We start from the raw sequence: 57,671 nt of genomic DNA, 5'->3' as shown, positions 1-57,671 counted from the left end.
CGTTGATCAGACAGACAGTAAAACCACCAGCACTGACGGCAATAATGATGTGATCATAGATGCCGCCATTTCCGGTAACGGAACGCTGAAAAAAATGGCGCCCGGTGCGTTATATATCAACAGCGATAATACCTTCACCGGCTCAACCCATATTTACAGCGGCGCATTGATCCTCAACGGTTCCCTTACCTCGACCGTGACTATGGAACAAAACACCGTGCTGGCGGGAAACAGCACCGTCACAGATCTTATTCTGAAAGATGATGTTCAGCTTCTTCCTCAATGGCCAGCAGAGAGCGAAAGCGATGCCTTTATGCCGGCAACACAAACCGTTAACGGCACACTCGCTGCAGGTAACAATAATCTGCTCAGCTTGCGCGCACATTTCGACCCGAGTTTTGCGCAAACCGACAAGTTACTGATCAATGGCGACATGGTTTCTTCAGCACCTGTTACCGTTCAGGTCACGCCTTCGGGTGCTGGCTTCTTCACCGACACGGATAATGACGGTGCAGCGGATAATCAGGAAGGGATCTCTCTGATTCAGGTAGCGGGTAACGCCACAAAAAACAGCTTCAAACTGGCGGGGGAATACGTCGCGCGTGGCGCTTATGCCTACAACCTTTACGCTTTCGCGCCGGGACGCAGCTCCGAGGAGCAGCGTGATGTTGAAGGAAGCGGCGATCAGTTCTGGGACTATCGTCTGCAAAACAATATGCTGACTGAAGGCGATAACACGGTGCCTGTCGATAACACGCCGGTTCCGGATCCCACGCCGGATGACGGCGGCGACGATACGCCGGTTCCCGATCCGACACCGGATGACGGCGGCGATGAGACACCGATTCCCGATCCAACTCCGGATGACGGCGACATACCTGTTCCTCCTGCTCCGACACCCGATGAGGATGACAACGGGAAAAATACACGCCCGGCTGTCACACCGCAGGTGCCTTCCTATCTTTCATTACCTTCCGCCCTGCTGAGCTATAACAGCCGGGTGAATGAGACATTCCGTAACCAGACACTGGCGCAGGATGATAAAAAACTGCACATGTTCTTCCAGTACCTCAATGGGGAAGATAAATATCATTCTTCGTTGGGCTTTATGAATTATGGCTATGACTACACCCAGAAAGAAGAAGGCTGGTTGTTTGGCGGTAAAGTTCTGCAACTGGGTAATGATACTCACGCACTGGGACTGAGCCTTGGCCTTTCCAGCGCTAATCTGGATGTCACGCCGGATGCCGCTGATGGCAACAGCAAAACGCAATACACCACCTGGGGACTCTCTTCACTGCTGTCGTATCAGTATGTCAGCGGATTAACGGTGGATGTGGCTTCGGATGTCGCCATCTATGATGGCAATGTGTCGACTGACCTGCGCGGCAGTGACGTGGCGGATATCAGTGCGAAATCCTTCGGCGGCTCTGTCGATGTGGGATATAAAATCCAGGCGGGCAATCATGTGCTGACGCCATTAGTTGGATTTGGCATTCAGCGACTGCAAGTCGATGATTTTACGGATGTTGATAACACTAAGGTGCATTATGACGATATCACCCGTCCGACTGCCCGTTTAGGGATGCGTTACCGCTACGACTGGGATACCGCGAATGCAGGTAAATGGGCGGTGACCGCCAATACCCTGTTCATTAAAGATCTCAGTGACGATGCGTCAATGGACATCGGGGACACCTACAGCGACGTCAGCAACAGCTTCCGCAGTGGGGCAACAGGTAGCTCTGGTATGATCGATCTGGGGATTATCAGTAACCCGACACCGAATGTGTCACTGAACACCGGTGTGCAGTATCAGCACAGAATTGAAGATGAAGGGGTTGATTACTGGCAGGCGATTGCAGGCGTGAAGGTGAGTTTCTGATCCCTGACCGCATATGAAACGAAAAGCAAAAGGCGTCCTGGAATGGACGCCTTTTTTATGATGACGTTATTTAAAGCCTTTTTCGCGTTTGATCAGGTCATACGCCGCCTGAATCGCCTGCGCTTTTTCCTTGGCCATTTCCATCATTTCAGGTGGCAAACCTTTCGCCACCAGTTTGTCAGGATGATGCTCGCCCATCAGTTTGCGGTAGGCACGCTTGATTGTTGTCGCGTCATCGGTGGCATTCACGCCCAGCACTTTACAGGCATCCGCCAGCGTCGGGCCTTGCTGCGTCTGGTGATAACCGCCGCCATAGGAACGTCCGCCCTGCTGATGGCCGCCAAACTGCTGGCCGCCTTCCATCATGCGCAGGAACTGATCGAACTGCATCCGTGAAATACCCAGTTCTTCAGCAATCACATACAGCACTTCGCGTTCGTTAGGATGCAATGAACCGTCGGCGTAGGCCGCCTGGATCTGAATTTCCAGAAAAGTCCGTATCAGGTCAAAACGACCAAAACACGCACTGCGCAGTTCACGCATTTTTTCCCGCAAAGGATAATTGGCTTCTTTGCCATCGCGGAAGGCGCGTTGCGCGGCTTCACGTTGCTCGCCATGCAGTTGCATACGTTCCATGTAAAGACTGGCGATCTGAATATCTGCTTCGGTAACTCTGCCTTTTGATTTAGTCAGATTCCCCATCACCTCAAAGGTGGTGCGGAAAAAGATGGTTTGACGTGTCTGCTGATCGGCAAAATATCCCCGGCGTTTCGCGGAACGCGCGGTATCAAACATATGCCCTATCACCAGCCCTGCAACAATTCCCCAGAAGCCTAAACCTGACCATAAGCCAAGGATAAGTCCGAGCAGTTTTCCCCAATACTGCATATACTCCTCAATTCGCCATGCCGTCGCTTAAAAATTGCTTTATCATAACCGGCATTTATCGTTGTGCCTAACGGCGGCAACGTAACAGGTGGGATTTAACACTAGCGCAACCATGATGAGTGAGATAGTCTCTGACCGTTTGCCGGCATGATGCCTCTGATGACGGAACACCATTTTACGTATGAAAAACAGACGTCTGAAAACACGCTTACCGACAATGCTGGCCGCCACAATCTGGTCAGTATTGTACAGTCACGGCGCAATGGCCGATCTCGCAGAACAATGTATGCTCGGCGTTCCGACCTATGACAAACCTTTGGTGCAGGGTGATCCTAACTCACTGCCTGTCACTATTAATGCCGATAAGGCGACAGGCAATTATCCCGACAGCGCGTTGTTTAGCGGCAACGTTAACGTTGTTCAGGGAAACAGCACACTGGACGCTGATCAGGTTCAGCTCAATCAAATCGCGAATCCTAATCAGCCAACGCCGACCCGAACCGCTACAGCGACCGGCAACGTGCGTTATAACGATAATCAAATCAAGCTGAAAGGCCCGAAAGGCTTTGCAAACCTGACCACGAAAGACACTGATGTTCAGGATGGTGATTATCAGATGGTTGGCCGTCAGGGTCGTGGCCAGGCTGATAAGATGAAGCAGCGTGACAATAACCGCTACACCATCATGGATAACGGCACGTTCACCACTTGTCTGCCCGGTGATAACAGCTGGAGCGTCGTCGGTTCAGAAGTGATTCAGGACCGTCAGGAAGAAGTCGCTGAGATCTGGAACGCACGTTTCCATATCGGCCCGGTTCCGGTGTTCTACAGCCCTTATATGCAGTTACCGATTGGCGATAAGCGCCGTTCCGGTTTCCTTATTCCTAACGCCAAATACAGCACCAACAATGGTTTCGGCCTGACGGTTCCTTATTACTGGAACATTGCGCCAAACTACGACGCCACGATCACGCCAAATTACATGAGCGATCGTGGTCTGCAGCTGCAGAACGAATTCCGTTACCTTACCGTCGCCGGTGCGGGTCTGATGGAGTTCGATTATCTTGGCAATGATAAGAAGATCGACGATCAGTTCCTGAAGGACGAAGGCCGTACCAGTGATAACACCACCAAACGCTGGATGTATTACTGGCGTCATTCAGGTGTTTACGATCAGGTGTGGCGCTTCAACGTCGATTACACCAAAGTCAGTGACCCTTATTACTTCACCGATTTCGATTCGAAATACGGTTCCAGTACCGATGGCTATTCCACGCAAAAATTCAGTGTAGGGTATGCGAATCAGAACTGGGACGTCACGCTGGCGAGTAAACAGTTCCAGGTCTTCAGTGATTACGGTAACCAGAATGCTTACCGTGCCCAGCCACAGCTGGACATTAACTATTATAAAAACGATGTAGGTCCTTTCGACCTGCACCTGTACGGTCAGGCGGTGAAATTCACCAGCGTGAACCCGGATAACCCGGAAGCGATACGTACGCACTTCGAACCTACGTTAAGCCTGCCGCTCAGTAATGGCTGGGGCAGTCTGGATAACGAAATCAAGCTGATGGCTACCCACTATCAGCAGGATATTCCAGATGCCTATTATGATGCGAACCCGGACACCAAACTGCGTTCATCCGTGAACCGCGTTATGCCTGAATTTAAAACCGACGGCAAAATGGTGTTTGACCGCACGATGGACTGGGACAGTGATTACACCCAGACCCTCGAGCCGCGAGTGCAGTACCTGTACATTCCGTATCGTAACCAGAGTTCGATCAATACCTATGACTCCACGTTGTTGCAGTCCGACTACACCGGTCTGTTCCGCGATAAAAGTTACAGTGGCCTTGACCGCATCGCTTCTGCCAATCAGGTGGCGAGTGGTTTAACTACCCGTATTTACGATGAAAATCTGGAAGAGCGTTTTAACGCCTCTGCCGGACAGATTTATTACTTCCAGCCACCGCGTACTGGCGATCAGAACAGCGTGCTGGATAAAAATGATGATACCGGCAGCCTGGTGTGGGCAGGTGACACTTATTACAAAATCAATAACTTCTGGGGCGTTCGCGGCGGTGTGCAATATGACACCCGTCTTGATGCACTGGCGCTGGGCGATGCAGTGCTTGAGTATCGTGCTGACTCAGAGAAAATGATTCAGTTGAGCTACCGTTATGCCAGCCCGGAATATATTCAGGCGACATTACCTCAGGTCACCAACCCGGGGTATCAGGACGGTATTTCTCAGGTCGGCGGTATCGCCAGCTGGCCGATTGCCGACCGCTGGTCCATCGTCGGTGCGTATTATTACGATACCAAAGCACAGCAAAGCGCCGATCAGTTAATCGGCCTGCAATACAATACCTGTTGCTGGGCAATCAATGTCGGTTACGAACGTAAGATCACCAACTACGACACGACCAAGTCCGAAAGTAAGTATGACAATAAGATTGGTTTCAATATTGAACTTAGAGGCCTGGGTAACAATCAAACCCTCGGAACAAAAGAAATGTTGGCCACCGGCATACTGCCATATCAGCGAGCTTTCTAAGCCCGACGACGCTCTTGATTTCCTGTCTGCATGTCATTTCGTGCAGACAGGGCTGATTTAGTGAAGACACTACGAACTCAGTGAACTTGAAACCCGCGCTTGCGGATTAGACAAATGGAAAAAGTATGAAGAACTGGAGAACACTTCTCCTCGGCGTGACGCTTTGTGCCAGCACTGCGTTTGCTGCCCCTCAGGAAGTTGATAAAGTTGCTGCCGTCGTGAACAACGGCGTCGTATTGCAAAGTGACGTAGATGGTTTGTTTAATTCCGTTAAACAGCAGGCACAGCAGGCTAAACAACAGCTGCCGGATGACGCAACGTTACGTCACCAGATCCTCGATCGTCTGATCATGGATCAGATCCAGTTGCAGATGGCGACCCGCATGGGGATCACGCCTACCGATCAGGATGTCGATAAAGCCATCGCCGGTATTGCCCAGCAGAACAACATTTCCGTTGATCAGCTTCGCAGCCGTCTGGCGTATGACGGCCTGAACTACAGCACCTACCGTGCCCAGATCCGCAAAGAAATGATCATCACCGAAGTGCGTAACAGCGAAGTACGTCGTCGCGTTACGATCCTGCCTCAGGAAGTGGATCAGCTGGCTAAACAGGTCGCTGCGCAAAATGGCAGCGGTGCTGAATTCAACCTCAGCCACATCCTGTTGCCATTACCGGAAAACCCGACGCAGGATCAGGTTGATTCTGCAGAACAGCTGGCGAAGAAAATCGTCTCTGATCTGAACAATGGTGCGGATTTCGGCAAACTGGCGATCACCTACTCTGCTGACTCCCAGGCGCTGAAAGGCGGCAACATGGGCTGGGGCAAATTGCAGGAACTGCCTTCCCTGTTTGCACAGGCGTTGAGCACCGCGCAGAAAGGTCAGGTTATCGGTCCGATTCGTTCAGGTGTTGGCTTCCATATCCTGAAAGTGAACGATATCCGTGGCGATAACAAAACCGTTTCCGTCACCGAAGTACACGCCCGCCACATCCTGCTGAAACCTTCAGTGGTGATGACCGATGCGCAGGCGCGTGCAAAACTGGAACAAGTGGCTGCGGATATTAAGAGTGGCAAAGCGACCTTCGCTGATGAAGCTAAACAGCTTTCTCAGGATCCGGGCTCTGCCAATCAGGGCGGCGATTTAGGTTGGGCTTCACCTGACATGTACGATCCGGCGTTCCGTGATGCCCTGATGAACCTGAAAAAAGGTGAAATGAGCGCACCGGTTCACTCCTCGTTCGGCTGGCATTTGATCCAACTGATCGACACCCGTCAGGTCGATAAAACAGATGCAGCACAGAAAGAACGTGCTTACCGCATGCTGTTCAACCGCAAATTTGCGGAAGAAGCTCAGACGTGGATGCAGGAACAACGTGCTGAAGCGTATGTGAAAATTATGGATGGTAATGGAAAATAATACTTCCGTGACAAAATCTGTGGTCATCACCCCCGGCGAGCCAGCCGGGGTTGGGCCGGATCTGGTACTCGCTCTGGCTCAGCAGGCATGGCCTGTTGAGTTAGTGGCATGTGTCGATCCGGCCTTACTGCTTGAACGTGCTGAGAAACTGGGTCTGAGTATTCAGTTGCGTGATTATCAGCAAGGCCGTCCGCCTGAGCCTCAGGCGGCAGGCACACTGACCGTTTTACCCGTTAACCTCGCCACGCCTGTGGCAGCCGGAAAACTGGATGTTGCTAATGCGCCTTACGTGGTAGAAACGCTGGCGCGTGCCTGCGACGGTGCCATCAGCGGCGAATTTTCCGCACTGATCACCGGTCCGGTTCAGAAAAGCATTATCAATGATGCCGGTATTCCCTTCATCGGCCACACCGAATTCTTCGCCGACCGCAGCCATTGCAACCGTGTTGTGATGATGCTGGCGACTGAAGAATTGCGCGTTGCGCTGGCGACTACGCACTTGCCTTTGCTGGCGGTGCCGGGTGCCATTACCCGTGAATGCCTGCATGAAGTCATTACCATTTTGCATCATGATCTGAAAACCAAATTTGGTATTACCGCGCCGAAAATTTATGTGTGTGGTCTGAATCCACATGCCGGCGAAGGTGGCCACATGGGGCACGAAGAGATCGACATTATCATTCCTGCACTGGACGAACTGCGCCAGCAAGGGATAGATCTCATCGGCCCGCTGCCCGCTGATACGTTATTCCAGCCTAAATATCTGCAACATGCCGATGCTGTTTTATCGATGTATCACGATCAGGGCCTTCCGGTGCTAAAATATCAGGGATTCGGTCGCGCAGTGAATATCACGCTTGGCCTGCCTTTTATCCGGACTTCCGTTGATCACGGTACCGCCCTTGAACTCGCCGCCACCGGCACCGCCGATGCGGGCAGTTTCAAGACAGCAATAAATCTCGCCATTCACATGGCAAATAACAGCAACGATAAATAACAACAATGAATAGTAGAGTCCACCAAGGTCACTTTGCCCGTAAACGTTTTGGGCAAAACTTCTTAACCGATCAGTTTGTTATCGATAGCATCGTGTCGGCCATTCACCCTATGCCGGGTGAAGCTGTCGTTGAAATCGGTCCGGGTCTGGCAGCATTAACTGAGCCTGTCGCTTCACGTCTGGACAGCATGACGGTGATCGAACTCGACCGTGATCTGGCGACGCGTCTGGAAAATAACCCTAAGTTTCAGGGCAAATTGCGGGTCATCCAGTCTGACGCAATGAAAATCAATTTCGGCGAGCTGTCTGAAGAACTCGGTCAGCCACTGCGCGTCTTTGGTAACCTGCCGTACAACATTTCTACGCCGCTGATGTTTCATTTGTTCACCTATACCAACGCCATCAAAGACATGCATTTTATGTTGCAGAAGGAAGTGGTAAACCGTCTGGTTGCAGGTCCGAACAGCAAAGCGTATGGTCGTTTAACGGTGATGGCGCAATATTATTGCAACGTGATCCCGGTTCTGGAAGTTCCACCAGAATCCTTCACACCGGCGCCGAAAGTGGAATCCGCTGTGGTGCGTTTAGTGCCGCATGAAGTGATCCCGTATCCGGTCCCGGATATTCGCATTCTGAGCCGTCTGACTACCGATGCGTTCAACCAGCGTCGTAAAACAATACGCAACAGCCTCGGCCATCTGTTCACACCAGAACAAATGACCGAGCTGGGCTTAGATCTCAGCATGCGTGCTGAAAATATTTCTGTAGAGCAATTCTGTAAACTGGCTAACTGGTTGTCCACACGACCTAAAACCCCGGAACCTCAGGAGTAGCGTTATGCTTAATTCGCCCCGCGTTTGTGTTCAGGTGCAAAGTATCTACGTTGAGTCACAGTCGATACCGGAAGAAGAACGTTTTGTCTTCGCTTACACCATCACCATCCGCAATCTGGGGCGTTTTAATGTCCAACTGCTTCGCCGTTACTGGCTGATTACCAACAGTAATGGCCGCCAGACAGAAGTTCAGGGCGAAGGGGTCATCGGTGAACAACCGCTGATCCTGCCTGGCAATGAATTTCACTATACCAGCGGCGCGATTTTAGAAACGCCGCTGGGCACGATGGAAGGCCATTATGAAATGGTCGCACAAGACGGTGAAGCCTTCCGTGTGCCTGTTCCGGTCTTCCGCCTCGCCATCCCTACGCTGATAAATTAATCCTCATGTCGACATATCTTATTGGTGATGTTCACGGCTGCATCGATGAACTCAAGGCGCTATTGGCGCAGGTGGATTTTGATCCGCAAAATGATGTCCTGTGGCTGACCGGTGATCTGGTTGCCCGCGGTCCGTCCTCTCTCGACGTGCTGCGTTTTGTCAGCGGTTTGGGCGATTCGGTTCGCATGGTACTCGGTAACCATGATCTGCATCTGCTGGCGGTTTACGCCGGTATCAGCTTTAACAAACCGAAAGATCGCATCACGCCTCTGCTTGAAGCCGAAGATGCTGATGAGCTGATCAACTGGCTGCGACGTCAGCCGGTATTGCAGGTAGACGATGAGCTGAAGCTGGTCATGGCACATGCCGGGATCACGCCGCAGTGGGATCTCGAAACGGCGCAGATGTGCGCCCGTGAAGTGGAATCCGTGCTGAGCAGCGACACCTATCCGCTATTTCTGGATGCGATGTATGGCGATATGCCAAACAACTGGCACCCGGAGCTTTCGGGCCTGGCACGCCTGCGTTTCAGTACCAACGCATTTACCCGTATGCGCTATTGTTTCCCAAACGGTCAGCTGGACATGATTTGCAAAGATGTGCCGGAAAGCGCGCCAAAACCGCTCAAACCCTGGTTTGATATTCCGGGTCCTGTCCGGGAAGCGGGTTACAGCATTGCGTTTGGTCACTGGGCGTCTCTGGAAGGAAAAGGCGCGCCGGAAGGTATTTACGCACTCGATACCGGGTGTTGCTGGGGCGGAGATCTGACGATGCTACGTTGGGAAGATAAAACCTACTTCACGCAGCCGTCCAACCGCCACAGCGAAAAAGAGCAGTCTGAGATCCCAAAAGTGATTTAATAAACCGCAGACATTCAGACAGCAAAAAGGCACCTTCAAAGGGTGCCTTTTTTATTTCAGACTGATCAGGTATCAGGCGCGGCGGTCGAGAATTTCGAAGCAATAACCGTGGGAGTTCTGCTCATCCGCATCATGGAATTCGCTGAAGGTGCTTTCCCAATCATCCGGCTCGTAATCAGGGAAATGCGTGTCGCCTTCCACTTCTGCATCGATGTGAGTCAGGTATAAACGGTTAGCTTTTGGCAGCAACTGTTCGTAAACGCGGCCTCCGCCCATCACCATGACTTCTTCCACATCACCGGCCGCCGCCAGTGCAGCGTCAACGGACGTTACCCAGGTCACGCCTTCATGTTCGCCCGGTTTAGAGCTGATGACGATATTCAGCCGGCCAGGCAATGGGCGTCCGATTGACTCAAACGTCTTGCGTCCCATGATGACAGGTTTGTTCAGCGTATTACGCTTGAACCAGGCCAGATCACCGGGTAAATGCCAAGGCATAGCGTTTTCCATGCCAATAACGCGATCGGTCGCCAGTGCGGCGATCAGGCTAATAATCATTGTGAAGCCCTGTGTAGAGAAGGAATTGGAGCGTGACCCGAAAAAAGAGCTGACACTATACGGAAAGCCCTATCAGCCGTCGATAGGAAGACCTGCGCTTTACAAAGATATAAGAGAGCTTTACCCCTGCCGGGATATTCCCCGTCAAACGTGCCATCTCAGCCCCTGAAGTGTGGTCAAAAGCCGGAAGCTTTCGCCGTAATTCAGTCGAAAATGCTGAACCGTTGATCTGCATTTCGTCCTGTATATTCGTGCTGTACAACAACCCTTACACACCGGGGCGTTTACGGTACAGCCACAATCCCGGTAATGATAATCCGATAGATAAAGCTCCGACGATAAAACTGGCTTTCAGAAAATTGGTAAGCGCCGTCGACAGCAATACCTCACTGTAGCCAAGGTGCGAAATCTCCACCACGGAAATCATCGCCGTGTAGGCTGATATACCGGGGAACATCGGTATAACGGCGGCAACGGTGAAAACTTTAGGATGCGCCAGCAACCAGCGTGACCAGCGAATGCCCATAATGCCAATCAGTATAGCTGCCAGCAGGGACGCCCACTCAATGTTGATCCCGCCATGAATAAGTAACATCCGGGTGCCGTGGCCGAGCCCGCCAAGCAGTGCGCAATAGGGTAATGCCCGGCGTGGGACATTAAACACCATCGCAAAGCCCAGGGCAGGCACCGCGGCAAAAATCATGTCCTCGATCAGCGCCCATAAAAGACTCATGACCACCCCCGCAAATCCCACAGCGCCATGGCCATGACCACACCGATGCAGGTTGCCAGCGTCAGCAGACTTGCCATCGTCCAGCGTGCCAGCCCGGTATTCACATGCCCCTTGAACATATCCGCCACAGCGTTAATCAGCGGAAAACCCGGCACCAGCAATAACACGCTGGCGGCCATGGCGACGTTTGACGACTGATCAAAAATGCCCAGCCGCAACAACAGGCCTGAAATGGACGTCGCCACAAATGCAGTGCAGCAAAAGTTGATCAGCGGATTCATGTGCTGTGCAGTCAGACTTTGGCGAACGGCCATAGCGACGCCGCTGGCTAAAAAGGTGACGATGAACGCATCCCATCCGCCGCCGTTAAGTTTGCTGAAACACCCGCAGGAGAGCGCCACCATCAACACCATCAGCCAGCGCGGATAGCGCAGCGGTTTGATTTTTTGCAGGCGTTTTGCCACCAGCGCGCTGTCGAGCAGTTTATGCTCAGCCAGGATCACCGTGTGCTGGACTTCGGTCACCACCTGCATGTTGATCCCGCGATCGACATTCTTACGCGTTGAGGTCAGGCAGTAACCGCCGCTGAGCGTGCTGAGCACAATGGCATTGGCGGAGATTGAGCTTTCCACCCGGTCCATGCCCAGCGCGACACCGAGTCTTGCCGACAGCTGTTCGACCAGCATACTTTCCGCGCCATGCTGCAACAGCATCAGGGCACATTCGATGCATAAACGGGTAATTTCACGCTGATGATGCGCCTCGGGGCTTTCACGCACCGGGTGTTCTATGACCGGATCCTGCATACCATTCACCGTCCGCAAAAAAAGCAATAAGAGTGATTTAACTTACTGAGGATTGGCGTATCATGCCGCCTTCTTTTGCTCTGAACATTGACGACGGTTATTTTCATGCTTGAAACCACCCTTTTTGTTGCCAGTATTGCCTTCCTCGGCATGCTTTCGCCCGGCCCTGATTTCTTTCTGGTGATCAAAAATGCGGCCCGCTATCCGCGCATTGCTGCACTCATGACGTCGCTGGGTGTGATTTGTGGCGTGATTACGCACATGTCTTACTGTGTGGCGGGTCTGGCGGTGGTGATCACCACTACGCCGTGGTTATTCAATTTGCTGAAATACGTCGGCGCCGCATATCTGATCTGGGTGGGTATTCAGGCGTTATTCTCCCGCAGCAACAGCAAAATGAACCTCGACGGGCTCGAGCCGCAGCAAGTGAAATTACGCACGGCGTTCGTGCAGGGTTATCTGTGTAATCTGCTGAATCCTAAAGCGACGCTGTTCTTCCTGGCGATGTTTACTCAGGTTTTGCAGATCAACTCCACCGTCGGTGAAAAGCTGTGGTACGCCTCGATAATCGTGGGTTTGTCTGCTATCTGGTGGCCGTCACTGGCCTTGCTGATCCAGAGCCCGCCGGTACGTCGCGGTCTGGCAAAAGCACAAAAAATTATCGATAAGCTGTTGGGTGGCGTGCTGATTGGTTTAGGTATCAAAGTCGCACTGAGCTGATTTGTACTGAATCAGTAAAGAAAAAAAACCGGTGCATCAGGCACCGGTTTTCAGTTTTGAATCTATTTACCCCTTCGCTTCAATCACCTCATTCTCCGGGGCTTTCCCGTCAATACTGCCGCGCCAGCCCTGTTGCTGACCGGAGGCCAGACGCTCCTGATCCTGTTCAATCGCTGCCGTCAGCATATCTTTCGCACGCTGCATGCTGGCGATGCGGAATTCGGTATCTTCGTAATTCTCGATAGTCGCTTCCAGCATTTTCAGGTTATAGCGGCGGAACAAATCGGCTTTCTCGCGGGCTTCATAGGCATCCAGCCCCAGCGCTTCCAGCACATCACGACCGACGCGCAGTGAACCTTCAAACAGTTCACGCTCCGGCGCTTCCACACCTAACTGGCGCAACTGGTACCAGTGATCAACGTCACGCGCACGGGCAATCACTTTCAGGTTCGGGAAATGCTCTTTCGCCAGCGCGGTCAGCTGAAGGTTGGCCTCCACATCATCAATGGCGTTAATCAGGACTTTAGCCTGTGCCGCGCCTGCCGACTCCAGCAAATCCACGCGCGTGGCATCGCCGTAAAATACTTTGGTACCAAATTTGCGCAGCGTTTCAATATGATCAGGATCGTGGTCAAGAACCACGGTATGAACGTTGTTGGCCAGTAACAGACGACCGGCAATCTGACCAAAACGACCGAACCCGGCGATAATGACCTGCGCATTTTCTTCATCGATGGTGTCTTGCGGACGGTCATCTTTTGGCGCATTGCGTTCAAGACGCGCCGACAACACCAGCAGTAATGGCGTCACCGCCATAGAAAGTGCAACGGCCAGCGTCAGCGCCTTTGACCATTCCACCGGCAACACACCGGCCATCTGCGCCGTACTGAAAATCACGAACGCGAATTCACTGCCCTGCCCGATTAAGATGGCAAACAGGCCGCGCTGCTTTTTCGGCACACCCAGCCACGGCGCAATCAGCCACAGCAAAGCGGCTTTCAGCGCCATAAATCCGACCAGCAATGTGGCGATCAGCAACGGCTGATGGACCAGCGTGCCGAAGTCGATAGACATCCCGACGCCGATAAAAAACAGGCCGAGCAACAGGCCTTTGAACGGCTGAATATCACTTTCCAGCGCGTGACGGTATTCAGAACTCGCCAGCAATACACCTGCCAGAAACGCGCCCATCGCCATCGACATCCCGGCCATTTCCAGCAAAATGCCGAAACCGAAGACCAGAAACAGCGCAACGGCACTGAACACTTCACGCATGCCGGAACGTGCCACGAAGTGCAGTAATGGCCGCGTGACATAGCGTCCGAGCAGAATAACCAGCACCAGCGCACCGGCCACTTTTGCCGCGGACAAACCAAAACTCATCAGCGTGGTAGCTTCGCCGGTACTTGCCAGTAACGGGATCATCGCCACCAGCGGGATCGCCGCGATATCCTGAAACAGCAATACCGCAAACGCGCTGCGGCCAATGGGTGACGCGGTCAGGCTGCGCTCACTCATCGCCTGCATGGCGATCGCCGTTGAGGACAGCGCCAGCGTCAGGCCAATCAGCAGGGCAATTTTCCAGTCCAGCCCGAGGAAGTAACAGAACGCGCTGAGCACCACGCCGCAGCCGACCATCTGAATACTGCCGCCGCCGAATACCGAGGCACGCATGGTCCATAACCGTTTGGGATCCAGCTCCAGACCGATGACAAACAGCATCAGCACCACGCCGATTTCCGCAAAGGTCAGAATTGACTCCGCATCTGACACCAGCTTCAGCCCCCACGGACCGATAATGCAGCCGGCGATCAGATAACCGAGCACGGAACCCAGCCCCAGGCGTACCGCAATCGGCACAAACAGCGCCGCCGAGCCGAGATAAATCAGGCCTTCGATCATCAGGTTATGGTTATCCAAGACTCACCTCCGGCGGACAGCCTTCTTTCAGACTCAGACAAGCCGTTAAACGCCGGCGATATTCTTCGCCCGCCGCCTTCAGCGCCACTTCGTCACAAATAAAGGTGTTGTGGACGGCAAAATACGGCAGCCAGTGCATGCCGCAATAAATGGCTGTCGCCTGTAACGGCTGCGCCAGCACGTCGAAATCAGGGTGATCACCCAGTTCGAAATGATGCTCGTTGCCACCGGTCGTCACCGCCCACAGGCAATGTTTTCCGTTCAGCGCATTGCCTTCATGACCGTAGGCCCAGCCGTGCTCAAGCACTTTGTCGATCCACAGTTTCATCAGCGGCGGCAGGCTGTACCATTGGATGGGATGCTGAAAAACCACCAAATCCGCGCGTTCAACCGCTTTCTGTTCAGCGGCGATGTCGATATTAAAATCGGGATAGAGGTCGTAAAGCGAGCGCACTTCAACATTGGGCAAATCACTGACGGCTGACAGCAACCCCTGATTGGCTCTTGAATGGCGCGGATAAGGATGGGCGTAAATTATTAAAATCATCAGTGAACTCATATCGACAAAATATACATTCATCATAAAGTATTTTTAACATTTATTAACTGCCGTAAATACGATGAAAAACAGGGCCCTCAGGCCCTGTTGCTTTAGATGAAAGGATTTACGGACAACTGACTGCCCCGAGATCCAGCCAGTTGTCACCTGCAACCGGCGTCACACCCTGTGTCCAGACTTTCGCTTTCCAGTTATGGCCGCCGTAAGTGGCCATTTCACCCTGAAGATAGGTGGCCGCATTGTCGTAAGGCAAAGTGATATTGCTGACGAGTTGCCACTGATCGCTGCTGCGTAATGGCGGATTGTTTTGAGTCCAATATTTCGCCTTCCATATCAGCTGGTTGTAGCTTACAGCATCACCGGTATTATAGATTTTACTGCTGTCCCAGGCTGGCACTTGTGCCGCTGCAGGATCCGTTGTCACGCCACATCCGCCCGAGGTCGCCGGGTTTACTGTCAGCTGTAAGCTGGCCGTGCCGGATGATTTTCCGTCGCTGACCACAACACTGACCTGATAAACCGTGCTGGTGGTGACAGCCGGAGCGGTAACGTTGATGGCGCTGGTAGTCAGCGAGCTGGCGCTCAGACCGGCGGGCAACGTCCACTGATAGGTTAGCGGATCGCTGTTAGCATCCGTCGCCTGTGCCACCAGCGCGAAGGTATTACCTGCCGTCACGGTCATGGTCGCAGGCAACGTCACCACCGGCGGCTGGTTCGCCTGAACCGCCGAGTTTGTCACCTGAACCTGCGCGGTAGTGCTCAGCCCTTGCGGGTCGGTCACCTTGAGCTGGAATACCCACACCTGATCTTGTGTGGTAGTCAGGACGTTAAACTGCGCTTTGGCTTTGTCTGCATTGGTCAGCGTCACTGCCGGGCCAGAGATTTTGGTCCACAGATACGTCAGCGCACTATTTTCCGGGTCACGGGAGGCAGAACCATCAAGTACCACGGTCACCGGACCGGTCACGTTCTGATTCGTTCCCGCACTGGCCAGCGGCGCAAGATTTGTAGTGCCGCCGCCGCTGCCATCCCCTAACCCTTCATGCATGGCATTCAAAATATCGCCGTTATCTGCGTCGATTTCCCATGCGAACAGGCCGCCAAGCTGATTAGCCAGAACGTATTTACCTTTGGCAATCACTGAACGGTTGTCATCGTAAGTGATCAAATCACCGGTGGAAGGCTTCCACAAATACGGGGCTTCAGCCGCCGGATCATAGTTGTACTGCCAGTCACTGCTGGCTTTAAGCTTCGCCACCTGACGGTAATCGAGAATGCCATTCTCCCAGGTCCCTGCGGTCGGGCCCGTCGCGGTGCCGGTGAAAGGATCGTTATTCTGGAAATTCTTCACCCCTGTCCAGCCGCGCCCGTACATAGCGGCACCCACCACAATTTTGCCCGGCGTCACGCCCTGTGACAGTAATGCCTGCACGCCATGATCGGTGGTGTAATCGGTATCGGGCTTCGAGGCGGAACCGTATAAGGCGGTTTGATGACCCAGCGTCGTCAGTGAGAAAGCCCCATAGAAGTCGTAGCTCATCAGGAATATGTGATCCATATATTGCTGCGCGGCGCTGTAATCCACGTTATCAATTTTGTCCCTGCCTGCACTGATCGCCGAACTCAGTTCGTAGGTTTTTCCTGTCTGGGCTGACAATTCATTAAGCATCGCCCGCAGATCTTTCATCAGCTGCACATAGGTATCACCATCCGCCGTGCTGCCCAGCGCCGGGTTTTCACCGCCACCGCCCGGAAATTCCCAGTCAATATCCACACCGTCAAAGAACTTCCAGGTTTGCAGGAATTCTTTTACCGAGGCTACGAAGACGTCCCGCTTCGCCTTATCCTTCATGAAATAGAACGGGTCTGACAACGTCCAGCCACCGATGGAAGGGACAATTTTCAGGTTTGGATAGGCTTTTTTCAGCGCCATCAGCTGACCAAAATTACCTTTATAAGGTGCTGAATATTCACTGACGCCTTGCTGAGGCATCTGCACCGCAGCCCAGGGATCGTGTATCGCAACTTTAAAATCCTGACGCCCCGCACAGGCGCGTTGCAAGGCCTGAAAACTGCCCTCAATGCTTTTTAAACTGTCGTTAATCCCGTCCCCGCCGCAAATCGGCGTGAAGCCGTACAAGATATGTGTCAGGTTCTGCGCAGGGATTTTATCCACGGAGAATCCGCGACCATACACGCCCCACTCAACAAAATATGCGCCAACGACCTTGCCAGACTTGTTGTTATAAGGCTGGTTATTTTCCTTCAGCGTGCTGGTTAACGGTAGCAGATGACTGCCGTCGGTATCTGCCACCACAATTTGTTTGGCGTCACTGGTGGTACAACCTTCGCTGTTACATAACGCGACCTGTAACTGATAACGCCCGCCTTTACTGACAGCAAAAGTGGCGCTCCCCGTCGCCCCGGACGGACCGCTCCATACCTGCGCACCGTTCAGTAACACTTTGGCCGTCTGTCCGGCATCGCCCGTCCATAAATTCCAGGTTACGGTGACATCTGCCGCATTCTTCACTGTGACCAGCTGGTTATAGGCGGTGGCTGACTGGTTAATATCAATAATGGAAAACGTCGTCTCATCCGCGCCGAGACTTGGCTTTCCGGGAAGTGCAGCCTGTGAGACCGGCGCAAGAACCGCGCCGATAAGCAAAGCCAGAAGGCTGACAGAAGTTTTGTTCATGTGAAATTCCTCATTTTTGACTGGAAGCACTGCAAGAAGGGTTAATTCTCGATGTGAACTAACCAAGGCTTCGAGTATAAAATCAGACACAAACACATAACAATAATTAAACATTAAAACAGCATGATACCCATCACATTAACTTAAAATATCGATCTAAAAGAATAAGTTATAGCAAAAGTTGCTTTCATATGAAGACACCAATAAATAAAAAATATATCTTTAACGTTAAACATATTTAATGATTATGTTTAACATTTTAGCCGAACAGGTATAAAAAAAGCCCGCCCCTTTCGGGAGCGGGCGTCTTAACGTCCGTAGGGAACCAGCGGAGGCTTATTTGCTGATTTTTGCGTGCATTTCCTGCACCGAAATTACCTGCCAGACGCTATCTCATACTGAAGAGGCCGTTTTTTAGCTTAGTTGCTCAAGCCGTAAATTATTGATTACGTTGTAATCTGTTGACTCTCCAGGGTAGATAATCTGTATATCAAGCGGCACATCCTGATTTGGTCCGATAATGTGTCCCGCTCTGCTTTCCAAATAAACGTGGCCCTCTACGGACTTTTCAATGTTCAAAATAATCCAGTTAACATTCGTTTTCAGCCAATCAGGACTGACCTCCGCGCCTTCAGGCAGAACAAACGACAATTCCCACGAACTCACTTGTTCATCCCTGGATGTAAGTATCAGATGATAACTGTAAATATATTCGGGTTGGTCCCACACTAATTTCCAGTGAGACATTAATTGCTGAGTCACTTGTAAGGGTTTAGGTTCAGTCACATGAACCAATGTAGTGACGACATTATTACCTGTATTGATCACGCCAACTGGGGCATGTAATCTGCACACCAGTTCTGTTGAACCTACCGCTTTTCCTGTTACCGGAATTCGAAGAATAACGGAACTGTTCGCAGGAACAGTAACAGCAGGAACTGCAGACACAGAGATAATATCGGTATTACTAATCGTCACATTAATCGTGACATCTTCTACTGTTGTTGCACTATCATTTTCAATTTTACATTTAAATAAATACCTTTCATCGATACCAACACTAAAATCACTTTCAGCCAGTATTACCAGATTCACTTCAGTCACCGGTGCGCTCACCACCGATCGCACAGCATCATTCCAGGTACTTTTTCCCAGAGGATAGTCATAAAGCGTAGAAACATCCTGCCCCGCAGAGACTGACAGCGTCTGCCCGTCAAGATAGATCCCCGAAACTAGTGTAGCGGCCTGATTCATATTATTGACTACGCTCGAAACGCCGCCCCCTGCGCCAAGGATAAAACCATAGCTTTCAAGCTGTGCCTGATCCACTTGAATATTTGGAGAAATAACCAGAATATCGCCTACCGTCTTGTTATAGTCCACGTTAGTAAATAAGCATAATTTACCGTCAGGGCAATTGCTCACGCCCGAGCTTTTTTTAATAAGATAAACATCTTGATCTGCCATAATGTAGCTCTCCGATTTATTTAATATAGTTCACCTTGAGATAAATATGTTTAAAGTGAACGTTTATGTGTTTTGAAAACTTACCTGCCTACCAGAAACAGTAATGAGTGATAAAAAGAGATTTGTGAAATAAAAACAACATCAAAAGCATCATTTTATATAATGCGTCATGTTTTAAATTAATGAGGGATATTATTTATCTCATTTTTATCGTTCTGAGGGATATTACTGAAGTGAGGGCATTGGCGTAACTTCTAACGAATGCTGACAAAACAATATGATATCTGAATGTGCGGAGATGAAATTTATGACAAAAAAAACCGCAGGCGAACCTGCGGCTGGTACGAGAATGTGAACAGATTAGTTTTTGATCCGCGCGTGCATTTCCTGCACTGAAATCACCTGCTCGGTCGGGTCAGAAGACAGCGCCATCGCGGTAGCAAAACCACCGTTCAGCGTGGTGTCGTAATGCACTTTGTATTGCAGTGCGCTGCGACGGATAAGCTTGGAGTCTTCAATCGCCTGACGGCCAGCAGTGGTGTTCACGATATAGACATATTCGCCGTTCTTGATACGGTCCTGAATATGCGGACGGCCTTCATGCACCTTGTTGACCAGACGCGGATTAATTCCGGCCTCGCCCAGCACTACCGCCGTACCGTGGGTTGCATCCAGCTCGAAACCACGTTTGAGCAGTTTCGCGGCTAAATCCACCACGCGAGCTTTGTCACCCTCGCGGACTGACAACAGGGCGCGGCCAGCTTTCTTCATACCGGAATTACTGCCCAGCTGCGCTTTGGCAAAGGCTTCTGCGAAGGTACGGCCGACGCCCATGACTTCACCGGTAGAACGCATTTCCGGCCCCAGAATCGGGTCAACGCCAGGGAATTTGTTGAACGGCAGCACCACTTCTTTTACGGAGTAGTAAGGCGGGATGACTTCTTCGGTCACGCCCTGCTGTGCCAGTGTCTGACCCGCCATCACGCGAGCCGCCACTTTCGCCAGCGGTACACCGGTCGCTTTAGAGACGAACGGTACGGTACGGGCTGCACGCGGGTTGACTTCAATCAGGTAGACTTCGTTGTTCTTCACTGCGAACTGGACGTTCATCAGACCGCGAACACTCAGCTCGAAAGCCAGTTTCTCGACCTGCTGACGCATCACATCCTGAATTTCCTGGCTCAGCGTGTAGCAAGGCAATGAACATGCGGAGTCACCGGAGTGAACGCCCGCCTGTTCGATGTGCTCCATGATGCCGCCAATCAGTACGCGCTCGCCGTCGCAGATAGCATCAACGTCAACTTCTACGGCGTCGTCAAGGAAGCGATCCAGCAGAACCGGAGCATCGTTCGAGACGCTGACCGCATTCTGGAAGTAACGGCGCAGGTCGATTTCGTCGTAGACGATTTCCATCGCGCGGCCGCCCAGCACATACGAAGGACGCACCACCAGCGGATAACCGATACCCGCCGCTTTTTCGACTGCCTGTTCGATAGTCGCAACGGTGGCGTTCGCCGGTTGTTTCAGACCCAGACGGTGAACCGCCTGCTGGAAACGTTCGCGGTCTTCGGCACGGTCAATCGCGTCCGGGCTGGTACCAATAATTAGCACGCCAGCAGCTTCCAGTTCACGCGCAAGTTTCAGCGGAGTCTGGCCGCCATACTGAACAATCACGCCTTTCGGCTGTTCGATACGCACGATTTCCAGCACGTCTTCCAGTGTCACGGATTCGAAATACAGACGGTCGGAAGTGTCGTAGTCGGTAGACACCGTTTCCGGGTTACAGTTAACCATGATGGTTTCGTAACCGTCTTCGCGCAGCGCCAGTGAGGCGTGAACGCAGCAATAGTCGAACTCGATACCCTGACCGATACGGTTTGGACCACCGCCCAGCACCATGATTTTCGGCTTGTCGTTGGTCGGGTTAGATTCGCATTCTTCTTCATACGTCGAATACATGTAGGCGGTATCGGTAGAGAATTCCGCGGCACAGGTATCCACACGTTTGTAGACCGGATGCAGATTATATTTGTGACGCAGTTTGCGCACTTCGCTTTCTGAAACGCCGACCAGTTTCGCCAGACGCAGATCCGCAAAGCCTTTGCGCTTAAGCATGCGCAGGTAATCGTGGGTCAGAATGTTGAAGCCACCTTCGGCCACTTCATTTTCCAGTTTCACTAGTTCTTCAATCTGCACCAGGAACCAGCGGTCCACGTTGGTCAGGTTGAAGATTCCGTCAACGGACATCCCGGCACGGAAGGCATCAGCGATATACCAGATACGCTCGGCACCGGCTTCTTTCAGTTCACGACGGATTTTGGTCAGTGCTTCCGGGTCATCCAGACTCACTTTCGGGTCAAAACCGCTCGCGCCCACTTCCAGACCGCGCAGGGCTTTTTGCAGAGATTCCTGCTGAGTGCGGCCAATCGCCATCACTTCGCCGACAGATTTCATCTGCGTGGTCAGACGGTCGTTGGCACCGGCAAATTTCTCGAAGTTGAAGCGAGGAATCTTGGTCACAACGTAGTCGATAGAAGGTTCGAACGAGGCCGGGGTTTTACCGCCGGTGATGTCGTTCATCAGCTCATCGAGGGTGTAACCCACCGCCAGTTTCGCGGCTACTTTGGCAATCGGGAAACCGGTCGCTTTAGACGCCAGCGCGGAAGAACGTGATACGCGCGGGTTCATTTCGATAACGATCAGACGGCCATTTTTCGGGTTTACCGAGAACTGGACGTTAGAGCCGCCGGTTTCTACGCCGATTTCACGCAGTACCGCCATCGAGGCGTTACGCATGATTTGGTATTCTTTGTCGGTCAGGGTTTGCGCGGGGGCCACGGTGATGGAATCACCTGTGTGGATGCCCATCGCATCGAAGTTTTCGATGGAGCAGACGATGATGCAGTTGTCGTTTTTATCACGCACCACTTCCATCTCGTACTCTTTCCAGCCAATCAGCGACTCATCAATCAGCAGCTCTTTGGTTGGAGAAAGATCCAGACCGCGTTCGCAAATCTCTTCAAACTCTTCACGGTTGTACGCGATACCGCCACCGGTGCCGCCCATGGTGAAGGAAGGACGAATGATGCACGGGAAGCCAACATCAGCGGCAACCGCCAGCGCTTCTTCCATGGTGTGTGCGATACCGGAACGTGCGGTGTCGAGGCCGATTTTTTTCATCGCCACGTCGAAACGGCGACGGTCTTCCGCTTTATCAATCGCATCGGCGGTCGCTCCAATCATGGTCACGCCGAATTCTTCCAGCACGCCCTGACGTTCCAGTTCCAGCGCACAGTTCAGTGCGGTCTGGCCGCCCATGGTTGGCAGCACGGCATCCGGACGTTCTTTCTCGATAATCTTGCGCACCACTTCCCAGTGAATTGGCTCGATGTAAGTCGCATCGGCCATTTCCGGGTCAGTCATGATGGTCGCAGGGTTGGAGTTCACCAGAATGACGCGGTAACCCTCTTCACGCAGCGCCTTACACGCCTGCGCACCCGAGTAGTCAAATTCACAAGCCTGGCCGATAACAATCGGGCCGGCGCCCAGGATCAGGATGCTTTTTATATCTGTACGTTTTGGCATTTTTTCTTGCTCCTGATTTATTTGCCTGTAAGAGTGGCGTCGTTTTTATTGGTAGCGCGAAAAGCTTCAATCAGTTCGATGAAGTGGTCGAACAGCGGTGCCGCATCGTGCGGACCCGGACTGGCTTCAGGGTGCCCCTGGAAGCTGAACGCCGCTTTATCAGTGCGATGAATGCCCTGCACCGTGTGGTCGAACAGTGATTTGTGGGTCACGCGCAGGTTGGCAGGCAGACCGGTTTCATCAACCGCAAAACCGTGGTTCTGCGCGGTGATCATCACGATATCTTTATCGATATCTTTTACCGGGTGGTTACCGCCGTGGTGGCCGAGCTTCATTTTTACGGTCTTCGCGCCGCTGGCCAGTGCCAGTAACTGGTGGCCGAGACAGATGCCGAATACCGGAATGTCAGTTTCCAGGAAGGATTTGATCGCAGCGATCGCGTAATCACATGGCTCCGGGTCACCCGGGCCGTTGGACAGGAAGATACCGTCCGGATTCATCTTCAGCACTTCTTCTGCCGGCGTTTGTGCTGGAACCACTGTCAGGCGGCAACCGCGATCCACCAACATGCGCAAGATATTACGCTTCGCGCCGTAGTCGTAAGCCACCACGTGGAATGGCAGTTCTTCAGATTTCTTCGCTTCCGGCAGTTCGCCTTCCAGCGTCCAGCTGCCTTGCTGCCAGCTGTAGGATTCTGTCGTCGTCACTTCTTTCGCCAGATCCATCCCTTTCAGCCCCGGGAATGCTTTGGCTTTTTGCAGCGCCAGTTCAGCATCCGGTGAATCGCCCGCAATGATGCAGCCGTTCTGTGCGCCTTTTTCACGTAACAGGCGGGTCAGTTTGCGGGTATCAATATCGGCGATGGCAACGATGTTGTTGCGCTTGAGATAATCAGAGAGGTTTTCTTCACTGCGGTAATTGCTGGCAATCAGAGGTAAATCGCGAATGACCAGGCCTTGAGCGTGTACTGCGGAGGATTCTGCATCAGCGGCGTTAGTGCCGACATTACCGATATGGGGATAAGTGAGAGTGACAATCTGGCGGGAATAGGAAGGATCAGTGAGGATTTCTTGATAACCGGTCATCGACGTATTGAAGACCACTTCCCCCACTGCCGACCCTTCTGCCCCGATGGCCCGACCGTGGAATTGGGTTCCGTCTTCCAGAACCAATAGCGCTGACTTTATCAAAGCATCCTCCAAGAATAATAAATCACAATATCTGCATATTAATTCAGATAACTCGATCTAAATCAATGCAAAAATCGCTCCCAAAGGCAATTTTTGGCAAATTGCGCGCATTCTAATGATGGCAGTACGGTTTGTCTACCAAAAGCACCAATATTTCTCTTCTTTTCGTACAACTCAGAGAAAAGGCTCTCTGACTGGCATAAAAATAGTGACTAAGTCGCCATAGTAACCGTTTGCGGGAGAGGATGTGTGGAAAATGACGAGAAAAGGGGAATTGTTACAGAACCGAAGAGTGGTCGCGTTCAAAAAACATGCAATGCATCAGATAAAACCAGTGAAAACACCATAAAAATGAAAACACAAAGATAAAAATAAGCGAAACACTTATTTTCTAATAAAAAGAGAAGGGCAATCAAGGAACTGCCCTTTTATCAAAACATTATGACCAAAACAACCACATCACATCTAAATCATCTTTTACAAATCTTCTAAACCAAGCACGTCTCGCATGTCATAAAGACCGGTTTTATGTGAAGAAAGCCACTTACCCGCACGAACAGCGCCATTTGCGAATGTCATGCGGCTGGAAGCCTTGTGCGTTATCTCAACGCGCTCACCGATATCTGCAAACATCGCGGTGTGTTCACCGACGATATCGCCTGCACGAATCGTGGCAAAACCAATACTCTTTGGATCACGTTCACCGGTATAACCTTCACGGGCATACACCGCGCACTCTTTGAGATCACGGCCTAATGCACCGGCAATCGCTTCACCCATCGCCAGTGCTGTACCTGATGGTGCATCAACTTTATGACGGTGGTGCGCTTCCACGATTTCAATATCCGTGTAATCGCCCATGACTTTGGCCGCCTTTTCCAGCAGCTTGAGGACAACATTCACGCCAACGCTGAAGTTGGCGGCAAAAACGACCGGAATGATCTCCGAAGCCTGCTTAATTGCGGCCTTACCGGCATCATCAAAGCCCGTGGTCCCGATAATCATGCCTTTATGGTGCTTCTGGCAAAATTCCAGATGCGCCAGCGTGCCTTCCGGACGGGTGAAGTCGATCAAAATATCGAAGTCGTTCGTCACAGCATCCAGATTGTCATGCACTTTAATGCCCATAGTACCGACACCGGCCAGTTCACCCGCATCGGCACCCACTAAGGAAGAACCCGAACGTTCCAGCGCTGCGCCCAACACCACGCCATCGGCATCGGATACGGCCTGAATCAGCTGCCGGCCCATGCGGCCACCTGCGCCAACAATGGCCATGCGAATATCAGCGTTACTCATAATTACTCTCTTCTTATAGGGGTTCTGCCATGAAACAGAATCAGGTTATCGGCCCCGCCATGAGGGAGCCAGCGAAATTGCCTCATAATTAGAAAATTATGATACAGGCCGGTTAATATCAGTAAAAGCCATCTGGTTTCAGGTTACTAAAAGTAGGGTTTTGTGTTAAACCGCTGACGGAACTGGAACTTGGCCGTGTCCAGAGTAATAAAATAGTAGCTAAACGTTATTTGCATAAAAATTCATGACAATGAATAAAATGTGCTTCACGTTACCGCTCCTTAAAACTTTCATCTACTTTAGTTTGTAACGGGCTTAACAAATAGTCGATGACACGCCGCTTACTGGTTTTTATTTCAGCGGTGACATTCATTCCCGCAACCAGGTTAATACGTTTCCCTTCGATCATAAGATGATTTTGATCCAGAGCGACAATTGCACTAAACACCATTCCGAGTTGTTCATGCTCCATCGCATCCAGACTGACGCTAATCACTTTTCCTGTCAGGTAACCGTAACGCGTATAAGGAAACGATTCGATTTTCACAGTGACAGGTTGGCCAACATTTACAAAACCGATATCTTTATTGGCGATCAGTGTTTCTACCTCAATTTTATCTTCAAGAGGGACGATAACCATGATCGGTTGTGCCTCCGTCACAACACCGCCGACGGTATGTACAGCCAATTGTTGTATTGTGCCATCAACTGGCGAAGACAATGACATCCAGTGCTGTCGCTGAGTGGCTTTTAAAAGCTGACCGGAAAGCTGATGAATTTGCTCATTGGCTTGCCGTAACGTTTCAAGGGTATCTCGCTGTAAAGTCGTCGTATTCAACCGCTGTTCTTGTTCTGCCTGACTGATACTTTCTTGTATCTGCTGAGTCTTGTTACGCAAACTTTTCAAATCATGCTCGTTTTGGATGACTTTACTTTCCTGTTCATAATACTCATGTTGAGAAAGATAGTTTTTATTGAGCAAAACAAGAAAATCTTTCGAGCGTTGTCTCTCAATTTTTCCTATTCGCTCCAGTTTGTGGATCTGATCGTCATTTGAACGCAATTCTGCATGATATTGATTAAGTATTGCCTGTAACTTTTCATTTTGGGTTACCCAGGTCTGATAGTAATTTTCACCCAAAATCTCAGTTTCATTAATATCCTCAGAAGGAATACCCCATTTTTCTGCCAATTTTCTATTCAAAGAAAGACGCTGGCGTTTCTCGATCGAAACAATCAAAGCTTCCGCACGCAATTTAGCCAACTGTACAGCCTGTAATCCTTTTACCGACTGCTCATAATCACTGTCGGAACCAATACCACTTAATTCGATGAGAGGCTGCCCCTTGCGAACAAACTGTCCATCGCTGACATAAATATTTTTAACCACGGACGTTTCAAGCGGCTGAATTTGTTTACTGCGTCCACTCGGTATTGTTTTACCTTGGGTAATGGCAAGAATATCAATTTGGCCTATCAACGCCCATACAAAAGCAATCGCGGTAAATAATATTATTGCGCGGGCGACAGCCTTTGGAGCAACAGAGACAGGTGTTTCTGTAAGTTCAAGATGGGCCGGGAGGAAAGCTTTTTCATTTTCATTTCGTTCTATAGGCTCCAGATCTTTACGATAAGGCCAGATACTTTTCCATATGCGACAATAATTACGGCATAACTCCGATATTGCCTGAATGCATAATTTCATATTTTTGCGTCTGTTATTTTTAATAAAGTGAATTTTTCTATAATGATTGGATAGAATGTAAGTGTCGGTAATACCCATTTTCACGAGATAATAATTCCTGATGAGTACCCTCTTCAACTATCTGTCCTTTATCCATCGCAATAATCCGCTGTGCATGGCGAACGGTTGAAAGACGATGAGCAATAATCAATACCGTTCTATGACGACAGATTGCCTGCATATTTTGCATAATGGCTTTCTCTGACTCGTAATCCAGTGCACTGGTTGCTTCATCAAAAATTAATATTCGGGGATCGCCGACCAGAGCGCGGGCAATAGCGACACGCTGGCGTTGGCCCCCAGATAATCCTGCCCCCTGCTCTCCAACATGGGTGTCGTAACCTTCAGGCAACTCCATAATAAATTCGTGGGCACCTGCCAACTTTGCCGCTTCAATAATACGTTCAAGTGTCATACCCGGTTCAGCCAGTGCAATATTGTCGCGAACGCTGCGGTTTAACAAAACATTATCTTGTAAAACAACGCCAATTTGCCTTCGCAACCAGGCTGGATCGGCCAAAGCAAGGTCATTACCATCAATGGTCACCCTCCCACGCTCGGGCGCATACAGCCTTTGAACCAGTTTCGTCAGTGTACTTTTGCCAGAGCCAGAGCGCCCAACGATCCCAATCACTTCATTAGCATGGAGTTTCAGACTCAGGTCACGCAGTACTTCATGCCCGTCAGGACGGTAACGGAAACAGACTTGCTCGAAATGGATTTCCCCCTGGATCTCAGGCAGCGCGAGCCGACTGCTACTATTTTCGTTTGGGGTATTAAGAATATCACCCAGGCGCGCCACTGAAATTCCAACCTGCTGAAAATCCTGCCATAACTGAGCCAGACGAATAACCGGCGCAGCAACCTGCCCGGCTAACATATTAAATGCAATCAGTTGCCCCACGGTTAAATCACCACCTATAACCAGCCGCGCTCCCAGCCATAGTGTAGCGACCATGACCAATTTCTGAATCAGCTGCACACCCTGCTGCCCGATAGTTGCAAGCCTTGTCACACGAAAACCAGCATGGACATAACTGGCCAGCAGCTGATCCCAGTTTCGAGTCATCTGGGGTTCAACGGCCATTGATTTGATGGTTCCAACAGAAGTGACTGATTCCACCAAAAATGACTGGCTGTCAGCATTGCGGGCAAATTTTTCATTCAGGCGGGCGCGTAATACAGGACTAATAGCTGCTGACCAGAATGCATAACAAGGTAAGGAAATAAGCACGACCAGCGTAAGCCACCCGCTATAAAAGCTCATGACGATCAGAAAGATAAAAGAGAAACTGAGATCCATCACCGATGTCAGAGCCTGGCCTGTAAGGAAATTTCGGATCTGTTCAAGTTCTCTTACTCTGGCGATGGTATCCCCGACCCGCCGTTTCTCAAACCAGGCCAATGGCAAAGCAAACAGGTGACGAAACAGGCGAGCACCCAGCTCAACATCAATCCTGCTGGTGGTATGAGCAAAAATGTAAGTCCTCAGGCCCCCTAACACGACTTCGAAAAGTACGACAACCAGCAGCGCAACAGTCACCACATCCAGCGTACTAAAGCTGCGGTGGACTAATACCTTATCCATAACGACCTGAAAAAATAAGGGTGTAATCAGGGCAAAAAACTGGATCACAGCAGAGGTAACCAAAACTTCCAACAATATTTTTCGATACTTAATAACCGCGGGAATAAACCACGTGAAATCAAATTTAGCCAAGGAACCTAACACCGAAGCCCGGGATGTAATCAGGATAAGCTCACCCGTATAGCGCGTTAGGAACTTTTTCTCTTCCAGAATGACAGGTTTCTTTATATTTAGATCCTGAATGAGATATTGAGAACCATCTATTTTTGCCAAAATTAAATGATTCCCTGCATCATCCCACATGAGGGCCGGAAGGGTAATTTTACAAAGTCGTTTCACAGGAGTACTTACCGACTTAGCTTTTAAACCTATACTTTTAGCAGCGAGAAGCCAGTTTGTTTTATTGAATCTCTCTTCACCGCAGTTAAAGCGATGCAAGATGTCCTGTGGATTTACAGCAATACCGTGGTATTGGGCCAGAATGACAAGAGCAAGAATTTCTATATTATCTTTCATAATGGAGACTCAACGTTAGGAAACAACAACATTCTATTCACTACAACGTGGGAATTAGTAAAACTCCATAAATCGGTGAATATGACAAGAGTCTAAATTCTATGTTTTTTGCATGCCTCATACAATCTAAAATACGCATCACTTAAAACAATGATCACCGGTTATGCACCTTACTTTAAATGATACTATTAATGCAGCGCATGAATAAAAACCCCCAACTCATAACCCCCACACTAATACACGGTAAAAAAATAAAATTTGATATATCTCGATAATATCTATCTAATACTCCTCAAGTACATCCTCCAACAGAAGGAATTTAGCGTGGGATATATAAACTCAAATAATAGTACATCTAAAATTACCACCCCTGATAAATGGTTACAGATCGTACCAATGGTTTTTTCTGCTGAAGGAATGAAAGAACTTCAGGACATAATAAAGCATACTTATAATTCTGAGGGATATGAAGTTACACCTTCTCTCTGCAAATATACAGCCTATTCAATTGAGTATGAAGTTAAAAGCTATATTTCACAGCTAATTGGATATAATGAATTACTTTCGTTTATAAATAATGACTCGTTACAAACTAGTAAAGACGATGATACAACGAGCTTTTTTGGCTGGAGTGGAGATCTAGCTCAGCAGGCTTCAATGATAGCGGACCTGTGGAGCGAATTGGAGGAAACTGACCGTTCTCCTGCTTTTGACATCTTAGATAAGTATGCAAGCAAAGCGGCTTTAGCCGACGTGATTATTTCTGGTGACTCCGTAACTAACCATATAGCAAAAACAATGACATCGAATGCTGCAGTTGCAGTTGCTGCATTCGCAGCTGGAACGAAACTAGCACCTTTACCCCCCGTCATCAAAGCCCCAATAATTATGGCACTAGGCCTGGTCGTCTCGATACTCACCGAGCAGGCATGGGATGACCTTGGTATTGCAGAGAAATTAGGTATTCCGAATGGTAGTCTGAAATTTCCTGAGGGCATGAATCCGGGTCTGATAAAAGCTCTTGAGGCTGCGGGTCTCAATCCGACGGGTAATTTGATTCCTGCGATAAATGCTTATGATGCATGGCGTAAAATGAATAGCGGTGGAATGTCTGAAAATGGTCAAGGTCCCTCACTTGATGAGGCAGAAAATCAGAGTTCACCCATTATCATAGATTTAGATAATGACGGTGTGGAAACAATTTCTTTAAAAGATGGCGTTTTTTTTGATCTCGATAATAATGGCTTCTCTGAAAAAAGTGGCTGGGCAGAAAAAGACGATGCATTTTTAGCACGAGACATTAATAATGATGGTCAGATTAACTCAGGTGCTGAGTTATTTGGTAATAATACTTTAATGGCAGATGGTTCATTGGCTAAAAATGGCTATGAGGTTTTACAAGAACTCGATGAAAATAAAGATGGCCTGATTAGCAATCTCGATACCATTTGGTCGACGCTAATGATTTGGCAGGATATGAATGGCAACGCTATTTTAGATAGTAATGAATTAAAAAGTTTATCCGATGTTGGCATTGCTTCCATTAACACCAACTATTCCTCAAGCACTTTTATCGATGCCCAAGAGAATGCTCACAAACAGACCAGTATTGTTACGTTTGAAGATGGTAAACAAACTGGCTCAGCAGATGTTTGGTTTGATGTCGACAAACAAAATACAATCTACAGTGGCGATTTCGAAATTTCTGAAAATGTATCCTGGCTGCCAAATATCGCCGGATTAGGAAATATTCCTTCCCTTCACATTGCGATGTCGAAGAACAATGAACTTAGGGAACTTGTCATTGAATATATCAATAAACCAGGCCTTGAGGGAGCGTTAGAAAAAATTATATTTATCTGGGCAGGAGTGAACGATATATCACCTACAAGCCGTGGCAATTACATCGACGCAAGACAAATTTCCGCATTGGAGCTTGCGACAGGAGACTCGTATAAAAATAACACCAACTCCAAAAACCCAGGTGTAAATGCTGGGGAAATTATCAAGAAAGAATTTATTGATTTCGAGAAATTTGTATCAGCAAAACTTCTAATCCCCACTTATTACCCCCATGAGTTTTCATTAATAAAAACAGACATTGACAATGAAAATAAAGAGTTATCCCTGAATTTTGAACAATTCGAAAAATATCTCTCCTTAATAAAAAATACTTACCCTAAAGATTATATAAACTTAAAAACTCTTTTCACAAACTACTTTGTTTACCATCCTGAATTTAGCGATATCGTAAATAGGATAGGCATTAACAATATTACTGGAACGGTAAGTAGCGATATATTAAATGGGGATAACAACAATAACCATCTGGCTGGGTGGGAAGGTGATGACAGGCTTATCGGTGCCAGCGGCAATGACCTGCTCGACGGCGGCAGCGGCAACGACACGCTGAGCGGCGGTAACGGTGCTGACACCTACGTCTTCGCCCCCGGCCACGGGCAGGACTCGCTGACGGATATAGTCTACTTCGACAGCGATATCACCACCCTGCGATTTACCGGCGCACGCGCCGCCGACGTTCAGCTCTTCTCCGTCGGCAACGACCTTATCATCCGCGCCTACGGCAGCGACGACAGCGTCACCCTGCGTGGCTTTCTCAGCGACGCAAGGAACCGTCTCGTCAGTTTTGCCTTTGATGATACCACCCTCAACGAGGCCGATATCACCGCCCTGCCCGTGACCTTTATCGGTACCGAAAACGATAATATTCAGACCGGCTGGAATGGTCAGGACGTCATGGAGGGCGCGGCCGGCAACGACCGCCTTACCGGCGGCAACGGCAACGATACCCTCGGCGGCGGCGCAGGCAACGACACCCTGACTGGGGGCGAAGGCCTCGACCGCCTCACCGGCGGCACCGGCAATGACGCGCTGAGCGGCGGTAACGGTGCTGACACCTACGTCTTCGCCCCCGGCCACGGGCAGGACTCGCTGACGGATATAGTCTACTTCGACAGCGATATCACCACCCTGCGCTTTACCGGCGCACGCGCCGCCGACGTTCAGCTCTTCTCCCTCGGCAACGACCTTATCATCCGCGCCTACGGCAGCGACGATGCCGTTACACTGCGCTATTTCCTCAGCGACGCAAGGAGCCGTCACGTCAGTTTTGCCTTTGATGATGTGACCCTCAACGAGGCCGATATCGCCGCCCTGCCCGTGACCTTTATCGGTACCGAAACCAATGATACTCAGACCGGCTGGGACGGTCAGGACATCATGGAGGGCGCAGCCGGCAACGACCGCCTTACCGGCGGCAACGGCAACGATACCCTCGACGGCGGCGCAGGCAACGACACCCTGTCTGGGGGCGAAGGCCTCGACCGCCTCACCGGCGGCAGCGGCAACGACACGCTGAGCGGCGGTAACGGTGCCGATACCTATGTCTTCGCCACCGGCCACGGGCAGGATACCCTGACCGACTATGTTTATTCCGGCTCCGACCTCAACACCCTGCGCTTTACCGGCGCACGCGCCGCCGACGTTCAGCTCTTCTCCCTCGGCAACGACCTTATCATCCGCGCCTACGGCAGCGACGACAGCGTCACCCTGAGTGGCTTTCTCAGCGACGCAAGGAACCGTCACGTCAGTTTTGCCTTTGATGATATCACCCTCAATGAAGCCGGTATCGCCGCCCTGCCCGTGACCTTTATCGGTACCGACCTCAATGACGTTCAGAGCGGCTGGAACGGTCAGGACGTCATGGAGGGCGCAGCAGGCAACGACCGCCTTACCGGCGGCAACGGCAACGATACCCTCGGCGGCGGCGCAGGCAACGACACCCTGACTGGGGGCGAAGGCCAGGATCGCCTCACCGGTGGCTCTGGGGATGATACATTGGATGGGGGAAGCAGCGGTGCTGATCTCTATATGTTCCGCGAAGGTCACGGGCATGATGTATTAACCGATTACAGTTCAAATATTGATCAGACAGACAGATTAGTGTTTAGCGGTGCACGTTCAACAGGTATGGAAACTGAGAGAGTTGGGCAGGATCTCGTTATTTATGCTTACGGGAACAGCGATAGTGTGACACTCAAGAATTATTTCATTGGATCCATTAATTACAAGCGTTACGAGCTGGAATTCAGTGATACTACGCTGACAAATGAAGATCTTATGACTGTGACACAGACCGACACATTGATCCCGGCACGTCAGAGTGCAGCCCTGCAATCTTTTGACATCACAGTATCGAATCATTCAACCTCTTTATCTGCCGCAATCTCACAAAACACATCGCATTTTGTTGCGGCTGAAAGTCTTGCTGCCGCAACCACGCAGGTTACGCAGCTGATCAATGCCATGGCCGTCTTTGGGGCCCCGCAAACTACGCCACCTTTAATTACTGATCAAATGAGGGATTATTATCAGATAACTACTTCTTCGCTTTAATCATTCCCCTAAGTGCGGCGGGTTGCCCGTCGCGCTTTCAGTCAATCTGCCCACATAATCATCATGCAGGCAGCCACTCCTGAATTTTCACTTATCCCCTTATTCTCCTACGAAACGGTTATCAATTCTTCAGACAGCCAATTTCTTAGATCTGAAACATTAAATTTTTATTATATCTACACAAATAATATTGATAAAACCAATGATTGTGGTAATAAATAGCAACCTAATTTTAACTGCGGAAATTTGATTTAAACGCAGTCAAAATGAGCAGCCTGGCATCATAAGGCGCGTCTTCACCCTCACCAGACAGTCATCAGTGAGGGGAAAAATAAAAATACAGGGCCAATATTGTTGCTGATTTTTCTAATCAGCATGTTGGCACAGGGACTCAAGATGAAATTCAAACTAAACAAAGTCGCCCAGGCGACTACTGCTGGCCTGCTCTTCGGCTTAGCCTCTTTCGCTTCACACGCAGAAATCACCCTGATTAAACAAGACCCGCAGCCGAACGATCCCCTGAGCCGCCTGCAATTCCAGGTTGGCGGGAGTATTCGTCCGCAATTCCAGTTCCAGAATGGCGTGAAAAACTACAAAACTAACGGTTTTGATGGCGGTACACGTTTCCGTTTCTCCACTGATTATTATCTGTTTGATGATATCAGCTGGATTAACTACTACGAACTGGGTGTCAATATCCCTGCCCTGACGGGCTGGGACAATCACCACGCAGATGGCGCGCATAACACCAGCCGCCGTATGCTTTATACCGGTCTGAAAAGCAAAACCTACGGCCAGCTGACTTTTGGTCAGCAAAACAGCGTTTACTACGATGTGGTCGGTGCGAAAACCGATATCTGGGATTACGACATGCTCGCCCAGGCGCCGGGTAATGGTGTGAACGGCGACTACGACGGTTCTTATCGTTCCCGTAAGATGCTGAAATACAAGAACACCTTCGGCGACGCCGATGTGTATGCCTCTTACCTGTTCGAAGACAACGAGTTGCTGACCGGCAAAAATGGCCTGCGTTACAAACGTAACGGCGGTGGTTCCGTCGGTGTGGATTACCACATCACCAAAGATCTGACCTGGGGTACGGCGTACAACTACACCGACGCAGAAATGAGAAACCCTGGCGATAACACCTCTAAAGACTACAACCAGAGCATTGTCGGTACCGCACTGAGCTGGAAACCAGGCAACTGGACAGCGTCCTTCGGCGGCGGTTACTACCATGACTTCCTGACCACTGGCGTGAAAACTGAAGACAACTTCTTCGCGGGCGACGCTTACGGTCTGGAATACTTCCTGGGTTATGCTTTCCCAATCAATCAGCTGGCAGTTAAAACCATTCAGCCATACTTCATGGGTGACCGTCTGACCTATGTGACTGGCCGTAATTACCAGCGTATTGATAACGGGCTGGGTGTGTCCTTCCAGCTTGATTACGGCTTCCGTGTTGATTACGAGCACGTGTTCACGTCCTCTACCGATAACCTCGGTGATATGAACCTGATCCGTCTGCGTTACGACTTCTAAGCCTTAACGATTGAACCTTAAGGGCCGGCTTTACGTCTTATTGACGGGCTGGCCCTTTCTTTTTACATCATTTCATCTATCCCGCAGAGGCAAAGCCAGACTAGACTCATAGAGACAGTTGTCGCTATATCCACTTTGTAACCTGCAGGAGAGCTTTGCGATGTCAGCATTATTCCGGTCCGACATAACTGCCATTGGCGACTATCGAGCCGAATTGGGTGAAACTCCCGTCTGGTGCCAGCGCACACAATCTTTGCTTTGGGTCGATATTCTGGCTCAGCGCGTTCTGCGCTACTGGCCCGATACCGGGCAAACTGAAATCCATGAGCTTCCCGCCGTCACCAGCGCCGTGTTGCTGACCGAAAAGAGAAATCAATTTTTGCTGGTTTCCGTCGACGGGATCCACCTCTACGATTACGAGCAAAAATCCCGCCAGAAGCTTTGCGATTATCCCGGTGCCGAAGGCACGCGGCCGAACGAAGCCGCTGTCGCCCCCGACGGTTCGCTGTGGTTCGGTACGCTCGATATTAAGGAAGAGAAGGACAACGGCGAATGGTTCCGCTATGAAGCAGGGGCAGAAAAACCTGAAATGATGCTCGATGGTGTCGGTTGTACCAACACGCTGGTCTGGCATGAAGGTAAAGTCTGGTTCGCGGACAGCAAGAAAAAACGCTTCTTTTCCGCCAACGCCCGCCGGATCAATCCGCTGAAAATATCCTGCTTCTCTTCAGGCGATAAAATCCCGGATGGCTCAGCACTGACACAAAATGGCTGGCTGATCACCGCATGCTGGGGATCGAAATGCCTGCTGCGTCAGCAGATTAATCAGGGTGAATTACTGAAGCTTGATACGCAACCGGTGCCGGTGACACAACCGAGTTGCTGCACGTTTGGTGGTCCGGATATGACTGAGCTGTTTATCACCTCAGCCCGTAAAAACCTCGATGCGCCGCATGCGCTGGAAGGTGCTTTACTGCATGTAGAAACCACCGCGGTGGGTGCGCCACAGAATTTGTTTAAACTCGAAAAGCCTTAATTGCCTTCGGATTTCAGCCATAAAAAAACCGGCCACAGTGAGCCGGTTTTTCATTTTAAGGCCTGATGTCAGTCGATCTGTTTTACATCTACGCGCAGCTCTTTCGGCACTTCGAACACGATATTTTCTTCGCGTCCTTCGATGTTAATCACATCGAGGCCACCAAAGGTTTTCAGCTTGCTGATCACGTCCTGCACCAGAATATCCGGTGCAGATGCGCCTGCCGTTACGCCAATGCTTTTTGCATCTTTCAGCCAGCTTTCCTGAATATCAGCTGCCGAGTCGATGAGATAAGAAGGCACACCGACGCGCTGGGCGAGTTCCGCCAGACGGTTGGAGTTTGATGAGTTTTTCGAGCCAACCACCAGCACAACATCTGCGCCATCCGCCAGCGTACGCACGGCTTCCTGACGGTTAGTGGTGGCGTAACAGATATCATCTTTGCGCGGCCCGACAATGTTCGGGAAACGATCGCGCAACGCATCAATGATCGCTGAAGTATCGTCAACCGATAGCGTGGTTTGCGTCATAAAGCACAGGTTGTTTTCATCTTTCACCTGCAATTTATACACATCCTCCGGCGCTTCAACCAGATACATGCCCCCGTTCGGGTTGCTGTACTGGCCCATCGTGCCTTCCACTTCCGGGTGACCGGCATGACCAATCAAAATGGCTTCGGTGCCTTTACGACTGGCGCGCGCTACTTCCATATGTACTTTGGTTACCAGCGGACAGGTCGCATCAAACAACATCGTCAGGTCACGGGCTTTCGCTTCTGCGCGCACAGCCTGAGAAACACCGTGGGCGGAGAAGATCAGAATTGAGCCATCCGGCACTTCGCTGATTTGCTCAATGAAAACTGCCCCGCGCTGACGCAGGCTGTCGACCACATAGCGGTTGTGAACCACTTCGTGACGCACATAAATAGGCGCGCCGTAAATTTCCAGCGCACGTTCAACGATACTGATTGCGCGGTCAACGCCCGCGCAAAACCCTCTCGGGTTAGCCAGCAATATCTGCATGTTTCCCCTCAAGCTCCGGGTCAATTTCCAGAACTTCAATATCGAAATCGATATGTTGCCCTGCCAGCGGATGGTTGAAATCTACAGTGATGGAATCTTCGGTCACTTCACGGACAACACCCGGCATTTCACTGCCATCGCGGCCACTGAACAACATGATGGTGCCGACATCCGGCACCCCTGTTTCCTGAAAATCACGACGGGAGAAGAACTGAACCAGATCCGGGCTTTTAGTCCCGAATGCCGATTCAGGGGCTAACGTGAATGCACGTTTATCCCCCACGTTCAGCCCTAGCAGCTGATTTTCCAGCGCGTCAGACAAGCTGCTGTCGCCAAGGCGAAACAGCGCAGGTTTCCCATTAGCGCGGGTCGATTCTGCCGTCGAGCCGTCTTCCAGCTTCAACGTAAAATGCACCAGCACGGCGCTGTCGTGTTTCACCTGTTGAGACATAATTCTTATCCTTTGCTCTTCGTGGCTTCATTCGGTTTAGCCAGAAAACCTTCCAGCACCACCATTGCTGCACCGACGCAGATAAAACTGTCGGCCAGATTGAAGGTCGCGAAATGCCAGCTACCGACATAAAAATCGATAAAGTCGACCACGAAACCGTGGTACAGGCGGTCAAACAAGTTACCGAGTGCGCCACCGATAATCATAGCGAAGGCAATGTTATTCAGCTTCTGCTTCGCGCTGCCGCGATACATCAGCACGACCAGTGCCACGACGATAACCAGTGCGATTAACGCGAAGAACCAACGCTGCCAGCCGCCTTTATCTGCCAGGAAACTGAACGCTGCACCATGGTTCTGGGCGTAGAACAGATTTAAATACGGGATCAAAGGCATGGATTCGCCGAGCTGGAAGTTTCCCATAATGAGAAACTTACTGCCCAGATCCACGATAATGACCACGACCGCCAGCCAGAGCCAGCGGAGTCCGGTGGAACAAATCGATTTACTCATTATGCAAACTTACGCTCTTCGCCGTCGCCAGCGATGTTAGTGACACAACGGCCGCAGATATCGCTATGTTCCGCGTTCTGGCCGACGTCAGTAGTGTAATGCCAGCAGCGCGGACATTTGTCGCCTTCCGCTTTCGCCAGACCGATTTTCAGGCCTTTGAGCAATTCACTTGGCACAGCGGCATCGTCTGCTTCAGACAGCGCGGCAACTTTCGCACCTGAAGTCAGCAGCACGAAGCGCAGTTCGTTGCCCAGAGAACGCAGGTCGGCTGCCAGCGCATCATCAGCAAACAGCGTGACCGCCGCTTCCAGAGAACCGCCCAGACGTTTATCAGCACGCGCCTGTTCAATCACTTTATTCACTTCGCCACGGACTTTCAGCAGCTCATCCCAGAACGCATCGTTCATGGATTCGTTGCCCGCGAGACCGAACAAACCGTCATACCATTCTTCGGTAAAGACGAATTTCTCACGGCTGCCCGGCAGCTCAGCCCAGATTTCATCTGCGGTGAACGACATGATTGGCGCCATCCAGCGGACCAGTGCTTCGCTGATATAGTAAAGCGCGGTCTGGCAGCTGCGACGTGCAACGCTGTCGCTTTTCGCGGTGTACTGGCGATCTTTAATGATATCCAGATAGAAGGAACCCATTTCGATCGAGCAGAACTGCATCAGGCGCTGAACCACACCGTGGAAATCATAGGCTTCATACGCGGCAATGATTTCTTCCTGAGCGGCTTTCGCACGGCCAACAGCCCAGCGATCCAGAACAACCATGTCTTCCGGAGCCACGCTGTGCAGCGCAGGATCGAAACCGTTAAGGTTCGCCAGCAGGAAGCGCGCGGTGTTACGGATACGGCGGTAAGAGTCCGCAGCACGTTTGAGGATTTCGTCGGACACAGCGATTTCGCCGGTGTAATCCGTTGATGCCACCCACAGACGCAGGATGTCGCCACCCAGCTTGTTCATCACGTCTTGCGGCGCGATGGTGTTGCCGATGGATTTAGACATTTTGCGGCCCTGACCATCCACGGTGAAACCGTGCGTCAGAACTTGTTTGTAAGGCGCTTTGCCTTTCATGGCAGTCGAAATCATCAGGGAAGACATGAACCAGCCACGATGCTGGTCAGAACCTTCCAGATACAGATCCGGCGAATGACCGTTAAATTCAGGGCGCACATCCACAACGGAAGAATGTGTTGAACCGGAGTCAAACCACACGTCCAGCGTATCAGGCACTTTGACGTAATCGGCAGCGTCGGCACCCAGAATCTCTTCCGGATTCAGATCCCACCATGCCTGAATGCCATCCACTTCAACACGCTTAGCAACTTCTTCCATCAGCTCAAGGCTGCGCGGATGCAGTTGCTCGGTGTCTTTGTGAACGAACAGAGACATCGGCACGCCCCACGTACGCTGACGGGAGATACACCAGTCAGGACGGTTAGCGACCATGTTTTCGATACGCGCCTGACCCCAGTCCGGGATCCACTGCACGCCTTTGATCTCTTCCAGAGACTGCTGACGCAGACCTTTCTGATCCATACTGATGAACCATTGCGGCGTAGCACGGAAGATGATCGGCGTTTTGTGACGCCAGCAGCACGGGTAGCTGTGCGTGATTTTCTCAACGTGCAGCAATGCGCCTTTTTCGCGCAGCAGTTCAACGATCAGGTCGTTGGCTTTAAAGACGAATTTACCGTCCAGCGTCGGGTAAGTGCCTGGCAGGTAGCAGCCGTTCGGCCCTACCGGGTTGGCCACTTCCAGACCGTATTTCTGGCCGATGACAAAGTCATCCGGACCGTGGCCTGGTGCGGTATGCACGGCACCGGTACCGGCATCGAGCGTTACGTGGTCGCCCATGATCGCCGGAACGTCGAAACCAAGGAACGGGTGTTTGAAGCGCAGCAGCTCGAGATCCGCACCTTTACACTCGCCCAGGATGGTCCATTTCGCGATACCGGCACGTTTCATGACGCTTTCAACCAGATCGGTTGCCAGGATCAGGCACTGGCCTTCAACCTGAACCAGCTGATAAGAAAACTCAGGATTCAGTGAAATCGCACGGTTAGCAGGCATGGTCCACGGCGTGGTGGTCCAGATAACCAGCGAGATCGGGCCGTTAAAAGCAGATACGCCAAACTTCGCAGCCACGGCGGCAGCGTCAGTCGCGTTGAACGCCACATCAATTGAAGGAGACGCTTTGTCGTAATACTCAACTTCTGCTTCTGCCAGGGATGAACCGCAATCTGTACACCAGTGAACCGGCTTAGCCCCTTTGTGCAGGTGGCCGTTACCGATGATTTTACCCAGCGCACGAATAATGTTGGCTTCAGTTTTGAAATCCATGGTCAGGTACGGGTGATCCCAGTCGCCCAATACGCCCAGACGGATGAAGTCTTTCTTCTGGCCTTCAACCTGCTCTGCTGCGTATTTACGGCACGCTTCACGGAATTCTGCCGCAGTGACTTTCTCGCCCGGTTTGCCGATCAGCTGCTCGACTTTAAGCTCGATTGGCAGACCATGACAGTCCCAGCCCGGAACATACGGCGCATCAAAGCCCGCCAGTCCTTTGGACTTAACGATCATGTCTTTAAGAATTTTGTTTACTGAGTGACCAATATGAATGCTGCCGTTCGCATACGGAGGGCCGTCATGCAAAATAAAGGTTTTCTTGCCTTTCTTGGCAGCACGAATAATCCCGTACAGATCCTGGTCATACCAATTTTTCAGCATGTCAGGTTCACGCTTGGCCAGATCGCCACGCATCGGGAACCCTGTTTCCGGCAAATTCAGGGTGTTCTTGTAGTCACTCATAGATTCTCGGTTCCGTTTTCGGCTGGATTCCAGGCTTTGTTACACGCCTGTCAGTACATGTTTAGCGCAGTGTCTTTAACCCAAAGAATTCCCGGGCCGTCACTTCATCGTTCGCAATCTGTTGCTTTAAAGCATCAAGCGAGGAGAAACGCTGTTCGTTGCGCAATTTCGCGCGGAGCACCACGTCAATGTGGCGCCCGTATAAATCTAATGTGGTGTCGAGAAGGTGCACTTCCAACTGCTTGCGCACACCACCGACTGTCGGACGTATTCCGATGTTCGCCACGCCCGGCAAAGGTTCAGGCCCGAGGCCTAAGACTTCAACGGCATACACGCCGCGTACCGGTGAAACGACTCGCTTGAGCGGGACGTTGGCGGTCGGGAAACCAATGGTACGTCCCAGCTTATCGCCGTGAACAACACGCCCTGAAATACTGAACGGATGGCCGAGTAAGTTTTCGGCCAGGGCTAAATCGTCATCCCGCAGCGCATTACGGATAGCCGTACTGCTGATGCGGTTCTCCCCTTCACGGAAAGTTTGCGTGCTGATCACTTCAAAGCCGTATTCTTCCCCGGCTTTCTGCAATAGCTCAAAATCTCCCAGACGACTGGCACCAAAACGGAAATCATCCCCGACAGTCAGGAATTTAACGCCCAGCTTTTCGACCAGCAGTTGCGAGATAAAGGCCTGCGCCATGTGGGCAGCGAACCGGGGTTCGAAACGCACACATAAAAGATAATCAACGCCGCACTCTGCCAGATACTTGGCTTTGTCGCGCAAACTGGTCAGTCGTGCAGGTGCTTTATCACCGGCAAACAGCTCCAGAGGCTGTGGCTCAAAAATCATTACCATCACCGGTAACCCCAGACGTTGACCTTCCAGCTTCATCTGTTCAATCAGGGCCTGGTGGCCACGGTGTACACCATCAAAATTGCCAATAGTCAGCACACATCCATGATGACGTGCTCGAATATTGTGTATTCCGCGAATTAGCTCCATAGCTGGCTCAAATCCAATGCTGACTCATAAAGATGGAAATCGGCGGATTATACCTTGTACAGCCTCCAAGGTTAACCAGCGATTAGCAGGATCTCACCATTCTCTCTTGCATACGGCAGATATTGCGGTTCAAATGGCGGCGTGGCGATGAAAATCTTTCGTTGCATACAGGGAATGCGTGACTTTTCGCATAAACAAAGCGTTAATGGCCGTAGTGGGCAGTTTGTACACTCTCCTGTCGATTTTTCTCGCGAAAGACTGTATTCCGATGCCGGAAGCTGTTAAAATCCTGCGCCATCACAACGTAACAAGCGACGATCGAAGTTTACTCTTTAAAACGCCGCTTATTTGCACAAATCCGTTGACAAAAGAAGACCGAAAAGGCATATTCCTCGGCCTTTGAATTGTTCATCAATAGAAAAATATTTGGGAGTTGGCCTTGGCTAATATCAAATCAGCTAAGAAACGCGCCGTACAGTCAGAAAAACGCCGTAAGCACAACGCGAGCCGTCGTTCTATGATGCGTACCTTTATCAAGAAGGTATACGCGGCTATTGCAGCAGGCGACAAAGCTGCTGCACAAAACGCATTTAACGAAATGCAACCAATCGTGGACCGTCAGTCTTGCAAAGGCCTGATCCACAAAAACAAAGCAGCGCGTCATAAGTCAAATCTGACTGCGCAAATCAACGCAATGCAATAATCGCATTACGCTGAAATGCTTGATAAAAAAACCGGCTCACGCCGGTTTTTTTATATCTGAAATTTGAGTCTCAAGCGAGAAGCTACTCAAACAGCGTAGTGAAATCGGTGTGACAAATCCGCTGTACCGAAGGATGCTGGATCATACGCTCCGCAAAAATCACGTAGTACTCCTCCATAATCCCCTCCAGCCGCCCGACCTCTTCAATTTTTTCATCCTGAAATTCTGTCGACGAATAGATAGCCGGTGCGACAAAAATCGCATTATTGTTCATTCCGAAAGCTTTCATCAGCGCCGCATCATCAAACTCACCCAGAATATTGACGTTAAGTCCCTTCGTGTTAAACCAGTTAAGCAGCTTGCGCCCCAACATGGATCGCCGACCGGGGATCAGCAAAGGCCGCTGCTCGAGACAGGCTGGAAAACTCATTTCCGACATCGGCTGGCAGCAAAAGAAGCTGATCGGGCTTTCACCCAGCTTAACGGAGAACAATCCTTCCTGCTGCGTGGAGTCCACGGGGCAATCTGACAAAATCATATCCAGCTTGTGCAGACTCAGCTGCTCAAGCAGCATTTCGTGCGTTGATTCAAAGCAGCGCAGATGAATTTTCGCATTGTCCGGCACGGCCGCTTCCAGCACCCGGCTGACCAGGCGTTTGGATAGCGCATCCGCCACGCCCACATCAAACAGCAGGCTCGATTCTTTGCGGTAATTCACGATATCCAGCATTTCCTGACTAAGCGTGAACATTTTGTCCGCATAGCGATATACCAGTTGCCCCAGCTCAGAAGGTACCAGACCGCGCCCCTGACGTTTGAACAACTTGCCATCCAGTCTTTCTTCCAGTGATTTTATCTGGCCGGTGATGGTCTGCGGCGTCAGATACAGCGCCTCTGCGGCTCCCACGACAGAACCTGATTTACACACGTGCCAGAAATAATACAAATGGTTGTAGTTAATATGAGGCATGGTTTCATCCTTTCTGAAGTATGAAGTCAGCATCATGCTGCGCGGTTTCCCGCACAGCACAGAGTTTAATGATGCGTTTTTTTCGGCAAAGCGCGGCTCAGCATCAGGAAACCTATAACTGCTGAAGCCACTGATCCCATCAGAATGCCCATTTTTGCGTAAGTCAGCAGCGCCGGATCAAGTGAAGCAAATGCCAGTGAGCCGATAAAAATGGACATGGTGAAGCCAATTCCGCACAGCACTGACACCGCTGCAATCTGGCTAAACGTAATGCCGGATGGCAGACGGGTGATGCCCAGTTTCAGAGCCAGACCGCCGAAAAGAATGATGCCTAACGGTTTACCCAGCAACAGCCCCGCCATGATACCCATCGGCAACATTGAAAACGCACCGGCAGCCGTCACGCCATGCAACGAGATACCGGCATTGGCGAAAGCAAAAACAGGCAGAATAAACCAGGCAACGTAAGGATGAATTCCATGCTCCAGGCGGCGCGCCGGTGAGGTTTTATTCTCTTTGGTTCTGAGCGGGATAAGGAATCCGAGGATCACACCCGCCAGCGTCGCGTGAATACCTGATTTTAGTACGCACACCCAGAACACGGCGCCAATGAGCAGATACGGCGTTAGCTTGGTGATACCACGCCAGTTCAGCCAGGCCAGAACCGCGATACACGCCGCAGATAACCCAAGCGCAATCATTGAGACATCATGGCTGTAGAACAACGCAATGATAACGATCGCACCCAAATCATCGATAATGGCCAGTGCCAGCAGGAACACTTTCAGGCCAGTTGGCACGCGGGACCCCAGCAGTGCCATCACACCCAGCGCAAAGGCAATGTCCGTTGCTGCCGGAATAGCCCACCCCTGACGAGCAATGTCGTCACCACCGTTAAACAGTAAGTAGATCAGAGCCGGAACGATCATGCCACCCAGTGCGGCAATCGCCGGGAACAGAGCCTGTTCGCGATTTGCCAGCGCGCCTTCACACAGTTCACGCTTCACCTCCAGGCCAATCATCAGGAAAAATACTGCCATCAGCCCGTCGTTAATCCATAGCAAAAGCGGTTTGTCGATCAGCAATTCAGAAAAACGCAGCGTAACCGGAATATCCAGAAACGCCTGATACGCCCCCTGCAATGGGGTATTCGCCATAATAAGCGCCACGATAGCGGCAAGGATCAGTACGATGCCGCCTGCTGCCTCTAAGCGTAAAAACTGACGAATGATATTCGACATTCTGACTCTCCTGTAAAAAAGGCGTGGCGATAAAAGGATTGCCACAATGGAATGCGCGAATTGTACGCACTGAATCACTTCGTAAAAAGTCGATTATTTCTGGAGTATAGCTCGGTTTTTACGAACGGTGTGGCTTTCCATTTTCTTTATAAAACCCATAAAAAAATCCCCGGAGCGTGAACGCTGCCGGGGATTTCATCTGGCTTTCAGCCGCTGAAGTCAGCGAGAGATTAGCGGGTCAGATCATCAAAGAACTTTTTCACGCCATCCAGGAAGCTTTTAGAACGCGGGCTGTTTTTTTCACCAGATACGCCACCAAAGCTTTCTTCCAGATCACGCAGCAATTGCTTCTGCTTCTCGCTCAGGCTGACCGGCGTTTCAACGACCACGCGGCACATCAGGTCGCCCTGAGCACCACCACGGACAGATTTCACACCGCGTCCGCGCATACGGAACATTTTGCCCGTTTGCGTTTCGGCAGGGATTTTCAGACTCACGCGGCCATCCAGCGTTGGCACTTCAATTTCGCCACCCAGTGCAGCCATGGCAAAGTTGATTGGCACTTCGCAGTACAGGTTATTGCCTTCACGCTCAAAGATTTTGTGCGCTTTAACCTGAACCTGAACGTACAGATCGCCTGACGGAGCACCGTGCTCGCCCGCTTCGCCTTCACCTTCCAGACGAATACGGTCGCCGGTATCGACCCCCGCAGGAATTTTCACTGACAGAGTTTTAGAACGTTCTACGCGGCCATGACCGTGACATTTGTTGCACGGATCTTTAATCACTTTACCGCGGCCCTGACAGGTCGGACACGCCTGCTGGACTGTGAAGAAGCCTTGACGCATCTGAACCTGGCCAGCACCATGACAGGTCGGACAGGTGGCCGGAGAGCTGCCCGCTTTCGCGCCGCTGCCGTGGCAGACGTCACATTCATCCAGTGTCGGGATGCGGATTTCTTTGGTGACACCACGAACGGCCTCTTCCAGAGTCAGATCCATGTTGTAACGCAGATCAGAACCCCGGCTGGCACGCTGACGGCGACCGCCGCCAAAGATGTCGCCAAAGACGTCACCAAAGATGTCGCTGAAATCTGCACCGCCGCCGCCGTAACCGCCGCCACCGCCCATGCCACCTTGTTCAAAGGCTGCATGACCGTACTGGTCGTAGGCTGCACGTTTTTGCGCATCGGTCAGGATTTCATAAGCTTCTTTAATTTCTTTAAACTTACTTTCAGACTCTTTATCGCCCTGATTGCGGTCAGGGTGATGTTTCATTGCCAGGCGCTTATAAGCCTTTTTGATTTCACGCTCATCCGCTGTTTTGGATACGCCTAAAATCTCGTAATAATCTTGCTTCGCCATGCTTTAACCTACCCTCAACATGCGTGCACGGGCGTAGAGTTTCCTCGACGCCCGTGCTGGTTATCAGTAAAACTTCTTACTGTGCCCGCTTAAGGGCGATTATTTTTTGTCTTTAACTTCTTCGAATTCAGCGTCAACAACGTCGTCATCTTTCTGCGCGCTGTTATCGCCGCCTTCAGCCTGGCCTTGCTGCTGAGCCATTTCCATCAGTTTGCCGGAAACCTGTACCAGCGCCTGGATTTTCGCTTCGATATCAGCCTTGTCTTCACCTTTAGCCGAAACTTCCAGTGCTTTCAGGGCTTCTTCTACTGCGGTTTTGTCTTCAGCTGGCAGTTTATCGCCGGCGTCTTCCAGTTGCTTACGGGTACCGTGGATCAGGTGATCCGCCTGGTTGCGGGTCTGAACCAGTTCTTCAAACTTACGGTCAGATTCAGCATTGGCTTCAGCATCGTTGACCATTTTCTGGATTTCTTCTTCGCTCAGACCAGAAGATGCCTTAATGGTGATCTTCTGCTCACGGTTGGTAATCTTGTCTTTCGCAGACACATGCAGAATACCATCGGCGTCAAGGTCGAAGGTCACTTCGATCTGTGCCTGACCGCGAGGCGCTGCCTGAATACCATCCAGGTTGAATTGACCCAGAGATTTGTTATCACTTGCACGCTTACGTTCACCCTGCAACACATGGATGGTTACTGCAGACTGGTTGTCTTCCGCAGTAGAGAACACCTGGCTGTGTTTAGTCGGGATGGTGGTGTTTTTAGTGATCAGCGGAGTCATCACGCTGCCCATGGTTTCGATACCCAGAGACAACGGAGTCACGTCCAGCAGCAGAACGTCTTTCACGTCACCTGCCAACACACCGCCCTGAACTGCTGCACCGATTGCCACAGCTTCGTCCGGGTTCACGTCTTTACGTGGTTCTTTACCAAAGAATTCAGCAACTTTCTTCTGAACCATTGGCATACGGGTCTGACCACCCACCAGGATAACGTCCTGAATGTCAGAAACTGACAGACCTGCGTCTTTCAGAGCCACTTTCAGTGGTTCGATAGAACGGTTAACCAGGTCTTCTACCAAAGATTCCAGTTTTGCACGGGTCACTTTGATGTTCATGTGTTTTGGACCTGACGCATCAGCAGTGATGTACGGCAGGTTCACGTCAGTTTGCTGAGCTGAAGACAGTTCGATCTTCGCTTTTTCAGCAGCTTCTTTCAGACGTTGCATCGCCAGTGGATCGTTACGCAGATCCATGCCTTGCTCTTTCTTAAATTCTTCAACGAGGTAGTTGATCATGCGGCTGTCGAAGTCTTCACCACCGAGGTGAGTATCACCGTTGGTTGCCAGAACTTCGAAAGTTTTTTCGCCGTCAACTTCGTCGATTTCGATAATAGAGATATCGAAAGTACCACCACCGAGGTCGTATACCGCGATAGTGCGGTTACCGATTTCACGATCCAGGCCATAAGCCAGTGCCGCTGCGGTTGGTTCGTTGATGATACGTTTAACTTCCAGACCTGCGATACGGCCGGCGTCTTTAGTTGCCTGACGCTGAGCATCGTTGAAGTAAGCAGGTACGGTGATAACCGCTTCAGTCACTGGCTCGCCCAGGTAATCTTCAGCAGTTTTCTTCATTTTCTTCAACACTTCGGCAGAGATCTGCGGAGGTGCAATTTTCTGACCTTTAACGTCGATCCAGGCGTCGCCATTGTCAGCGCCTACGATCTGGTAAGGCATAATGCCTTTGTCGCGTTGAACTTCTTCGTCCTGGAAGCGACGGCCAATCAGGCGCTTGATCGCAAACAAGGTGTTCTGCGGGTTTGTCACAGCCTGACGTTTAGCCGGAGAACCTACCAGAGTCTCGCCATCTGCCGCATAAGCGATGATGGAAGGAGTGGTGCGGTCGCCTTCAGCATTCTCCAGTACACGAGCAGTCGTGCCATCCATGATAGCTACACAAGAGTTGGTGGTGCCCAGGTCGATCCCAATAATTTTACCCATCTAAAACGTCTCCACTTAAATTCATATTCGTTCAGGTTGCTACTGTATATGTGGCCGATCTTTACGATTTCAACAGCCCCATTTAACGGATTTCCCGACGGTAACAACTGCGGTTGGGAATAAGATGGGGCCATGCTGCTCAGCATCAAGGGGCAAAGTGAAAAAAAATCTTCAATTGCTGTTACGCCAGATCAATGTTTGCTGACGCAACCCTCCTTATGATGCCGCGCGCTTCCAAAGATATGTGGCTTTTTTACCCATTTCCAAGCGTTCTTCCCCCGATTATCAATTAATAATAATTCCGATACAGAGGATCTATGCACAGTAAACCCTTAGCAAATCCAGGCCCGCTCGGGCTGATGGGATTTGGTATGACCACTATCTTATTGAATTTACACAATGCAGGCTTTTTCCCGCTCACCGCAGTGATTGTGAGCATGGGCATTTTTTATGGCGGGCTGATTCAGATCCTCGCCGGGATGATGGAATTTAAAAAAGGGAACACGTTCGGCACAACCGCGTTCACTTCTTATGGCGCATTTTGGCTGAGCCTGGTTGGCATCCTGATGCTGCCACGTATGGGCCTGGCCGACGCCAGCAGCGAAAGTTTCCTGGGCGCATATCTCGGTGTGTGGGGTATTTTCACTTTATTCATGTTCTTTGGCACCCTGAAAGGGAACCGTGGCATTCAGGTTGTTTTCGGCAGCCTGACAATTTTGTTCGCCCTGCTGTGCTACGGAAATATGACCGGCAACACCGCTGTTCTGCATTTTGCGGGCTTTGAAGGTATCTTCTGCGGTGCCAGCGCGATTTATCTGGCGATGGCTGAAGTATTGAATGAACAGTATGGCCGTACGGTTCTGCCTGTCGGCGAGCCGAAAAAACAGGCTGCGCACGTTGATGCTGTCGTTGCATAACAGTCATGCCTGAGATGATAAAGCCCTGCATTGCAGGGCTTTTTAATATCTGAAACAAACTTACTGGCCGGATGCGACACGCTCGGCAAATTTCGCTTCTTTCGCCGCTTCACTGTTCAGGTCACGGCTCAGATAAATACCGGTCAGCAGACCAATTGCAGAGAGCGCCAGCACGTAGTACGCAGGAGCCATCGGGGTCAGACGCATAATGAGCGTCACGAAGATCGGCGTCAGGCCGCCGAAAATCGCATATGCCACATTGTATGAAAAAGAAATACCGGTAAAACGCACTTCAGCCGGGAATGCCCGTACCATCACATAGGGCACGGCACCGACCACGCCCACGCTCAGTCCGGCGAGCGCGTACATGCCCATCAGTACCGACGCATCCGCCGCAACCATGTGATAGAACGACCATGTGCAAATCCCCAGAAACAGGCTGCCGAAGATGAATGTTTTGCTGGCACCAAGCCGATCCACAACGCTGCCTGAGATGATGCAGCCAACCATCAGCGCCACGGTGGCCAGACAGTTTGCCTGCAATGCCTCTGCAGCCGGAATACCGAACTGTTTCTGCAGCCAGGTTGGCGTCATCAGTATCACCACCACGATCCCGGCCGATAACAGCCAGGTCATCAGCATCGAGACCACAATTTCTTTTTTATGATTGGCGACGACGGCTTTCAGAGGCAGCTCTTCCGCCAGCGCTTTGTGCGCTTTCATCTCAATAAAGACCGGCGTTTCCTGTAACCAGCGGCGCAGATACATGGCGATCAAACCAAAAATGCCGCCAATAAAGAACGGAATACGCCAGCCGTATTGACTGATTGTTGCCGGCGTCATGCTGGTGTTCAGTAAAGTTGCCACCAGAGAACCCAGCAGGATCCCCAATGTTAAACCGGCCGTCAGCGTTCCACAGGCAAAACCAATGCGGCTGCGCGGCACGTGCTCAGCCACAAACACCCATGCACCCGGGACTTCACCGCCAATAGCCGCGCCCTGCAACACGCGCATCAGCAGTAATAACAGCGGTGCTGCAATGCCAATCGACGCGTAAGTCGGCAATAACCCCATCGCCAGTGTCGGCAAGGCCATCAGCAGAATACTCAGACTGAACATACGCTTACGACCCACTACGTCCCCGAAATGCGCCATGATGATGCCGCCCAGCGGACGTGCCAGATAACCGGCGGCGAAAATGCCGAAGGTCTGCACCTGGCGCAGCCAGTCGGGCATATTAGCCGGGAAGAAGAGATCGCCAATGACCGCCGCGAAGAAGACGAAAATGATGAAATCGTAAAATTCGAGTGCGCCACCTAATGCAGCCAGGGACAGCGTTTTGTAGTCCTGCCGGTTCAACCGGCGCGATTGTGCGTGTTGCATAGGGATACCGTCAGACACCAGAGTGTAAAATGGAAAAAGGTTTTGCCACCTCATGTAAAGTAATCATTACTATAACGGCAAATATTTTTCACACCAGAGTGCCTGACGCGTAACTTCTGTTAATTTGGAAATCGGGGGCTATTCAGTTTTTTGTATCGCGGCGGGCACTTTTTGGACGAAAAGCTGCTACCACTTCATCATGCGTTTCGACGTAAGGTCCATCGAGAAGCTGGATGCAGTACGGCACGCTGGCGAAAATACCGGAAACAATCACCTTACCGTCAGCATCTTTCAGGCCTTCCAGCGTTTCCTGAATTGATTTCGGCTGACCGGGTAAATTGAGGATCAGCGCCTGTTTGCGGATAACCCCAACCTGACGCGATAAGATCGCCGTCGGCACAAAGTGCAGGCTTATCTGGCGCATCTGCTCACCGAAGCCCGGCATTTCACGATCGGCCACCGCCAGCGTGGCATCCGGCGTGACGTCACGGCGTGCAGGGCCGGTTCCGCCAGTGGTCAGCACCAGATGACAGCCACTCTCGTCGACCAGTTCGCTGATCGCCTGTTCAATCAGCGGCTGCTCATCTGGGATCAGTCTTGTTTCCAGTTTGTATGGGGTAATAAGCGCTTTCTCCAGCCACGCTTCCAGCGCCGGAATGCCTTTATCCTGATAAACACCGTTTGAGGCGCGGTCCGACACCGATACCAGACCAATTCGGAATGTATTCATGCTATTTCTCCACAGCATTTTTCTTCGTAATTTGTCTCAGTATATCGGTAAGCGGCCTGTGGTTTTATCGCAGGCACAAAAAAAGCGGCTGATTAGCCGCTTTTTGTCGAAAACTGAGCGCTGATTACAGCAGGTCAGAAATCATTTTTTCCAGTTTACCCTGGTCAACTGCAAACTTACGGATACCGTCAGCCAGTTTGTCGATAGCCATCGGATCCTGGTTGTGTTCCCAGTAGAACTGAGATTCAGTCAGTGGCGCAGGACGTGGTTTGGTTTCACCGGAGAAGGACAATTTGCGCTCCAGCGGACCTTCGCTTTCTGCCAGCTCTTTGAGCAGCGCAGGAGCGATAGTCAGACGGTCACAACCAGCCAGTTCGATGATTTCGCCGATGTTACGGAAGCTTGCGCCCATCACGACAGTTTCGTAGCCGTGTTGTTTGTAGTATTCGTAGATTTCGGTCACAGACACCACGCCCGGATCTTCATTCGGCGCGAACTCTTTCTTGTCGCCATTGGCTTTGTACCAGTCGAGGATACGGCCAACGAATGGAGAAATCAGGAACACACCCGCTTCTGCACAAGCACGAGCCTGAGCGAAGGAGAACAGAAGGGTCAGGTTACAGTTGATGCCTTCTTTTTCCAGTTTTTCCGCAGCGCGGATACCCTGCCAGGTAGAAGCGAGTTTGATCAGGATACGGTCGTTGGTGATGCCCGCATCGTTATACAGTTTGATCAGACGTTTGGCTTTGGCCACGCTCGCGTCAGTGTCGTAAGACAGACGGGCATCAACTTCTGTTGAAATGCGGCCCGGAACCAGTTTCAGAATTTCCAGACCGATGTTTACTGCCAGTTTGTCAGCGGCATCAGTAATCTGCTGGTCGTGATCGCTGCTCTGGTCACGTGCCCAGGCGATTGCTTCGTCGATCAGTTTACGGTATTCAGGAATTTGCGCAGCGCTGAGGATCAGTGACGGGTTGGTGGTCGCATCCTGCGGCTGGTACAACTTCATTGCCGCGATATCTCCGGTGTCAGCAACAACCTGAGTCATTTGGCGTAGGGAAGTCAGTTTATCGGTCATTTTGGCATATCTCATCGTTTGGACGTTTTCGTATAGGCATTTTCATGCCTTGCCTTTGGCTGATGATAACATGCAAAAAGCCACGCGCAAGGCGCATCTCGCGGCATGCTCGGCTACGAACATCTATGGATTTATCACCTTCCAAAACACACAATTTCAGCCAAAATGCATATGTCACCGGTTTGATAAAAAAGGTATGTTAGCCATCCAAAGTGGTCATTGCCCTTAAGCCAATTAATAAAAACGATGAAGGGTAAATCAACCAAGGACAATTCATGAATGACTTGCTGGAATTTTTCGACACTATTCTCTGGAGCACAATCCTGATTTACCTGCTGTTTGGCAGCGGTATTTATCTCACTTTCCGTCTTGGGTTCATTCAGTTTCGTCGTTTTGGCCACCTCTTCTCTCCGTCACTTTTTAAACGCAACGCCGATCCTCGCGGAACATCCCCCTGGCGCGTACTTTGTCTGAGTATGGCTTCACGAATGGGTACCGGTAACCTGACAGGCGTGACTATTGCGATTGCGCTCGGCGGGCCGGGAGCCATTTTCTGGATGTGGATTATTACTCTCTTCAGCATGGCGACCGCGCTGATAGAAAACACGCTGGCGCAGATTTACAAAGGCACCAGTGCGCGTAACAAATTTCGTGGTGGCCCGGCAGACTACATGGAGAAAGGGCTGGGAATGCGCTGGATGGGGATCCTGTTTTCCTTCCTGATGGTCATTTCCTGCGGCTTTATTTTCAGTGCGTTACAAGCTAATTCGATTGCTCAGGCATCATTCCATCTCCTGCATGTTCCGCCGCTGACAACCGCCTGTATTTTAGCGGCACTGGTTGCTCTGCTGATTTTCGGCGGGATCCGCGCCGTTACCTGGCTGTCCAAATGGATGATCCCGCTGATGGCCATTGCCTGGCTGCTGCTGGCCGTTTGGGTCATTGGTCATCATGTCGAAAAACTTCCACAAGTCTTCGCACTGATATTCAAAAGCGCCTTCGGCCTGCAGGAAGCGGCATCCGGCGCGCTGGCTTATGGCGTGACTCAGGCGATAACTCAGGGGATGCAGCGCGGGGCTTTTGCCAGTGAAGCCGGTGTCGGTTCATCGCCAAATGTCGCGGCGATGGCAGCAGTCAGCCATCCGGCTGCTTCGGGTTTTAACCAGATGCTGGCGGTGTTTATTGATACGGTGGTAATTTGCACCGCTACGGCGTTGATTATTTTAACGTCCGGCGCGTTGGATATTCCCGGAGCGCCCACGGGAATTCGCCTGCTCCGCCTGGCCATCGACCCCACATTGCCAGAATGGAGCTCGGTTATTCTGGCGATGCTGGTGTGCGCCTTTGCGTTCACTTCAATCGCCGGCAACTATGTCTATGCTGAAAACAATCTCAGTTTTGTTCACAGCGCTGCCCCGGTTAAGTTGCTGATTTTCCGGTTGCTGGTCATTGCGATGGTTTTCGGCGGCTGCCTGATGGAACTCCAGATGCTTTGGAAGCTGGCTGATATCTTCATGGCGCTGATGGCCATACTTAATCTCACCGCCCTGCTGCTGCTTTCCGGCATCGCGGTAAAAGTGGTTAAGGATCACGAGCGGCAGCGGCGGATGGGAAAAATACCGGTCTTCAATCCTGACCATTTCCCTGAATTACGCGGTCAGCTTGAGCCGGGTGTGTGGGATAAAACGTCATCTCCGCGCTGATTTTCACCGCTTTTACCTATTGCTGTCATGCCTCCATCGCAGTGACTTTTTTGCTACAGTATGGCAACGAAAAATTCTGAATTTGAACCGTCACTGACCAACGGACAAGACTATGCTGACCATTATTTCACCTGCCAAAACGCTCGATTACGAAAGCCCGCTTGCGACAACGCGCTATACCCAACCAGAGTTGCTGGATAAATCCAGTGAACTGATCACCGTGGCGCGTAAAATGTCCCCGGCGCAGATCGCTTCACTGATGGGGATCAGCGATAAACTGGCCCATCTGAACGCTGAACGCTTCAATGACTGGCAGCCGGATTTCACCCCGAAAAATGCCCGACAGGCGCTTCTGGCCTTTAAAGGTGACGTGTATACCGGTCTGCAGGCGGAAGATTTCAGCGAGAAAGATTTCGATTTTGCCCAAAAACATCTGCGCATGTTGTCCGGTTTATACGGTCTGTTGCGTCCGCTGGATTTAATGATGCCTTATCGTCTGGAAATGGGTATCCGTCTGGAAAACCCGCAGGGTGCGAATCTGTATGCGTTCTGGGGCGATTTACTGACTGAAAAACTGAATCTGTTACTCCGCGAACAGAAAAGCAAAGTGCTGGTGAATCTGGCGTCTGATGAATACTTCAAAGCGGTGAAACCTAAACTGCTGGATGGCGAAATCATCAAACCTGTCTTCCTTGATGAGAAGAACGGTAAGTACAAAGTCATCAGCTTCTACGCAAAAAAAGCGCGTGGCCTGATGAGCCGGTTCATTATCAAAGAGCGTCTGGATAAGCCGAAACAACTTCAGGATTTCAACCTGGAAGGTTACGAATTTGATGAATCACGCTCACAGGGCAATGAGCTGGTATTTACCCGCCCGGAACGCTGATCTACCTGAGCAGTATGCGTAAAAAAGCCCTCGCGAAGAGGGCTTTTGCATTTCTGAAGCACGGTCTTTATTCAGGCAGCGCCATCAGGAATGCGCGCATTTCACTGAAATCAGCCGGAAGGTTATGCGACAGCAACGGCAGATCTGCGCGATCCGCCAGTTCTTTCGGCAAACCGATGTCCTGATCCAAAATCGCTTCCACGCTTTCTTTGAATTTCGCCGGATGCGCAGTACCGATGAACAGACCAAATTCGCCCGGTTGCAGCTGATCACGCAGTACACGGTAAGCAATAGCCGCGTGAGGTTCAGAGATATAACCGATATTCGCCAGCTCGCGCATCGCATCTTCGGTGGTGTCATCGCTGACTGCGCCAAAGCCCAGATCTTTCAGCTGCCAGGTTTTACGACGATACAGTTCTTCCACACGTGGCCAGTTATTTGGCTGGCTGACGTCCATGGCGTTCGACAATGTCGCTACGGTTTTCTTCGGATCCCATTCACCGTCAGACAGGAAACGCGGCACGGTATCATTGGCGTTAGTCGCTGCGATGAAGCGTTTCACCGGCAGGCCGAGAGATTTCGCCAGCAGACCGGCGGTCAGATCCCCGAAGTTACCGCTTGGCACGGAAACAACCAGCTGATTGCGCGCTTCCTGCGGCAACTGAGCCACTGCTTCAAAGTAGTAGCAAATCTGCGCCAGCAGACGGCTGATATTGATGGAGTTGGCTGAGTTCAGCTTCAGCGCGTGTTTCAGTTCTTCATCATCAAACGCCTGTTTGACCAGCGCCTGACAGGCATCAAAATCACCGTCGATGGCGACAGTGTGAATGTTACCGCCCAGCGTACAGAACAGTTTTTCCTGCAACGGACTGATTTTGCCGCGCGGATACAGGATCACTACACGGACATTTTTCAGACCGTGGAAAGCGTGCGCCACGGCTGCGCCGGTATCGCCCGACGTTGCCGTCAGAATGGTCACCGGCTGGTCGCCTGAAACCTGCGTCAGGATCTGCGCCATGAAACGGCCACCGAAATCTTTGAATGCCAGGGTCGGACCGTGGAACAGTTCCAGACAGGCAATGTCTTCTTCCACTTTCACTACCGGTGCCGGGAAAGCAAAGGCGTTTTTCACACGCTGATGTAATTCCTCTTCAGGAATTTCATCGCCGATGAAAGCAGAAAGAATGCGGCTGCTGCGGGTGACGAAATCCAGTTCCAGCAAGCGGTCGATTTCAGTCAGTTCAAATTCAGGCAGATCCAGCGGGAAGAATAACCCCTGCTGTTTTCCAAGACCTTGTTTGACGGCCTGAGCAAAGCTGACCTGCTCGTTGTGATCCTTCAGGTTGTACAGTTTCATTAGTTATCCCAATAAATTATCGAGTTATCCCAATACCCGCGCGCCCGCGGTATCAAGACGACAAATATGAACAAAGCCTTCGTCATTTTGCAGATAGTGCGTCTGCAGCCAGTCAGCCATACGTTTCGCTGTCGCGCTGTCATTACAAACCGCAAACAGCGTCGGACCGGAACCCGAAATCCCGCAAGCCAGTGCACCGATTTCTTCTGCGGCGCTGCGTGCTTCTGCAAAGCCCGGCAGCAGACGGGTACGATAAGGTTCAGCAATCACATCTTTCATCAGTTTCGCAGCCAGCCTAGGTTGCTGCGTGTGACAGGCATGAATAAAGCCCGCCAGATAACGACCATGGCTGATGCAATCCTGACGGCGATACTGCGCGGGTAAAATAGCACGCGCTTCTGCCGTCGACACTTTGATGCCCGGATACGCCATCACCCACAACCAGTCGTCAAAGCTTGGCACGTTCTGGCTGATAATATCGAGTTCTTCCAGCATCAGCTGAATGCCGCCCAGATAGCAGGGTGCGACATTATCGAAATGCACGCTGCCGGAAATACGCCCTTCCAGCTCGCCCATCAGCAACAGCATCTGGTTTTCACTGAGCGGCTTACCGCAAAATTCATTCATCGCCATCAGACCGGCGACCACCGAACAGGCGCTGGAACCCAGGCCGGAACCGATCGGCATGTTTTTTTCCAGCGTCATCGCCACCGGCACTTCTTTGCCGATTTCCTGACAGAAACGCTGCCAGCACTGATAAACGATGTTGTCTTCCATGCGGTCAGGCAGTTTAGACACAAACTTGCCTTCGTTTTTCAGACTGAACTCTGTGGCCGCTTCAACAGAAACGCAGTCGCCCAGCAGCGTGCCATCGACCGGAGACACGGCCGCGCCCAGCACGTCGAAGCCTACGCTGACGTTCCCGATTGAAGCCGGGGCATACACCTTAACCATATTAAACTCCTAACTTCCATGACAGCGTTCTCAAAAGATCGGCAAACACACCTGCCGCCGTCACATCATTCCCGGCGCCGTAGCCACGCAGAACCAACGGCAACGGTTGATAATAGCGGCTGTAAAACGCCAGCGCATTCTCACCATTTTTTACTTTATAAAGCGGGTCATTACCATCGACGGCATCGATTTTTACCTTGCACTGACCGTCTTCGATAGCCCCGACATAACGCAATACTTTGCCTGCAGCGGTAGCATCGGCCACGCGTTGGGCGAACTCTGCATCCAGTTCCGGCAAGCGTGCAACAAAATCACTCACGCTTCCTTCGCTGTTAAAGGACGCCGGTAAAACAGATTCCACATCGATATCCGACAGTTCG

43 protein-coding genes (2 of these 43 cut by a window edge) are annotated in these 57,671 nt (G+C 51.1%); 15 read left to right on the top strand and 28 right to left on the bottom strand.

The window, feature by feature from the left end:
- Positions 1-1,885 carry the end of a S6 family peptidase gene (locus EC840_RS19510; protein WP_132966669.1) on the top strand. 1,910 nt of this gene lie to the left of the window's left edge, so 1,885 of the gene's 3,795 nt are visible here — the last part of the coding sequence; the start codon falls outside the window, past its left edge; its stop codon occupies positions 1,883-1,885.
- 66 nt (positions 1,886-1,951) lie between these two features.
- Here EC840_RS19510 and djlA read toward each other — a convergent pair whose 3' ends face one another.
- The gene (gene djlA / locus EC840_RS19505) at positions 1,952-2,773 is read right to left on the bottom strand and encodes a co-chaperone DjlA (protein WP_112286975.1); all 822 of its coding nucleotides are present in this window, start codon (positions 2,771-2,773) and stop codon (positions 1,952-1,954) included.
- 181 nt (positions 2,774-2,954) lie between these two features.
- Between djlA and lptD the strand changes: the two genes are divergently transcribed.
- The 6 genes from lptD (at position 2,955) to apaH (ending at position 9,826) form a co-directional block, all read left to right on the top strand.
- Positions 2,955-5,333, top strand: coding sequence for an LPS assembly protein LptD (lptD, locus tag EC840_RS19500; RefSeq protein ID WP_132966667.1), 2,379 nt, complete (start codon positions 2,955-2,957; stop codon positions 5,331-5,333).
- Between the two features lie 125 nt (positions 5,334-5,458).
- Positions 5,459-6,754 carry a peptidylprolyl isomerase SurA gene (gene surA, locus EC840_RS19495; protein ID WP_113876328.1) on the top strand — a complete coding sequence of 432 codons (1,296 nt, stop codon included), beginning with the start codon at positions 5,459-5,461 and terminating at the stop codon, positions 6,752-6,754.
- Positions 6,744-7,751, top strand: coding sequence for a 4-hydroxythreonine-4-phosphate dehydrogenase PdxA (gene pdxA / locus EC840_RS19490; protein WP_132966665.1), 1,008 nt, complete (start codon positions 6,744-6,746; stop codon positions 7,749-7,751). The genes surA and pdxA overlap by 11 nt, the downstream gene beginning before the upstream one ends.
- Positions 7,752-7,756: 5 nt before the next feature.
- Positions 7,757-8,584: a 16S rRNA (adenine(1518)-N(6)/adenine(1519)-N(6))-dimethyltransferase RsmA gene (rsmA, locus tag EC840_RS19485; RefSeq protein ID WP_113876327.1), complete on the top strand. Its 828-nt coding sequence runs from the start codon at positions 7,757-7,759 to the stop codon at positions 8,582-8,584.
- Positions 8,585-8,588: 4 nt separating this feature from the next.
- The gene (gene apaG, locus EC840_RS19480) at positions 8,589-8,966 is read left to right on the top strand and encodes a Co2+/Mg2+ efflux protein ApaG (protein WP_112286979.1); all 378 of its coding nucleotides are present in this window, start codon (positions 8,589-8,591) and stop codon (positions 8,964-8,966) included.
- Between the two features lie 5 nt (positions 8,967-8,971).
- Positions 8,972-9,826 (top strand): bis(5'-nucleosyl)-tetraphosphatase (symmetrical) ApaH, encoded by an 855-nt coding sequence (apaH, locus tag EC840_RS19475; RefSeq protein ID WP_132966663.1) that lies wholly within the window; start codon positions 8,972-8,974, stop codon positions 9,824-9,826.
- Between the two features lie 72 nt (positions 9,827-9,898).
- Here the strand turns inward: apaH and folA are convergent, their stop codons facing one another.
- From folA to EC840_RS19460, 3 genes are all read right to left on the bottom strand, one after another.
- Complete coding sequence (gene folA, locus EC840_RS19470; protein WP_013577047.1) at positions 9,899-10,384, bottom strand: type 3 dihydrofolate reductase; 486 nt, start codon at positions 10,382-10,384, stop codon at positions 9,899-9,901.
- A 268-nt stretch (positions 10,385-10,652) separates the two neighbouring features.
- On the bottom strand, positions 10,653-11,117 hold the full coding sequence (locus EC840_RS19465; RefSeq protein WP_165929049.1) for a threonine/serine exporter: 465 nt from the start codon (positions 11,115-11,117) through the stop codon (positions 10,653-10,655).
- A complete protein-coding gene (locus EC840_RS19460; RefSeq protein WP_132966660.1) occupies positions 11,114-11,923 on the bottom strand; it encodes a threonine/serine exporter ThrE family protein in 810 nt (269 codons plus the stop codon). The genes EC840_RS19465 and EC840_RS19460 overlap by 4 nt, the downstream gene beginning before the upstream one ends.
- 105 nt (positions 11,924-12,028) lie before the next feature.
- Here EC840_RS19460 and EC840_RS19455 point away from each other — a divergent pair, with 105 nt between their 5' ends.
- Positions 12,029-12,643 carry a LysE family translocator gene (locus tag EC840_RS19455; RefSeq protein WP_113876324.1) on the top strand — a complete coding sequence of 205 codons (615 nt, stop codon included), beginning with the start codon at positions 12,029-12,031 and terminating at the stop codon, positions 12,641-12,643.
- A gap of 66 nt (positions 12,644-12,709) precedes the next feature.
- On the opposite strand, the gene kefC is transcribed toward EC840_RS19455, so the two are convergent.
- From kefC to EC840_RS19410, 9 genes are all read right to left on the bottom strand, one after another.
- Positions 12,710-14,563, bottom strand: coding sequence for a glutathione-regulated potassium-efflux system protein KefC (gene kefC / locus EC840_RS19450; protein ID WP_112286984.1), 1,854 nt, complete (start codon positions 14,561-14,563; stop codon positions 12,710-12,712).
- Positions 14,556-15,110 (bottom strand): glutathione-regulated potassium-efflux system oxidoreductase KefF, encoded by a 555-nt coding sequence (kefF, locus tag EC840_RS19445; RefSeq protein ID WP_037033576.1) that lies wholly within the window; start codon positions 15,108-15,110, stop codon positions 14,556-14,558. The genes kefC and kefF overlap by 8 nt, the downstream gene beginning before the upstream one ends.
- A 118-nt stretch (positions 15,111-15,228) precedes the next feature.
- On the bottom strand, positions 15,229-17,820 hold the full coding sequence (locus EC840_RS19440; protein ID WP_113876322.1) for a glycosyl hydrolase family 18 protein: 2,592 nt from the start codon (positions 17,818-17,820) through the stop codon (positions 15,229-15,231).
- 414 nt (positions 17,821-18,234) lie between these two features.
- A complete protein-coding gene (locus tag EC840_RS19435) occupies positions 18,235-19,287 on the bottom strand; it encodes a peptidase inhibitor family I36 protein (RefSeq protein WP_129639704.1) in 1,053 nt (350 codons plus the stop codon).
- Between the two features lie 360 nt (positions 19,288-19,647).
- Positions 19,648-22,872: a carbamoyl-phosphate synthase large subunit gene (gene carB / locus EC840_RS19430; RefSeq protein WP_132966658.1), complete on the bottom strand. Its 3,225-nt coding sequence runs from the start codon at positions 22,870-22,872 to the stop codon at positions 19,648-19,650.
- A 17-nt stretch (positions 22,873-22,889) separates the two neighbouring features.
- On the bottom strand, positions 22,890-24,062 hold the full coding sequence (gene carA / locus EC840_RS19425; RefSeq protein ID WP_113876320.1) for a glutamine-hydrolyzing carbamoyl-phosphate synthase small subunit: 1,173 nt from the start codon (positions 24,060-24,062) through the stop codon (positions 22,890-22,892).
- A gap of 477 nt (positions 24,063-24,539) precedes the next feature.
- Positions 24,540-25,361, bottom strand: coding sequence for a 4-hydroxy-tetrahydrodipicolinate reductase (gene dapB, locus EC840_RS19420; RefSeq protein ID WP_132966656.1), 822 nt, complete (start codon positions 25,359-25,361; stop codon positions 24,540-24,542).
- A 271-nt stretch (positions 25,362-25,632) separates the two neighbouring features.
- Complete coding sequence (locus tag EC840_RS19415; RefSeq protein WP_243701100.1) at positions 25,633-27,144, bottom strand: HlyD family type I secretion periplasmic adaptor subunit; 1,512 nt, start codon at positions 27,142-27,144, stop codon at positions 25,633-25,635.
- Positions 27,104-29,209, bottom strand: a complete 2,106-nt coding sequence (locus EC840_RS19410; protein WP_132966654.1) for a type I secretion system permease/ATPase — start codon at positions 29,207-29,209, stop codon at positions 27,104-27,106. Before EC840_RS19410 ends, EC840_RS19415 begins: the two co-directional genes overlap by 41 nt.
- Positions 29,210-29,533: 324 nt before the next feature.
- On the opposite strand from EC840_RS19410, the gene EC840_RS25695 reads away from it, so the two are divergent.
- From EC840_RS25695 to EC840_RS19395, 3 genes are all read left to right on the top strand, one after another.
- On the top strand, positions 29,534-33,625 hold the full coding sequence (locus EC840_RS25695; RefSeq protein ID WP_132966652.1) for a calcium-binding protein: 4,092 nt from the start codon (positions 29,534-29,536) through the stop codon (positions 33,623-33,625).
- Positions 33,626-34,021: 396 nt separating this feature from the next.
- A complete protein-coding gene (locus EC840_RS19400; RefSeq protein WP_120161952.1) occupies positions 34,022-35,167 on the top strand; it encodes an autotransporter domain-containing protein in 1,146 nt (381 codons plus the stop codon).
- Between the two features lie 160 nt (positions 35,168-35,327).
- Positions 35,328-36,203: an SMP-30/gluconolactonase/LRE family protein gene (locus tag EC840_RS19395; protein WP_129639698.1), complete on the top strand. Its 876-nt coding sequence runs from the start codon at positions 35,328-35,330 to the stop codon at positions 36,201-36,203.
- 68 nt (positions 36,204-36,271) lie between these two features.
- On the opposite strand, the gene ispH is transcribed toward EC840_RS19395, so the two are convergent.
- The 5 genes from ispH to ribF form a co-directional block, all read right to left on the bottom strand.
- Positions 36,272-37,225, bottom strand: coding sequence for a 4-hydroxy-3-methylbut-2-enyl diphosphate reductase (gene ispH, locus EC840_RS19390; RefSeq protein WP_112286993.1), 954 nt, complete (start codon positions 37,223-37,225; stop codon positions 36,272-36,274).
- Positions 37,206-37,676: an FKBP-type peptidyl-prolyl cis-trans isomerase gene (fkpB, locus tag EC840_RS19385; RefSeq protein ID WP_112286994.1), complete on the bottom strand. Its 471-nt coding sequence runs from the start codon at positions 37,674-37,676 to the stop codon at positions 37,206-37,208. The genes ispH and fkpB overlap by 20 nt, the downstream gene beginning before the upstream one ends.
- A gap of 5 nt (positions 37,677-37,681) precedes the next feature.
- A complete protein-coding gene (gene lspA, locus EC840_RS19380) occupies positions 37,682-38,188 on the bottom strand; it encodes a signal peptidase II (protein ID WP_112286995.1) in 507 nt (168 codons plus the stop codon).
- Positions 38,188-41,004, bottom strand: a complete 2,817-nt coding sequence (gene ileS, locus EC840_RS19375; RefSeq protein ID WP_129639697.1) for an isoleucine--tRNA ligase — start codon at positions 41,002-41,004, stop codon at positions 38,188-38,190. Before ileS ends, lspA begins: the two co-directional genes overlap by 1 nt.
- A gap of 61 nt (positions 41,005-41,065) precedes the next feature.
- Positions 41,066-42,004: a bifunctional riboflavin kinase/FAD synthetase gene (gene ribF / locus EC840_RS19370; protein WP_132966650.1), complete on the bottom strand. Its 939-nt coding sequence runs from the start codon at positions 42,002-42,004 to the stop codon at positions 41,066-41,068.
- A gap of 439 nt (positions 42,005-42,443) precedes the next feature.
- Between ribF and rpsT the strand changes: the two genes are divergently transcribed.
- Positions 42,444-42,707 carry a 30S ribosomal protein S20 gene (gene rpsT, locus EC840_RS19360; protein ID WP_013577064.1) on the top strand — a complete coding sequence of 88 codons (264 nt, stop codon included), beginning with the start codon at positions 42,444-42,446 and terminating at the stop codon, positions 42,705-42,707.
- An 82-nt stretch (positions 42,708-42,789) separates the two neighbouring features.
- Here the strand turns inward: rpsT and nhaR are convergent, their stop codons facing one another.
- From nhaR to dnaK, 4 genes are all read right to left on the bottom strand, one after another.
- Complete coding sequence (nhaR, locus tag EC840_RS19355) at positions 42,790-43,677, bottom strand: transcriptional activator NhaR (RefSeq protein WP_129639696.1); 888 nt, start codon at positions 43,675-43,677, stop codon at positions 42,790-42,792.
- A 65-nt stretch (positions 43,678-43,742) separates the two neighbouring features.
- The gene (nhaA, locus tag EC840_RS19350; protein ID WP_132966648.1) at positions 43,743-44,918 is read right to left on the bottom strand and encodes a Na+/H+ antiporter NhaA; all 1,176 of its coding nucleotides are present in this window, start codon (positions 44,916-44,918) and stop codon (positions 43,743-43,745) included.
- 230 nt (positions 44,919-45,148) lie between these two features.
- Positions 45,149-46,282: a molecular chaperone DnaJ gene (gene dnaJ, locus EC840_RS19345; protein WP_112287000.1), complete on the bottom strand. Its 1,134-nt coding sequence runs from the start codon at positions 46,280-46,282 to the stop codon at positions 45,149-45,151.
- A 99-nt stretch (positions 46,283-46,381) separates the two neighbouring features.
- Positions 46,382-48,283, bottom strand: a complete 1,902-nt coding sequence (dnaK, locus tag EC840_RS19340) for a molecular chaperone DnaK (protein WP_112287001.1) — start codon at positions 48,281-48,283, stop codon at positions 46,382-46,384.
- Between the two features lie 317 nt (positions 48,284-48,600).
- Here dnaK and satP point away from each other — a divergent pair, with 317 nt between their 5' ends.
- Positions 48,601-49,200: an acetate uptake transporter gene (gene satP, locus EC840_RS19335; protein WP_129639694.1), complete on the top strand. Its 600-nt coding sequence runs from the start codon at positions 48,601-48,603 to the stop codon at positions 49,198-49,200.
- A gap of 60 nt (positions 49,201-49,260) precedes the next feature.
- Here satP and EC840_RS19330 read toward each other — a convergent pair whose 3' ends face one another.
- From EC840_RS19330 to tal, 3 genes are all read right to left on the bottom strand, one after another.
- On the bottom strand, positions 49,261-50,583 hold the full coding sequence (locus EC840_RS19330) for an MFS transporter (protein WP_129639693.1): 1,323 nt from the start codon (positions 50,581-50,583) through the stop codon (positions 49,261-49,263).
- Positions 50,584-50,725: 142 nt separating this feature from the next.
- Positions 50,726-51,313 carry a molybdopterin adenylyltransferase gene (mog, locus tag EC840_RS19325; protein WP_112291897.1) on the bottom strand — a complete coding sequence of 196 codons (588 nt, stop codon included), beginning with the start codon at positions 51,311-51,313 and terminating at the stop codon, positions 50,726-50,728.
- A 124-nt stretch (positions 51,314-51,437) separates the two neighbouring features.
- Complete coding sequence (gene tal, locus EC840_RS19320; protein ID WP_112291902.1) at positions 51,438-52,391, bottom strand: transaldolase; 954 nt, start codon at positions 52,389-52,391, stop codon at positions 51,438-51,440.
- A gap of 275 nt (positions 52,392-52,666) precedes the next feature.
- Between tal and EC840_RS19315 the strand changes: the two genes are divergently transcribed.
- Both EC840_RS19315 and yaaA read left to right on the top strand, forming a co-directional pair.
- The gene (locus EC840_RS19315; protein WP_129639691.1) at positions 52,667-54,094 is read left to right on the top strand and encodes a sodium:alanine symporter family protein; all 1,428 of its coding nucleotides are present in this window, start codon (positions 52,667-52,669) and stop codon (positions 54,092-54,094) included.
- A gap of 112 nt (positions 54,095-54,206) precedes the next feature.
- Positions 54,207-54,980 (top strand): peroxide stress protein YaaA, encoded by a 774-nt coding sequence (gene yaaA / locus EC840_RS19310; RefSeq protein ID WP_113876308.1) that lies wholly within the window; start codon positions 54,207-54,209, stop codon positions 54,978-54,980.
- Between the two features lie 67 nt (positions 54,981-55,047).
- Here the strand turns inward: yaaA and thrC are convergent, their stop codons facing one another.
- The 3 genes in view from thrC to thrA are tightly spaced (at most 24 nt apart) and all read right to left on the bottom strand, a layout consistent with a single transcriptional unit that may run on beyond the window.
- Positions 55,048-56,337 (bottom strand): threonine synthase, encoded by a 1,290-nt coding sequence (gene thrC / locus EC840_RS19305; protein WP_113876307.1) that lies wholly within the window; start codon positions 56,335-56,337, stop codon positions 55,048-55,050.
- Between the two features lie 24 nt (positions 56,338-56,361).
- Positions 56,362-57,291, bottom strand: a complete 930-nt coding sequence (gene thrB / locus EC840_RS19300) for a homoserine kinase (protein WP_112288869.1) — start codon at positions 57,289-57,291, stop codon at positions 56,362-56,364.
- A gap of 1 nt (position 57,292) precedes the next feature.
- On the bottom strand, positions 57,293-57,671 hold the 3' portion of the coding sequence (thrA, locus tag EC840_RS19295) for a bifunctional aspartate kinase/homoserine dehydrogenase I (protein ID WP_112288870.1). 2,081 nt of this gene lie beyond the right edge of the window; 379 of the gene's 2,460 nt are visible here — the last part of the coding sequence; its start codon lies off the right edge, out of view; it ends in the stop codon at positions 57,293-57,295.

The organism is Rahnella sp. JUb53 (assembly GCF_004346065.1).
Lineage (GTDB): Bacteria > Pseudomonadota > Gammaproteobacteria > Enterobacterales > Enterobacteriaceae > Rahnella > Rahnella variigena.
Note: the sequence above shows the minus strand (reverse complement) of the source record. Positions and strands in the feature narration are given on the sequence as shown.

Bases quoted from the DNA above. Each gene is read 5' to 3' on its own strand.
- djlA (WP_112286975.1), bottom strand. From the start codon at position 2,773: ATGCAGTATTGGGGAAAACTGCTCGGACTTATCCTTGGCTTATGGTCA.
- lptD (WP_132966667.1), top strand. From the start codon at position 2,955: ATGAAAAACAGACGTCTGAAAACACGCTTACCGACAATGCTGGCCGCC.
- surA (WP_113876328.1), top strand. From the start codon at position 5,459: ATGAAGAACTGGAGAACACTTCTCCTCGGCGTGACGCTTTGTGCCAGC.
- pdxA (WP_132966665.1), top strand. From the start codon at position 6,744: ATGGAAAATAATACTTCCGTGACAAAATCTGTGGTCATCACCCCCGGC.
- rsmA (WP_113876327.1), top strand. From the start codon at position 7,757: ATGAATAGTAGAGTCCACCAAGGTCACTTTGCCCGTAAACGTTTTGGG.
- apaG (WP_112286979.1), top strand. From the start codon at position 8,589: ATGCTTAATTCGCCCCGCGTTTGTGTTCAGGTGCAAAGTATCTACGTT.
- apaH (WP_132966663.1), top strand. From the start codon at position 8,972: ATGTCGACATATCTTATTGGTGATGTTCACGGCTGCATCGATGAACTC.
- folA (WP_013577047.1), bottom strand. From the start codon at position 10,384: ATGATTATTAGCCTGATCGCCGCACTGGCGACCGATCGCGTTATTGGC.
- EC840_RS19465 (WP_165929049.1), bottom strand. From the start codon at position 11,117: ATGAGTCTTTTATGGGCGCTGATCGAGGACATGATTTTTGCCGCGGTG.
- EC840_RS19460 (WP_132966660.1), bottom strand. From the start codon at position 11,923: ATGCAGGATCCGGTCATAGAACACCCGGTGCGTGAAAGCCCCGAGGCG.
- EC840_RS19455 (WP_113876324.1), top strand. From the start codon at position 12,029: ATGCTTGAAACCACCCTTTTTGTTGCCAGTATTGCCTTCCTCGGCATG.
- kefF (WP_037033576.1), bottom strand. From the start codon at position 15,110: ATGATTTTAATAATTTACGCCCATCCTTATCCGCGCCATTCAAGAGCC.
- EC840_RS19440 (WP_113876322.1), bottom strand. From the start codon at position 17,820: ATGAACAAAACTTCTGTCAGCCTTCTGGCTTTGCTTATCGGCGCGGTT.
- EC840_RS19435 (WP_129639704.1), bottom strand. From the start codon at position 19,287: ATGGCAGATCAAGATGTTTATCTTATTAAAAAAAGCTCGGGCGTGAGC.
- carB (WP_132966658.1), bottom strand. From the start codon at position 22,872: ATGCCAAAACGTACAGATATAAAAAGCATCCTGATCCTGGGCGCCGGC.
- dapB (WP_132966656.1), bottom strand. From the start codon at position 25,361: ATGAGTAACGCTGATATTCGCATGGCCATTGTTGGCGCAGGTGGCCGC.
- EC840_RS19415 (WP_243701100.1), bottom strand. From the start codon at position 27,144: ATGGGTATTACCGACACTTACATTCTATCCAATCATTATAGAAAAATT.
- EC840_RS19410 (WP_132966654.1), bottom strand. From the start codon at position 29,209: ATGAAAGATAATATAGAAATTCTTGCTCTTGTCATTCTGGCCCAATAC.
- EC840_RS19400 (WP_120161952.1), top strand. From the start codon at position 34,022: ATGAAATTCAAACTAAACAAAGTCGCCCAGGCGACTACTGCTGGCCTG.
- EC840_RS19395 (WP_129639698.1), top strand. From the start codon at position 35,328: ATGTCAGCATTATTCCGGTCCGACATAACTGCCATTGGCGACTATCGA.
- ispH (WP_112286993.1), bottom strand. From the start codon at position 37,225: ATGCAGATATTGCTGGCTAACCCGAGAGGGTTTTGCGCGGGCGTTGAC.
- fkpB (WP_112286994.1), bottom strand. From the start codon at position 37,676: ATGTCTCAACAGGTGAAACACGACAGCGCCGTGCTGGTGCATTTTACG.
- lspA (WP_112286995.1), bottom strand. From the start codon at position 38,188: ATGAGTAAATCGATTTGTTCCACCGGACTCCGCTGGCTCTGGCTGGCG.
- ileS (WP_129639697.1), bottom strand. From the start codon at position 41,004: ATGAGTGACTACAAGAACACCCTGAATTTGCCGGAAACAGGGTTCCCG.
- ribF (WP_132966650.1), bottom strand. From the start codon at position 42,004: ATGGAGCTAATTCGCGGAATACACAATATTCGAGCACGTCATCATGGA.
- nhaR (WP_129639696.1), bottom strand. From the start codon at position 43,677: ATGCCTCATATTAACTACAACCATTTGTATTATTTCTGGCACGTGTGT.
- nhaA (WP_132966648.1), bottom strand. From the start codon at position 44,918: ATGTCGAATATCATTCGTCAGTTTTTACGCTTAGAGGCAGCAGGCGGC.
- dnaJ (WP_112287000.1), bottom strand. From the start codon at position 46,282: ATGGCGAAGCAAGATTATTACGAGATTTTAGGCGTATCCAAAACAGCG.
- dnaK (WP_112287001.1), bottom strand. From the start codon at position 48,283: ATGGGTAAAATTATTGGGATCGACCTGGGCACCACCAACTCTTGTGTA.
- satP (WP_129639694.1), top strand. From the start codon at position 48,601: ATGCACAGTAAACCCTTAGCAAATCCAGGCCCGCTCGGGCTGATGGGA.
- EC840_RS19330 (WP_129639693.1), bottom strand. From the start codon at position 50,583: ATGCAACACGCACAATCGCGCCGGTTGAACCGGCAGGACTACAAAACG.
- mog (WP_112291897.1), bottom strand. From the start codon at position 51,313: ATGAATACATTCCGAATTGGTCTGGTATCGGTGTCGGACCGCGCCTCA.
- tal (WP_112291902.1), bottom strand. From the start codon at position 52,391: ATGACCGATAAACTGACTTCCCTACGCCAAATGACTCAGGTTGTTGCT.
- EC840_RS19315 (WP_129639691.1), top strand. From the start codon at position 52,667: ATGAATGACTTGCTGGAATTTTTCGACACTATTCTCTGGAGCACAATC.
- yaaA (WP_113876308.1), top strand. From the start codon at position 54,207: ATGCTGACCATTATTTCACCTGCCAAAACGCTCGATTACGAAAGCCCG.
- thrC (WP_113876307.1), bottom strand. From the start codon at position 56,337: ATGAAACTGTACAACCTGAAGGATCACAACGAGCAGGTCAGCTTTGCT.
- thrB (WP_112288869.1), bottom strand. From the start codon at position 57,291: ATGGTTAAGGTGTATGCCCCGGCTTCAATCGGGAACGTCAGCGTAGGC.